Annotated in this window: 48 protein-coding genes (1 of these 48 running past the window's edge); 25 read left to right on the forward strand and 23 right to left on the reverse strand. The window is 72.4% G+C overall.

The window, feature by feature from the left end:
• Both AKI01S_RS06360 and AKI01S_RS06365 read left to right on the forward strand, forming a co-directional pair.
• Positions 1-195, forward strand: partial view of a TetR/AcrR family transcriptional regulator gene (locus AKI01S_RS06360; protein WP_067812822.1) — the 3' portion only. It extends 426 nt beyond the left edge of the window; 195 of the gene's 621 nt are visible here — the last part of the coding sequence; the start codon falls outside the window, past its left edge; it ends in the stop codon at positions 193-195.
• A gap of 175 nt (positions 196-370) precedes the next feature.
• On the forward strand, positions 371-556 hold the full coding sequence (locus tag AKI01S_RS06365) for a hypothetical protein (protein ID WP_067812823.1): 186 nt from the start codon (positions 371-373) through the stop codon (positions 554-556).
• Between the two features lie 291 nt (positions 557-847).
• Here AKI01S_RS06365 and AKI01S_RS06370 read toward each other — a convergent pair whose 3' ends face one another.
• Together AKI01S_RS06370 and AKI01S_RS06375 are read right to left on the reverse strand one after the other, a co-directional pair.
• Complete coding sequence (locus AKI01S_RS06370; protein ID WP_067812824.1) at positions 848-2,071, reverse strand: MFS transporter; 1,224 nt, start codon at positions 2,069-2,071, stop codon at positions 848-850.
• On the reverse strand, positions 2,068-2,547 hold the full coding sequence (locus AKI01S_RS06375; protein WP_067812870.1) for a GNAT family N-acetyltransferase: 480 nt from the start codon (positions 2,545-2,547) through the stop codon (positions 2,068-2,070). Before AKI01S_RS06375 ends, AKI01S_RS06370 begins: the two co-directional genes overlap by 4 nt.
• Before the next feature lie 26 nt (positions 2,548-2,573).
• On the opposite strand from AKI01S_RS06375, the gene AKI01S_RS06380 reads away from it, so the two are divergent.
• The 5 genes from AKI01S_RS06380 (at position 2,574) to AKI01S_RS06400 (ending at position 6,810) form a co-directional block, all read left to right on the forward strand.
• A complete protein-coding gene (locus AKI01S_RS06380; protein ID WP_067812825.1) occupies positions 2,574-3,116 on the forward strand; it encodes a CGNR zinc finger domain-containing protein in 543 nt (180 codons plus the stop codon).
• A 328-nt stretch (positions 3,117-3,444) separates the two neighbouring features.
• Positions 3,445-5,025 (forward strand): B12-binding domain-containing radical SAM protein, encoded by a 1,581-nt coding sequence (locus tag AKI01S_RS06385; protein ID WP_067812826.1) that lies wholly within the window; start codon positions 3,445-3,447, stop codon positions 5,023-5,025.
• Positions 5,026-5,062: 37 nt separating this feature from the next.
• Positions 5,063-5,692 (forward strand): LysE family translocator, encoded by a 630-nt coding sequence (locus AKI01S_RS06390; RefSeq protein WP_067812827.1) that lies wholly within the window; start codon positions 5,063-5,065, stop codon positions 5,690-5,692.
• Between the two features lie 87 nt (positions 5,693-5,779).
• Positions 5,780-6,370: a CGNR zinc finger domain-containing protein gene (locus AKI01S_RS06395; protein ID WP_067812828.1), complete on the forward strand. Its 591-nt coding sequence runs from the start codon at positions 5,780-5,782 to the stop codon at positions 6,368-6,370.
• Positions 6,367-6,810, forward strand: coding sequence for a phosphatase domain-containing protein (locus AKI01S_RS06400; protein ID WP_067812829.1), 444 nt, complete (start codon positions 6,367-6,369; stop codon positions 6,808-6,810). Before AKI01S_RS06395 ends, AKI01S_RS06400 begins: the two co-directional genes overlap by 4 nt.
• Before the next feature lie 108 nt (positions 6,811-6,918).
• On the opposite strand, the gene AKI01S_RS06405 is transcribed toward AKI01S_RS06400, so the two are convergent.
• A complete protein-coding gene (locus AKI01S_RS06405) occupies positions 6,919-7,536 on the reverse strand; it encodes a TetR/AcrR family transcriptional regulator (RefSeq protein ID WP_218009569.1) in 618 nt (205 codons plus the stop codon).
• A 108-nt stretch (positions 7,537-7,644) separates the two neighbouring features.
• Between AKI01S_RS06405 and AKI01S_RS06410 the strand changes: the two genes are divergently transcribed.
• Positions 7,645-8,850 (forward strand): glycoside hydrolase family 1 protein, encoded by a 1,206-nt coding sequence (locus tag AKI01S_RS06410; protein WP_067812831.1) that lies wholly within the window; start codon positions 7,645-7,647, stop codon positions 8,848-8,850.
• A 29-nt stretch (positions 8,851-8,879) separates the two neighbouring features.
• On the opposite strand, the gene AKI01S_RS06415 is transcribed toward AKI01S_RS06410, so the two are convergent.
• Positions 8,880-9,722: an alpha/beta hydrolase family protein gene (locus AKI01S_RS06415; RefSeq protein ID WP_067812832.1), complete on the reverse strand. Its 843-nt coding sequence runs from the start codon at positions 9,720-9,722 to the stop codon at positions 8,880-8,882.
• A 116-nt stretch (positions 9,723-9,838) separates the two neighbouring features.
• Between AKI01S_RS06415 and AKI01S_RS06420 the strand changes: the two genes are divergently transcribed.
• Positions 9,839-10,984 carry a PucR family transcriptional regulator gene (locus AKI01S_RS06420; protein WP_067812833.1) on the forward strand — a complete coding sequence of 382 codons (1,146 nt, stop codon included), beginning with the start codon at positions 9,839-9,841 and terminating at the stop codon, positions 10,982-10,984.
• Positions 10,985-10,999: 15 nt separating this feature from the next.
• Here the strand turns inward: AKI01S_RS06420 and AKI01S_RS06425 are convergent, their stop codons facing one another.
• Positions 11,000-12,250, reverse strand: coding sequence for an MFS transporter (locus AKI01S_RS06425; protein WP_245681497.1), 1,251 nt, complete (start codon positions 12,248-12,250; stop codon positions 11,000-11,002).
• A 3-nt stretch (positions 12,251-12,253) separates the two neighbouring features.
• Positions 12,254-13,906: an FAD-dependent oxidoreductase gene (locus AKI01S_RS06430; RefSeq protein WP_245681498.1), complete on the reverse strand. Its 1,653-nt coding sequence runs from the start codon at positions 13,904-13,906 to the stop codon at positions 12,254-12,256.
• Positions 13,907-14,086: 180 nt separating this feature from the next.
• Between AKI01S_RS06430 and AKI01S_RS06435 the strand changes: the two genes are divergently transcribed.
• Entirely contained in the window at positions 14,087-14,455 is a 369-nt protein-coding gene (locus tag AKI01S_RS06435) for an ArsR/SmtB family transcription factor (protein ID WP_067812834.1), read from the forward strand.
• 40 nt (positions 14,456-14,495) lie between these two features.
• On the opposite strand, the gene AKI01S_RS06440 is transcribed toward AKI01S_RS06435, so the two are convergent.
• A complete protein-coding gene (locus AKI01S_RS06440; protein ID WP_245681499.1) occupies positions 14,496-15,467 on the reverse strand; it encodes a flavin-containing monooxygenase in 972 nt (323 codons plus the stop codon).
• Between the two features lie 30 nt (positions 15,468-15,497).
• On the opposite strand from AKI01S_RS06440, the gene AKI01S_RS51605 reads away from it, so the two are divergent.
• The gene (locus AKI01S_RS51605) at positions 15,498-15,659 is read left to right on the forward strand and encodes a hypothetical protein (RefSeq protein ID WP_169813912.1); all 162 of its coding nucleotides are present in this window, start codon (positions 15,498-15,500) and stop codon (positions 15,657-15,659) included.
• A gap of 58 nt (positions 15,660-15,717) precedes the next feature.
• Positions 15,718-16,227, forward strand: coding sequence for a DnaJ family domain-containing protein (locus AKI01S_RS06445; protein WP_067812835.1), 510 nt, complete (start codon positions 15,718-15,720; stop codon positions 16,225-16,227).
• Between the two features lie 110 nt (positions 16,228-16,337).
• Here the strand turns inward: AKI01S_RS06445 and AKI01S_RS06450 are convergent, their stop codons facing one another.
• Positions 16,338-16,670, reverse strand: coding sequence for a SulP family inorganic anion transporter (locus AKI01S_RS06450; RefSeq protein WP_245681500.1), 333 nt, complete (start codon positions 16,668-16,670; stop codon positions 16,338-16,340).
• A gap of 228 nt (positions 16,671-16,898) precedes the next feature.
• On the reverse strand, positions 16,899-17,309 hold the full coding sequence (locus AKI01S_RS06455; RefSeq protein WP_067812837.1) for an arsenate reductase ArsC: 411 nt from the start codon (positions 17,307-17,309) through the stop codon (positions 16,899-16,901).
• Between the two features lie 158 nt (positions 17,310-17,467).
• Here AKI01S_RS06455 and AKI01S_RS06460 point away from each other — a divergent pair, with 158 nt between their 5' ends.
• The 4 genes from AKI01S_RS06460 to AKI01S_RS06480 all read left to right on the forward strand — a co-directional run bounded on the left by AKI01S_RS06460 (position 17,468) and on the right by AKI01S_RS06480 (position 21,208).
• Positions 17,468-17,782 (forward strand): ArsR/SmtB family transcription factor, encoded by a 315-nt coding sequence (locus tag AKI01S_RS06460; protein ID WP_067812838.1) that lies wholly within the window; start codon positions 17,468-17,470, stop codon positions 17,780-17,782.
• A complete protein-coding gene (arsB, locus tag AKI01S_RS06465; protein ID WP_067812839.1) occupies positions 17,779-18,900 on the forward strand; it encodes an ACR3 family arsenite efflux transporter in 1,122 nt (373 codons plus the stop codon). The genes AKI01S_RS06460 and arsB overlap by 4 nt, the downstream gene beginning before the upstream one ends.
• A gap of 481 nt (positions 18,901-19,381) precedes the next feature.
• The gene (locus AKI01S_RS06475) at positions 19,382-19,747 is read left to right on the forward strand and encodes a sigma-70 family RNA polymerase sigma factor family protein (RefSeq protein ID WP_218009570.1); all 366 of its coding nucleotides are present in this window, start codon (positions 19,382-19,384) and stop codon (positions 19,745-19,747) included.
• A gap of 246 nt (positions 19,748-19,993) precedes the next feature.
• Positions 19,994-21,208 carry a cytochrome P450 family protein gene (locus AKI01S_RS06480; RefSeq protein ID WP_067812842.1) on the forward strand — a complete coding sequence of 405 codons (1,215 nt, stop codon included), beginning with the start codon at positions 19,994-19,996 and terminating at the stop codon, positions 21,206-21,208.
• A gap of 47 nt (positions 21,209-21,255) precedes the next feature.
• On the opposite strand, the gene AKI01S_RS06485 is transcribed toward AKI01S_RS06480, so the two are convergent.
• Positions 21,256-21,621, reverse strand: coding sequence for a DUF4345 domain-containing protein (locus tag AKI01S_RS06485; RefSeq protein ID WP_067812843.1), 366 nt, complete (start codon positions 21,619-21,621; stop codon positions 21,256-21,258).
• A 42-nt stretch (positions 21,622-21,663) separates the two neighbouring features.
• On the opposite strand from AKI01S_RS06485, the gene AKI01S_RS06490 reads away from it, so the two are divergent.
• Positions 21,664-22,407, forward strand: coding sequence for an AraC family transcriptional regulator (locus tag AKI01S_RS06490; RefSeq protein WP_067812844.1), 744 nt, complete (start codon positions 21,664-21,666; stop codon positions 22,405-22,407).
• 141 nt (positions 22,408-22,548) lie between these two features.
• Positions 22,549-23,523, forward strand: coding sequence for a TerC family protein (locus tag AKI01S_RS06495; protein WP_067812845.1), 975 nt, complete (start codon positions 22,549-22,551; stop codon positions 23,521-23,523).
• A 168-nt stretch (positions 23,524-23,691) separates the two neighbouring features.
• Here the strand turns inward: AKI01S_RS06495 and AKI01S_RS06500 are convergent, their stop codons facing one another.
• The 5 genes from AKI01S_RS06500 to AKI01S_RS06520 are packed head-to-tail and all read right to left on the reverse strand — an operon-like array spanning position 23,692 to position 28,983.
• Complete coding sequence (locus AKI01S_RS06500) at positions 23,692-24,858, reverse strand: NAD(P)/FAD-dependent oxidoreductase (protein ID WP_067812846.1); 1,167 nt, start codon at positions 24,856-24,858, stop codon at positions 23,692-23,694.
• Complete coding sequence (locus AKI01S_RS06505; RefSeq protein WP_067812847.1) at positions 24,855-25,052, reverse strand: ferredoxin; 198 nt, start codon at positions 25,050-25,052, stop codon at positions 24,855-24,857. The genes AKI01S_RS06500 and AKI01S_RS06505 overlap by 4 nt, the downstream gene beginning before the upstream one ends.
• 11 nt (positions 25,053-25,063) lie before the next feature.
• Entirely contained in the window at positions 25,064-26,245 is a 1,182-nt protein-coding gene (locus AKI01S_RS06510; RefSeq protein WP_067812848.1) for a cytochrome P450, read from the reverse strand.
• 21 nt (positions 26,246-26,266) lie between these two features.
• Entirely contained in the window at positions 26,267-27,466 is a 1,200-nt protein-coding gene (locus tag AKI01S_RS06515; protein WP_067812849.1) for a cytochrome P450, read from the reverse strand.
• 11 nt (positions 27,467-27,477) lie between these two features.
• Entirely contained in the window at positions 27,478-28,983 is a 1,506-nt protein-coding gene (locus tag AKI01S_RS06520) for an MFS transporter (RefSeq protein ID WP_067812850.1), read from the reverse strand.
• Between the two features lie 125 nt (positions 28,984-29,108).
• Here AKI01S_RS06520 and AKI01S_RS06525 point away from each other — a divergent pair, with 125 nt between their 5' ends.
• Entirely contained in the window at positions 29,109-29,846 is a 738-nt protein-coding gene (locus tag AKI01S_RS06525; RefSeq protein ID WP_067812851.1) for a TetR/AcrR family transcriptional regulator C-terminal domain-containing protein, read from the forward strand.
• A gap of 436 nt (positions 29,847-30,282) precedes the next feature.
• Here the strand turns inward: AKI01S_RS06525 and AKI01S_RS06530 are convergent, their stop codons facing one another.
• The gene (locus AKI01S_RS06530) at positions 30,283-30,978 is read right to left on the reverse strand and encodes a hypothetical protein (RefSeq protein ID WP_067812852.1); all 696 of its coding nucleotides are present in this window, start codon (positions 30,976-30,978) and stop codon (positions 30,283-30,285) included.
• Between the two features lie 362 nt (positions 30,979-31,340).
• On the opposite strand from AKI01S_RS06530, the gene AKI01S_RS52485 reads away from it, so the two are divergent.
• Both AKI01S_RS52485 and AKI01S_RS52490 read left to right on the forward strand, forming a co-directional pair.
• Positions 31,341-32,258 carry an esterase/lipase family protein gene (locus tag AKI01S_RS52485; protein WP_067812853.1) on the forward strand — a complete coding sequence of 306 codons (918 nt, stop codon included), beginning with the start codon at positions 31,341-31,343 and terminating at the stop codon, positions 32,256-32,258.
• A 179-nt stretch (positions 32,259-32,437) separates the two neighbouring features.
• Positions 32,438-32,860 (forward strand): poly(ethylene terephthalate) hydrolase family protein, encoded by a 423-nt coding sequence (locus AKI01S_RS52490; protein WP_439951658.1) that lies wholly within the window; start codon positions 32,438-32,440, stop codon positions 32,858-32,860.
• A 474-nt stretch (positions 32,861-33,334) separates the two neighbouring features.
• On the opposite strand, the gene AKI01S_RS06545 is transcribed toward AKI01S_RS52490, so the two are convergent.
• Positions 33,335-33,757, reverse strand: coding sequence for a hypothetical protein (locus tag AKI01S_RS06545; RefSeq protein ID WP_067812855.1), 423 nt, complete (start codon positions 33,755-33,757; stop codon positions 33,335-33,337).
• A gap of 471 nt (positions 33,758-34,228) precedes the next feature.
• Between AKI01S_RS06545 and AKI01S_RS06550 the strand changes: the two genes are divergently transcribed.
• Complete coding sequence (locus AKI01S_RS06550; RefSeq protein WP_218009571.1) at positions 34,229-34,642, forward strand: hypothetical protein; 414 nt, start codon at positions 34,229-34,231, stop codon at positions 34,640-34,642.
• On the opposite strand, the gene AKI01S_RS48870 is transcribed toward AKI01S_RS06550, so the two are convergent.
• Both AKI01S_RS48870 and AKI01S_RS06560 read right to left on the reverse strand, forming a co-directional pair.
• The gene (locus AKI01S_RS48870; RefSeq protein WP_174567354.1) at positions 34,623-34,889 is read right to left on the reverse strand and encodes a helix-turn-helix domain-containing protein; all 267 of its coding nucleotides are present in this window, start codon (positions 34,887-34,889) and stop codon (positions 34,623-34,625) included. The genes AKI01S_RS06550 and AKI01S_RS48870 overlap by 20 nt on opposite strands.
• A 302-nt stretch (positions 34,890-35,191) precedes the next feature.
• Positions 35,192-36,511 (reverse strand): sensor histidine kinase, encoded by a 1,320-nt coding sequence (locus tag AKI01S_RS06560; RefSeq protein ID WP_281185914.1) that lies wholly within the window; start codon positions 36,509-36,511, stop codon positions 35,192-35,194.
• A 186-nt stretch (positions 36,512-36,697) separates the two neighbouring features.
• Here AKI01S_RS06560 and AKI01S_RS06565 point away from each other — a divergent pair, with 186 nt between their 5' ends.
• Together AKI01S_RS06565 and AKI01S_RS06570 are read left to right on the forward strand one after the other, a co-directional pair.
• Positions 36,698-37,186 carry a D-alanyl-D-alanine carboxypeptidase family protein gene (locus tag AKI01S_RS06565; RefSeq protein ID WP_245681501.1) on the forward strand — a complete coding sequence of 163 codons (489 nt, stop codon included), beginning with the start codon at positions 36,698-36,700 and terminating at the stop codon, positions 37,184-37,186.
• Positions 37,183-38,289 (forward strand): endonuclease/exonuclease/phosphatase family protein, encoded by a 1,107-nt coding sequence (locus AKI01S_RS06570; RefSeq protein WP_245681502.1) that lies wholly within the window; start codon positions 37,183-37,185, stop codon positions 38,287-38,289. Before AKI01S_RS06565 ends, AKI01S_RS06570 begins: the two co-directional genes overlap by 4 nt.
• 79 nt (positions 38,290-38,368) lie before the next feature.
• Here the strand turns inward: AKI01S_RS06570 and AKI01S_RS06575 are convergent, their stop codons facing one another.
• The 3 genes from AKI01S_RS06575 to AKI01S_RS54605 all read right to left on the reverse strand — a co-directional run bounded on the left by AKI01S_RS06575 (position 38,369) and on the right by AKI01S_RS54605 (position 40,369).
• Positions 38,369-38,830: a hypothetical protein gene (locus AKI01S_RS06575; RefSeq protein WP_067812859.1), complete on the reverse strand. Its 462-nt coding sequence runs from the start codon at positions 38,828-38,830 to the stop codon at positions 38,369-38,371.
• 122 nt (positions 38,831-38,952) lie between these two features.
• On the reverse strand, positions 38,953-39,873 hold the full coding sequence (locus tag AKI01S_RS06580) for a GNAT family N-acetyltransferase (protein WP_083999026.1): 921 nt from the start codon (positions 39,871-39,873) through the stop codon (positions 38,953-38,955).
• 154 nt (positions 39,874-40,027) lie between these two features.
• A complete protein-coding gene (locus tag AKI01S_RS54605; RefSeq protein WP_369688705.1) occupies positions 40,028-40,369 on the reverse strand; it encodes a hypothetical protein in 342 nt (113 codons plus the stop codon).
• Here AKI01S_RS54605 and AKI01S_RS54610 point away from each other — a divergent pair.
• Positions 40,250-40,609: a helix-turn-helix domain-containing protein gene (locus AKI01S_RS54610; RefSeq protein WP_369688704.1), complete on the forward strand. Its 360-nt coding sequence runs from the start codon at positions 40,250-40,252 to the stop codon at positions 40,607-40,609. The two genes, AKI01S_RS54605 and AKI01S_RS54610, sit on opposite strands and share 120 nt — an antisense overlap.
• On the opposite strand, the gene AKI01S_RS50230 is transcribed toward AKI01S_RS54610, so the two are convergent.
• Entirely contained in the window at positions 40,491-41,093 is a 603-nt protein-coding gene (locus AKI01S_RS50230; protein WP_067812860.1) for a hypothetical protein, read from the reverse strand. The genes AKI01S_RS54610 and AKI01S_RS50230 overlap by 119 nt on opposite strands.
• Positions 41,094-41,381 lie beyond the last annotated feature (288 nt).

Genomic DNA, 41,381 nt, shown 5'->3' on the forward strand with positions numbered 1-41,381 from the left:
CTGATGGACGAGGTCCTGCGCCAGGAGACGCGCACGCGTCCCGCCGTCGACCCGCGCCTGGCGCGCGTAAGCGCCGCGATGTTCACCGGAGCGATGGTGGAACTCGCCCAGCAGTGGCTGACCGGCGGCCTGGGCGATGATCTGGACGCCGTCGTCGACCACGCCGCCCTGCTGCTGGCACCGCACGCCCCATAAGAGAGGCGCGGCGCTCTCGCCCACCGAACGAGCCGTCGGGTGCGGCCGGGCCCTCCGCGCCGGTGACCATGAGGCGGTCAAGTCGATCTTTCGAAGATCTACTCACCTTCCGTCATCGACTCGATCCGGCGGGTTATGGATGGAGGCGCGAACAGACGACGAGAGGAGCGAGCGCATGAGGATGCTCGGAAAGTCCGTGGCGCTGACCGCGGCGTCTTCGGTGGCGGCCGTCGCTCTGACGCTGCCCGCCGGCATCGACGGTTCCACCGCCCGGACCACCGCCTGGAAGACAGGGGACGCCGTTTTCACCAAAGACCAAACTGGCCAGACCCAGGCACCGGGCACCGGCGCGTTCGCCTAGCCGTCCGGCGGTGAGCGTCGCCGGGCGACGCTGAGCGGCGGTCACCGCGAAGCCGCCCTCCGGCTGAGGCCGGAGGGCGGCCGTGCTCCTGAGCAGGGGTGAAAGCGATCTGGAGCCGTTATGAAGGCGTGGGCCGGTTGGCTCTGAATCTCAATCGTCAGGTCCGGACCAAGGGCCCGTCCCGACCTCGGTCGGATGATCGAGCGGTGGGAGGTCAACCCCCGTGTTCTGCACCTGGAGGCCGGTCCCGAATCGGAGATGGGGCGCCGCGCCCCATCTCCGAACGGCCCGTCACCTTCTCCGCCGTCCGATCGCCAGGGCGACGGCGGTCGTCGCGGCGAGCAGGCCCCAGGCCGGTGTGAAGCTGTGGGTGAGGTCCCGGACCAGGCCGAGGAGCGGCGGCGTCAGGATGATGACGACCTGGTTGACGGACATGGCGAGGCCGAGGGCGAACCCGGTCCGGTCCGGGGGCGCCGACTCGGCCACGTACGCCACCCACGGGCCGTACCAGCCGAACCCGAAGAACCCGAGCCAGACGACCAGGACGCAGGCCGCCGCGGGGGAGCGGCCCAGCGGCGTCATCAGCGCCGCCGTTCCCGCGGCCACGGCGACCATGCAGGTCATGACGCAGGCGTACCGTCCCGACCGCAGTCGGTCGCTCCAGGCCGCCAGCCCGACGCGACCGGCGACGCCCGCCACCTGGACCGCCACGAAGACGCCGACCGCGGTCCCGGCCGGGATCGCGGCGACCTCGTGCAGGTGCAGCACGGTCAGCACGAGCACGCCGGACTGGACGGAGATCAGGCTCGTCCCCGACAGCATGATCTTCACCATGGACGGCTCGCGGAGCATCCGCAGCCGGGCGCGGACCTGCGCCGCGAGCGGGAGGTGCGTCCCGCCCGCGGCGACGGCGCGGCCAGGCGGCCGGCGGTAGAGGCCGAGGAAGGCCCCGGCGCCCAGGAACGCGACGAGCCCGCCCGCCACCAGCGTCGCCCGCCAGCCGTGGGTCGCGGCCAGGAAGGGCAGCACGGTCGCGGAGAACGCCCCGCCCAGCGGCGGGCCCGCCTGGCGGACGCCCATCGCCAGCCCCCGCCGGGAGCCGTCGAACCAGGTCGCCACCGACTTGCTCCCGCCGGGCTGGACGGTGCTGTACCCCGCGCCCACGACCAGCAGCACGAGGAGAAGGGCGGTGTACCCGGGCGCCAGGCTCCCCGCGCAGAGGGCCACGGCGACCAGGGAGAGACCGGCGCCGACGACCCAGCGCTCGTTGTGGCGGTCCAGCAGTTCCCCGGCCACCAGCAGCCCGACCAGCGGGACCAGCTGGGCCGCCGAGATCAGCAGCCCGAGCTGCGCCGTGCTCAGGTCGAGGTCGCGTTGCAGGTGGACGCCCATCGCCCCGATGCCCTGCACGAAGAAGCTGGCGGCGGCCTGGGTGAAGGTGGCGACGCCGAGGATGACCCACCGGTAGCGGGACGCGTCGTGGGCGGGGTCGCGGGCGGGCCGGACGACGGTCATGGCCGCCAGTACAGGGCGGGGTCGGGGTGGTCCACGAAGCCGAGTTCGCGGTAGAGCGGCGCGCCGTCGTGGGAGGCGTACAGGTCCACGCGGGCGACGTCCTGCTCCCGGAACCAGTCGAGCAGGCCGCGCATGATGGCGCGGCCGTGGCCGCGCCGCCGGTGCGCCGGAGCGGTGACCATGCCGATCACGAGCCCGACCCGGCCGTTGCGCAGGTGCGGTCCGGGCAGCCGCGTCTCGACGACGCCGATGCCGCAGGCGGCCAGGCCGTCGTCGCCGTCGACGACGAGGGCCCGCATGGTGCCGTCCGCCAGCCGTTCCTTCAGGACCACGGCCAGGGCGTCCCGCCACGCGCCGTCACCCGACGCCGGGTTGAAGTAGTCACCGCCGAGGGTCTCGAACAGCAGCGCCCGCAGCCGCACGAGTTCCGCGACGTCGTTCTCCGTTGCCGGCCGTACGCCGGTGTGTTGTGCCATGCCGACCACCCTGCTGTAATGGGCTTGTGCACCTCAACCCTTACGGCGAGGATGCCGTGAACCTCGCCGCCGACCTCGCCAACCGGCGCCCGGCGTCCCCCGGGGAACTCGCCGACCGCTGCCGCGCCGCCGGGCTGGTACTGGAACGCCCGGTCTCGCAGGAGGACCTGGACCGTCTCGGGGCGGTGCTGGACGCCTGGGAGAAGGTCGTCGACGCCACCGACGAACGCGAGCGCGCCGCCCTGGCCAACCGGATGCTGGCGGAGGCCGCCGCCTACCCGCGCCTGACCGACCACGCGGGCGGCTGGCACCTGCACTACCGCGACGACGGGCAGCCGCTCGGCGCGGTGCTGTTCTCCCTGATCTCCGTCGGCACGGCGCTGCACCTGGCGGGACGGGGCATGCACCGGCTGCGGCGCTGCGCCGTGACCGAGTGCGACACGATCTTCGCCGACACCTCCCGCACCGGTCGGCAGCGCTACTGCTCCCACCGCTGCGCCAACCGGGACGCGGTCCGCCGCCACCGCGCCCGGACCGCCGCCGTCCCCTCGGGGGCCGCGACCGGCTGATGGCCACGATCGGACGGCCGGTCCGGTGAGTGGCCCCCACCCCGGCGAAGGTGCGGAGTCGTCGTCGCCGGGGTTTGGGACGCCACGAATGCGGCGGGGGGCGTGGCGTTCGGCGGCGACCTGCGCGATGTGATCGCGCGGCGCCGCCGGAGGCGTGACGTTACTTCGCATTGACCAATTAAGTCAATGACCTGTTTCCCGTTATCTGAAATCGCCCCCGGCTGGCCGGGAGGGCCCGAAGCGAGCCGGTAACGTCGGTCCCCAGCCCTCCATCGAAAGTCCCCGCTGCGACCTCCGGCACTGTTCCCTCTGACGGAGAAGAAGGCGAATGCAAGTCCTGGTCGTCAGCCCACCCAATTCCAACACCGTGATCGACGGTGCCTCGTGCACCGTCACCAGGCCCGAAGAGCACACCGACTGGTCCGACTTCCCCAACCTCGGGGTGCTCACCCTGGCCTCGGCGCTGCGCGCCGTGCCCGGCGTGGAGCCGGTCTACGTCGACGGCACCGTCGTGCCCTGGCCGGACGTCCTGGCGCACGTCGAGGCCAACGCCGACGACATCCTCGCGATCTGCGTCAGCGCGCTGACCGCGACCTACGAGGCCGGCCTGCAACTGTGCGCCGCGGCCAAGAGGATCGACGAGCGGATCGTCACCGTCTTCGGCAACGACCACCTGACCGCGCTCACCCGCGAGTGCCTGACCTCCCGGACGCGCGTCATCGACTACGCGTTCGTCGGCAACGAGGTCGTGGGAGGCTTCGTCGACCTCATCCGAACGCTGAGCGCGGGTGGCGACGTCTCCCCAGCGGACCATCCGGGGCTCGTCGTCCTCGACGGACAGCGGGTCGTGACCACCCCGCAGCGCGAGGAGCCCATCCACACGGCGATCGACTACTCGCTGCTGGACCGCGTGTTCGAGCACTCCAAGCTGTACGACGAGAACTTCCACAGCCGGGTGGTGCCGACGTTCGCCCGCCTCACCGGCCGCACGGTCACCGCCGGGGCGCCGGTCGAGATCGGCCGGGGGTGCATCAAGTTCGCCCGCGACGACGCCTGCTCGTTCTGCTCGATCCAGTACGGCGGCATGTGGCGGAACTCGGTCCCCGACGCGCCCGCGGCGTGGGCGCTGGTGGAGGCGGCGTTCCGGGCGGGCTACGACTACCTCTACCTCACCGCCGACGAACTGCCGCTGACGTTCGGCAGGCTGCTCCGGGAGATGGCCGGGTCGCCTCCCGGCTGGTGGACCGACCTCCCCGAGGACGGCCGGCCGGTGATGGTCGGTTACGCCCGCGCCGACGGCCTGTCCGACGAACGCCGCGCCGCCACGTTGCGCGGGCTCGGCGTCAGGCAGCTGATGGTGGGCCTCGACGCCGGAACACCGGTGTCCCTGCACGCCATGAGGAAGCCGCTGGTCCCGATCCGGGACGCCGCGTCGGGCTACCGGGCGGAGCTGATGTTCGAGCACAACGTCCGGGCCCTCCGGGTGGCCCGGGACCAGGGGCTGCTGCTCAAGGTCGGGTTCGTCGTCGGCCATCTCGGCATGGACGCGACGCTGCTACGCGAGAACGTCGACTCGATGAAGGCGCTGCTCGACACCGCCGCGGGCGGCGTCGCGGCGCTGGACGTCGAGGTCCTGTCCCCGGAACCGGGGTCGCTGGACTTCACGATGCTGCTGGACCCCGACCGCGCCCGCGACCGCGCGGCCGGACTCGGGCTGCGGACGCCCGACCGGCGCGTGCACGAGGCCCGGGCCCGCAAGTGGAGGGGCAGGGACGTCATCGACCGCGAGGAGGCGATGGCCGACTACGTCGAGTCGGTCATGCCCGGACTGACGCTCGAGGACCTGGCGGCGGCGCGGGCGGAGGTCCGCGACCACGGCCGGAGCCTCGGGGTGACCATCGGCGCCTGAGCGGGCGCGTCCCCACCCACTCCAGGGAGAAGCCCTCGTGACCGTCGCCGGACTGCTGGCCTTCGCGGGCCTGTGCCTGGTTCTCGCGATCACCCCGGGACCGGACACGTTCCTGGTGCTGCGCTGGGGGCTGTCGAGCGTGCGGGACGGGATGGCCTCGGCGGCGGGCTCGGGGGCCGGCTCGCTGCTGTGGGCGGCGACGGTCGCGTTCGGCCTGTCGGCGTTCCTCCAGCGGTCGGCGGCCACCTTCACCGCACTCAAGATCGCCGGAGGGCTGTACCTGCTCTACCTCGGCGCCACGGGGCTGCGGTACCGCGCGCGGCGCCACGGGCCGGACGAGGAGCCGCCCCGGAAACCCGCGGCGGCGGGCGTCGGCCCGGCGCTGCGGTCGGGGCTGCTGTCCTGCCTGCTGAACCCCAAGGTCGGCCTGTTCTTCCTGGCGGTCGTCCCGCAGTTCCTCCCGGCGGGGGACGTCACCGCCTTCTCGATCATGGTGCTGGGGGTGATCGACGCCGTGGTGGCCTTCGCGTGGCTGGCGCTGGTGGCCGCCGCCGCGGCCCGGGCGGCGGCCTGGCTGCGCCGCCCCGCGGTGACGCAGGGGCTGCACTGGCTCAGCTCCGCCCTGCTCGCCCTGCTCGGCCTCGGGGTCGTGGCGGCGGCCATCTGAGACCGGCGTGAGACCACGTTCCCGAACGGGCTCCGACGGCATCTAGTAAGGGTTATAGTCTCATTACATCAGTTACGCGGAGGTGCCGTGAGGATCCCCATCAACGACTACGCCGCGGGCGCGGCGGTCGCGACCGACCTGGTCACCACCTCGCCCACCGTCCGGGTCACGGGGGACGCGCTGCCCGGTCCGGACGCGCTGGCGGCCTTCCTCGCGGAGCACGACCTGCGCCTCGACGCCCTCGCCGACGGCCGCCCGCCGACCGAGGAGGACGTCCGCGAGGTGCACTTCCTGCGCCGCGAGGTCCGGGGCGTCATCGAGACCGAGACCGCCGAGCAGACCGTCGCGGGCGCGTCGGTGCTGATCCGGCGCGCCGGGCGGGCCCCGGTGCTGGAACGCGAGGACGACGGCCGGTGGCAGTGGCGGGTGCCCACCGCGCCGGACGCGCCGCTGGCCGACGAGCTGGCCGCGTTCGTCGCGGTCGGGCTGCTGGGCGCGGTGCGGGCGCTGGGACACGACCGGTTCCGCGCGTGCGAGGCGCCGGGCTGCCGGGGCGTGTTCGTCGACACCAGCAGGGCGGGACGCCGCCGCTACTGCATGCCCGACCTCTGCGGCAACCGCGTCAACGTCGCCAACCACCGCGCACGACAACACCACCTGGAGAACGTGACCCGATGATCACATCGCCGCTGACCGACGCCATCCGGCTCCCCGACGGCACCTGGATCCGCGGCCGGGGCCTGCGCCGTCCCCTGCCCGACGGCCCCGCCCCCGAGGTCGGGCTCTACCTCGGCTCCGCCCGGCTGCGCCGCCGCCACGAGGAGACGCTGCGCTGGCCGCACACCTGGATCGACTGGCCCGACTTCCTGCTGCCCCGCGACCCGGGCGAGGCGGTCCGGCAGATCCGCGCGCTGCACGAGAAGGCCCGGTCCGGCGCGGCGGCCGAGGTGGCCTGCGGGGGCGGCGTGGGCCGCACCGGCACGGTCATCGCCTGCCTCGCGATCCTGTCCGGGCTGGACCCGGCGGACGCGGTCGCGTGGGCCCGCCGGCACCACCACCCCAAGGCCGTGGAGACGCCATGGCAGCGCCGCTGGGTGACCCGCTTCCCGGCGGCCTGACCCTGCCCCGCGTCCGCACGGTCGACAGGACGACCTCGGCGAGCGCACCGGCGTTCAGTCCCGGCGCGACATATGGGGACCGGGCCGTCGTGTTCGCTCGGCGGCCGGTCAGCCGTCGTTGGAACGGTCGGCGAGGGCGGTGGCCAGGACGCGGTGCAGGGCGGCGAGGTCCGCGGCCATGTCGATGTCCGGGTTCAGCAGCCACTGGAGTTGCAGGCCGTCGACGGCGGCCAGCAGCATCCGGGCGGCCCACGTGGCGTCGACCGGGGTGGCCCGCGCGGTGGGAACGGGCGGAGCGTCGGCGGAGGCCCCCAGGAACGCGGCGGTCCCGTCCCGGTAGCGCTCGTAACGCTCGGCGAAGTACCCGTGGGCCGGATGGTCGGGCTCGGCCGCCGCGGCGGCCACGTCCAGGAACAGCTTGACCAGGCCCGGCGTGCCGGCGTTGTGGGCGATCACCTGGAGCGCCGCGTCCGGGTCCTCCCGCACGTCGCCGTACGCCTCCGCGTCGGCGCGGTCGCGGGCCTCCAGCACGGCGGTGAGCAGCGCCTCGCGGCTGCCGAAGTGGTGCAGCACCCCGGCGTCGGTCATGCCGACGCGCTGGGCGATCTCCCGGACCGAGACCCCGCGGGTGCCCGCCTCCGCGTAGAGGGCCAGGGCCGCGTCCAGGATCTGCTGCCGTCTCGCCGTGGACTTGGCGTACGGGCCTCTCGGTCGGCGGGTGGTCACGCGGGGTAGTCTAACCATCCAAAAACCTTGCACTGCTAGGTTTTTGTTTCTAGGGTGGGGCGGCCGCGGACGCGGCGCCCGTTCGACGTCCCGACGCGAAGGACACCCGTGAGCACCGACCTCCGTCTTCCCGCCGACTTCCTGTGGGGCGCCTCCACCGCCGCCCACCAGATCGAGGGCGGCAACACCAACTCCGACTGGTGGGCCCTGGAGCACGGCGACCTCGGCTCGTCCCACATCAAGGAGCCCAGCGGGGACGCCTGCGACAGCTACCACCGCTGGCGCGAGGACATGGACCTGCTGGCCGGGCTCGGTTTCACCGACTACCGCTTCAGCGTCGAATGGGCGCGCGTCGAGCCCGCGCCCGGCGAGTTCTCCGCCGCCGCCATCGCCCACTACCGGCGGATGGTCGAGGGCGCGCTCGAACGCGGACTGCGGCCGATGGTGACCCTGCACCACTTCACCTGCCCGCGCTGGTTCGCCGCGCGGGGCGGCTGGGCCGCCGGCGACTCGGCCGAGCTGTTCGCCCGTTACGTCCGCGCGGTCGCACCGGTCTTCCAGAACGACGTCGCGCACGTGTGCACCATCAACGAGCCCAACATGGTCGCCGTCATGGCCGCGACCCGGTCCCTGCTGGAGGGCGGCGGCGCGTTCCCCGCCGTGGGGCTGCCGCTCCCCGACGCCGCCGTCACCGAGGCGCTGGTCCGCGCCCACCGCGCCGCGACCGCGGCGGTGAAGGAGACCGCCCCGCACGTGCGCACCGGCTGGTCCGTGGCCAACCAGGTCTACCAGGCGCTTCCCGGAGCGGAGGATGTGGCGGCGGCCTTCCGCCGCCCGCGCGAGGACGTCTTCCTTGAAGCGGCCCGCCGGGACGACTGGATCGGCGTCCAGTCCTACACCCGCAACCTCATCGGACCGGACGGCCCCCTGCCGGTGCCCGAGGACGCCGAACGCACCCTCACGGGCTGGGAGTACTACCCCGAGGCGCTGGGGCACGCGCTGCGGCACACCGCCGCGACCGTTCCCGGCGTCCCGCTGGTCGTCACCGAGAACGGCATCGCCACCGACGACGACGCGCGCCGCGTCGCCTACACCACCGGCGCGCTGGCGGCGCTGCGCTCGGCGATGGAGGACGGCGTCGACGTGCGCGGCTACTTCCACTGGAGCGCTCTGGACAACTACGAGTGGGGGTCGTACGCCCCGACGTTCGGCCTCATCGCCGTCGACCGCCGCACCTTCGCCCGGACGCCCAAGCCGTCCGCTGCCTGGCTCGGCGCCTTCGCGAGGACCCGCACTCTGCCACGGGCCGACTGACCGCTGGCGGCGGCCTCACCCCGTCCGGGTCAGCGGTCGGTCGCGGGCACCGGCTCGACCCGGGCGTTGCGGCGGACGTCGCTCCAGGCGCTGTCGGCGCAGATCCCGCAGTCCTCGCCGTAGAAGACGCCTCTGGCCCGCGCGTCGTCCATCAGGTGGTGGCGGAACCAGGCGGTGATCACCCCGCGGAAGCCGCCGCCGTCGCCGGTGGGGGTGAAGTGGGTGGCGCCGGCGCGTTCGGCGTAGATCGCCGGAACGTGGCCGCTGGCGTCGTAGAAGCCGCGCACGAGCGACGGCGGGACGATGGAGTCGTTCTGCCCGGCCAGGTAGAGGACCGGGCCGTGCAGGGAGGAGGCGCTGGCCAGCGGGCCCGGCTGGATCGGGACGGTGGTGTCGACGCGGTCGTCGGCGGAGGCGTTGATCGCGCCCGCGCCGCCCTGCGAGTGGCCCGTCGCGCCCACGCGGTCCAGATCGACCCTGCCGCGGAAGGGGCCGTCCGCGCCGTTCAGCGTGGCGAGCCGGTCGATGCCCGCGCGCATCTCCCGGCCGGAGTTGGAGGCGGGGGTGTTGGCGGCGGCGACGATGAAACCGTGGCTGGCCCAGTGCCGGAGCAGCCCGTCGTACACGCTCGGGGTGGCCCCGGTGCCGTTGCCCCAGATGATGACGGGGTGCCGCCGCCCGCTCGACGCGATGTCGCCCGGGTAGTAGAGCGTCGTGACCAGGCCGGGCCGGACCGCGACGGGGTGGGGCCCGGGGGAGTCCCACTGGTCCGCGGCGGGAACGGCGGCGGGAGCGGTCCGGGCGTCGGCGGTCGCGGGGGAGCAGAGCAGCGCCGCGACGAGCGTCGCGGCGAGGGGCAGGGAGCGGCGCATGGGACATCCTCGGCTTCGTGAGGGGGACGAGGTCCTGGGTGGAAGCACAATCTGCCACGCGCCGGAAGCGCTGTCCCTGCGCATTCGGGGCAATGTCCGCGTGAGAACATTGGGCGATGTTCCGATTCGCGCAGCGCATGCTGGCCCGGCTGCCCGAGCTGTCGCGCGCGGCGGTCGAGCGGTGCGCCGCGGAGGTCCCGTTCTACCGGGACCTTCCCCGCGAATCGCTGGACGGCGAGGTGAGCGGGGCGTTCACCGCGTCGATCCGGCTGGTCGCCACGACGCTGCGGGAGGACCGCGCGCCCGACGCGGCCGAGCTGACCGAGGTCATCGACTGGTCGGCGCGGCGCGCGGCCGACGGGCTGCCGCTGGACGCCGCGCTGTCGGCGTACCTGACCGGTTCGCTGGCGTGCTGGGAACGGCTCGCCGCCGACGCCACCCCCGCCGAGCTGCGCCGCTACGGTGCCCACGCCCTGCGCTACCTGGCCACGGTCCTGCCCGCCGTGGCACTGGCCCACCTGCACGAACAGCAGCAGCTCGAAGGCCAGCGCCGCGACATGCGCCACACCCTGATCTCCGCGCTGCTGGCCGGGGAACCATCCGATGAGCTGGCCAAACAGTCCGGGGTGACCCTCGCCCCCGCCTACCTGGTGCTCCTGCTCGCCCTGGAACCCAGGCCGTCCGACCCGCGCCAGACCGTCCGCCGCGTTCAGGCGGCCCTCGACGCCCACCAGCAGGCCGACGTGCTGGCCTCGCTCACCACCGGCGGCGGCACGGTCCTGCTGCCCGCCCCGCCCACCGGTCCGGAGGGCCTGCCCGAGCTGCTGGCGCGCATCGCCGACGCGACCTCGCGCCCGGTCACCGCCGCCGTCGCGACCGCACCGGAACGGTCGGCCGTTCCCGGCGCGCTGGAGGAGGCCAGAGCGGTGGCCGACCTGGTCGGCCGCCTGAGCCGGCCGCCCGGTCTCTACCGCCTGGACGACGTCCTGCTCGAATACCAGCTGGCCCGCCCCGGACGGGCCCTCGCCGGGCTCGCCGCCAAACTGGACCCCCTGGACGCCCGCCCCGACCTGCTGACGACCGTCGAGGCGTTCGTCCGGCACGGCCACAACCGCAGCCGCGCCTCGGCGGAGCTGAGCATCCACCGCAACACCCTCGACTACCGCCTGGCCAGGATCGCCAAGCTGACCGGCCTGGACCTGGCCAGTCCCGAAGGGCTGCGCCTCCTCGACGCCGCCGTCACCGCCCGCGCCCTCGGCTGACGCCGCGGCTCCCGGTCACCGCGGCGGCTCGGCACGCGGGGGAACGCCAGCGAGCGACAGGACGGCGGCGACAGCGGCGGCGGAGGCCAGGGTCAGGAACAGGGCGGGATAGCCGCCGAGGGCCGTGGCCAGCGCGGCGCCGCCGAAGGGCGCCAGGGCCCCGGCGATGGTGGCGGGCGCGACGAGGACACCGGACAGGGCGCCGTAGTGGGCGGGACCCCAGCGGTCGGTGACGGCGGTGGCCTGGAGCAGCGTCGCGATGCCCCGGCTGGCACCGGCGAGCACGGCGATCGCGATGAGGGCGGCCGCCGGGCCCGGGACGGCCGCCAGCGCGGCCGTCGTCGCGGCCGAGACCGCCAGCACGCCCGCGGTGCGCGCGCGCACGCTGGTGCGGCGGGTGAGGAAGCCGTACCCCAGGCGTCCGGCGACCTGGCCGACGCCGCCCAGACCCAGCGCCCAGGCGGCGAGGGCGGGGCTGGCGCCCCGGTGGATGAGCAGCGGGATGAGGTTGGTCAGAACGGCGTACATCGCGAAGGCCGACAGGGCGAGGGCGATGCCCAGCAGCACGAAGGGACGGCTGCGGGTGATGGCGCGCACCTGACGGCGTTCGGCCTCACCGGCCGCGTGCCCGGCGGTGTGGTCGGCGGCGGGCCAGGGGCGGCGCAGGACGATGGCGTGCAGGGGGATGGTGACCAGCGCCAGCACGGCGGCGAGGGCCAGGTAGGCGTGACGCCAGGTCAGCTGGTCGGCCAGGGCGTCGGTGAGGGGCGCGAACACGGTGCTGGCCAGGCCCGCGACCAGGGTGAGGGTGGTCAGGGCGGCCAGGCGGCCGGGGCCGTGGTAGCGGGTGAGGGCGGCGAAGGCGGGCTGGTAGAGCACGGCCGCCATGGCGACGCCCGCCAGGGCCCAGGCGACGGCGAACCAGGCCGGGTTCGGGGCGAGGGCGATCGCCGCGACGGCGGCGGTGGCCAGCACGGAACCGCCGGTCATCAGCAGGTGGGGACCGCGACGGTCCAGCAGGCGGCCGACGGGGATGCCGACCACGGCGGAGATGACCAGGGCGGCGGAGAACGCGGCGGTGATGGCGGGCGCGGACCAGCCGGTGTCGGCGGTGATCGCGGGGGCCAGCACGGGGAAGGCGTAGTAGAGGATGCCCCAGCTGGTGATCTCGGTGACGCACAGGGCGGTCAGCACCCCGCGCGGGCGGTCGCCGGTCCCGGCGGCAGGGTGGTCCGCCGCCGGGATGGTGGGGGGAGTGCCGCTCACGGGTCAGGTGTCACCGCGTTCGGTGTCGCCGGAGTAGCCGTGGACGCGGCCGGTGGCGAACCCCATCCCGGCGGGCGCGCCGACGCCGATGGTGACCGGCTCGGGCGACGACCCGCAGCAGGAGGAGGCGGTCACCTCGACCGGCTGGGCACCGACGACGGCCTCCGGGGTGGCGTCATCGCCACAGGAGGTGCCGCAGCCGCCGTCCTCGGCGGTGGCGGCCCCGGGGGCCAGGTCTTCGGTGATCAGGTTGGTGGAGCACACGCCGGTCTCGGGCAGGTCGAGCCGGACGGTGTCGGCGGCCTCGCGGTCCCCGGCCAGGGCGGCGACGACGGAGCGGACCTGCTCGTAGCCGGTGGCCATCAGGAACGTGGGCGCGCGGCCGTAGCTCTTCATGCCGACAAGGTAGAAGCCGGGCTCGGGGTGGGCCAGGTCGCGTTCGCCGTGCGGGGGCACGGTGCCGCAGGAGTGGAAATCGGGGTCGATCAGCGGGGCGAGCCTGACCGGTGCCTCGGTGGCGGGGTCCAGCTCGACGCGGACCTCGCGCAGCATCTCCAGGTCGGGACGGAAGCCCGTGGCGGCCACCACGGTGTCGGCGGTCAGGACGCGCTCGCCGTCGGGCGTGGTGCCGGTGACGGCGACCGGGCCGCCGGGGGCGTCGAGGCGGGTGATGGTGAAGGAACGCACCAGTTCGATCGCCCCGCTCTGGACGGCCGCCTTGAGGCGGGTGCCCAGCGCTCCGCGCGCCGGAAGGCCGTCGGCGTCGCCGCCGCCGTACAGTCGCGCCACCGAGGAGCCGCGCACGGCCCAGGTGATGCGGGTGCCGGGCTCGGTGCGGGCGAGTTCGGCCAGGGCGAGCAGGGTGTTGGCCGCCGAGTGGCCCATGCCGACGACCAGGGTGTGGCGTCCGGCGAACCGGGAACGGTCGCTGCCCAGCACGTCCGGCAGCGGCCCGGTGATGTGGGCGGCGGCTTCGCGTTCACCGATGGCGGGCAGTCCGGAGTGGCCCAGCGGGTTGGTGTTTTCCCAGGTCCCCGAGGCGTCGATGACCGCGCGGGCGGTGATGTCCTCCACGCGGCCGTCGGCGTGCCGGACGCGCACCAGCAGGGGACGGGTCTCGCGGTCGATGGTGCGGGTGACGTCCACTCCCTGGCGGGTGACGGCCAGCACGCGGGCGCCGGTGGTGATCCGGTCGGCCAGCTGCGGGACGCGCGACAGCGGCAGCAGGTAGTCGCGCACCAGTTCGGCGCCGGTGGGCAGGTGGTCGGGGGTGGGCGCGGTCCAGCCGGTAGCCTCCAGCAGGCGGCGGGCGGCGGCGTCGGTGTCGTAGCGCCAGGGGGAGAACAGCCGCACGTGCCCCCACCCGGCGATGGCCGCGCCGACCTGCGACCCGGCCTCCAGGACCTGGAAGTCCAGGCCGCGTTCGGCCAGGTGCGCGGCGGCGGCCAGCCCGGTCGGCCCGGCCCCGATCACCACGACCGGCAGCCCGTCGCCGGCCTTGCCGAGGCAACCGCATCCGGCGTCGGTCTTGGCCTCGATGACGGTGCGGGTGGGGTCCATCGACTGCTCGGCGTCGGTGCAGCAGGCGTTCACCCCGCAACAACCGCCATCGGCGGCCTGGGGCGCGGTGGGGTCCTGCGGCTCGCTGGTGCTCATGATCTCTCCTCGCGGTCGAGGTGGCGAACGGTTCGGAAGGGCGGAGGCCGGAGACGGGTGCGGTCGGCGGGCGTGCGGACCCGGCCGCCAAGGCGTTCCTCTGTCGACCTCGCTGTTTTGAAGTTCGTCTAAGTAGGGTCGAGTTTGCATCTCTGGATAGATGGATGTCAAATTAGAAGCATGTCGAAGTCGCTGGAGATCGAAGACGTCACCGCCGCCGACGCGGCCTGCTGCGCGCCGCTGAGCGGCCCGACGCTCGGCGAGGCGGAGGCGGCCGAGCTGGCCAGGGTGTTCAAGGCGCTGTCGGACCCGGTCCGGCTGCGGCTGCTGAACCTGATCGCCTCCAGCGAGGGCGGGGAGGCGTGCGTCTGCGATCTGACCGGCCCGTTCGAGCTGACCGCCCCGACCATCTCCCACCACCTGAAGGTGCTGCGCCAGGCCGGGCTGATCGACGGCGAACGGCGTGGGACCTGGGTCTACTACCGGGTGGTGTCCGAGAGGCTGACCCGCCTGTCGGGGTTGTTCGCCCTGCCCGCGTTCACGTCCTGAGCCGCCCGGGGCGCCTCGCGTCGATGGCGCGCGGTGGCCGTCACCGGGCGCGAGCCTGCCCGAGCAGCCGGGTCAGCACGTGGCGGGCGTCGGCACCGACTCCGCGCAGCGTGGCCGAGGCGAACGAGCGCTGCCACTCCAGCCCCACGTAACCCAGCCCCGGATGGGTGGTGGAGACCCCGCCGCGATGCAGCGGCCGCCCGGTGTCGTCCAGCGCGCCCAGACCGCCGAGGTAGTCCACGTTGGGCCGGTACCCGGTGGCCAGCAGTACCGCGTCCACCCGCTCACGCGTTCCGTCGGACCACACGACGCGGTCGCCGTCGAGGCGGGTGAACATGGGACGGCGGTCGGGGTTGCCGGTGGCGATCCGGGCTCGGTAGGTGCCGGTGTCGAACACCGGGGTGCCCTTGCCGCCGGTCAGCAGCGGCCGCGCCCATCCGGCCGAGTCCAGCCCCGTCCAGGCCAGCCACAGGTGCATGTCCCGGCCCAGCACCTTCTGCGCCATGAAGCGCAACGGATGCCGGGTGGCCAGTGTGACGCGGGCGACGGCCGCCAGCTCGACGCCGATCTGCACCGCCGAGTTCCCGCCGCCCACGATCACCACTCGCTTGCCCTCGAAACCCTTCGGGGAGCGATGGTCCGAGGAGTGCAGCACCCGCCCGGGGAAGGTGTCCAGACCCGGCAGTTCGGGCCGGTGCGGGCGGCTGAACGCGCCGGTCGCCGCCACCACCAGCGGCGCGGTGAAGACCTGGCCGGCGGTGGTGGCGACCTCGAATTCGCCGCCGTTGGCGACGGTGACGTGCTCGACGCGCTGGCCGGTGCGGATGTCGGCGTCCAGGCGGGCGGCATAGTCGCCCAGGTAGGTCACGACCTCGTCCCGGACGGGGTAGCCGTCGGGGGCGCCGGGGAACGGGAGGCCCGGCAGGGCGCTGCGGCGGGCCGGTGAGAACAGGGCCAGGCTGTCGTAGTAGCGCGGCCAGGATCCGGCCGGCCGGGCGGCGGCCTCCAGCACCAGCGGTTCCAGGCCCAGCGTGCGGGCGACATGAGCGGGCAGCTGGCCCTGCTGCGCCGTGGCGGCCTGCTGACCTCCCGCAAGGACGGCAAGCAGGTCCACTACCGCATCGACGCCACCGCCGTGGAGCGGTCCCTCACCGAACTACAGGACTACCTGCGGACCTGTTGCCCGCCCGAGGGCTCCTGCTGACGTTCTGAGAGCGAACGTAGGGTGGTGGTGACGGCTGCGAAGGAGGTCCCGTTCGCCCATGACCGAGCGCAAACCCATCGGCGTCAGCTTCGAGACCTGGATCGACAGGCAGATCCGTGAGGCGACCGAACGCGGAGAGTTCGACGACCTGCCCGGAGCGGGCAAGCCGATCCCCGGGGCAGGCCGACCGCTGGAGGAGATGTGGTGGATCAAACAGAAGCTGCGCAGTGAGAACCTGACCTACGTCCCCCCGTCGCTCGCCCTGCGCAAGGAGGCCGAGCAGGCGCGGGAGGAGGCGGCGCGGGCCCGTTCCGAAGATGAGGTCCGGGCGATCCTGGACCAGGTCAACAAGAAGATCGTGGAGGCCATCAGGACACCGCCGCCCGGCCCTCCGCTCGCCATGGTGCCCTTCAACGTCGAGCGCGCCGTGGAGGAGTGGCGCCGCTCGCGCCCCGAGCCCTCCGACCGGCCCGAGCCGCGCGCCGAGCAGGCCGCCCCGCAGCCGGGCGGGTCACGGACCTGGTCGCTGTCGAGCTGGTGGAAACGCCGAACGAAGGGCTCCGCCTGAGCCGGTCAGTGGCTGCCGGCCCGCTCGCCCGACAGGTCGATCACCATCTGGCCGGGATCACCACGTGGTCGAACCGGTACACCAGGTCGTTGCTGGAGGCGAAGAACAGCTCACCGGTGACGCGGTAGACGACCTGCGCGCCGCCGGGCGAAGATGACCATGGTCTCGCCCAGCGACATGCGCTTGAGGGCGGCGGGGGCGACCGAGCGCCGGTCGAAGGTGCCCACCGACACCAGCACCACGACGGCGACCAGGGCGGCCACGGGGATGTCGGAGACGACCGGGCCGAACACGACGCACAGGACCATCAGGAACGCCCCGGCCAGGAAGGTCGAGATCCGGGTGCGGGCGCCGTTCCTGACGTTGATCATGGTCTGGCCGACCGACTCGCGGGTCTTGTTCGAGTGGGTGTCGGTGATGTCGTCGACCAGCTTGGCGGTCATCAGCGACTCCATCAGCCCCACCAGCGCCAGCGCCAGCGTGTAGGGGCGATGACGGTCAGGGTGCCGGTGGCACGGCGATCCCGGCGGGGAGGGTGGTGACGGCCAGGATGACGGTCGGGCGTGGGCCGGAGCCGTGCGGCCGTGGATCACTCGCCCGAGGTCTCCGCCCTAACGTGACAGGGGAGCGGGCGGAGACGGACAGGGGCCACCGTCACACGAGCCAAGCCGTCACTGTTGGACGGTCGTCAGCTCGTTGATCAGCTTCTCGACGCGCCTGCGGATCTCGTTGCGGATCGGGCGTACGGCGTCCAGGCCCTGCCCGGCGGGGTCGTCGAGGGTCCAGTCCAGGTAGCGCTTGCCGGGGAAGATCGGGCAGGTGTCGCCGCAGCCCATCGTGATGACCACGTCGGACGCCCGGACGGCGTCGGTGGTGAGGATCCTGGGTGTCTCGGCGGAGATGTCGATGCCCTCCTCGGCCATGGCCTCCACCACCGCCGGGTTGACGGTGTCGGCGGGGGCCGATCCGGCCGAGCGGACCTCCACGGCGTCGCCGACCAGGTGGGACAGGTAGGCGGCGGCCATCTGGGAACGACCGGCGTTGTGGACGCACACGAACAGCACGCTGGGCTTCTCGGGCACGGGCTCTTCCCTTTCGGAGGACGCTCCAGCCCAGAGAACGGGTGATGGTGGTCGGCGGGGGGTTTGTCTTGCGACAGGGACGCCACCGCCTTTCCTGACCCGTTTTCTCACCGTAGGGCTTTGGCCTGCGGGTTCATCGGCCGCTAACGTATCAGCCCATGGTGATGTCAGTCGAGAATGATGTGATCCGGCTGCTGGCCGATCCGCTGCGCGCCCGCATCGTGGAGTTGCTGGCCCGCGAGGCGCTGTGCGTGTGCCACCTGGTGGAGGAGACCGGCGCCAAGCAGACCAACATCTCCAACCACCTGCGCGCGCTGCGCGAGGCCGGGCTGGTGGAGACCGAGCCATGCGGCCGTTTCGTCTACTACCGGCTGCGTCCCGAACCTCTGGAGCGGCTCGCCGCCCACTACGCCGAGCTGGCGGGCGTGGTCCGCCAGACCTACATCCAAGACACCCGAAGGGCCTGCCCGTGACGCGGACCAGCCAGCCCGCCACCGGCGCCCCGCCCGCCGCCCCCGACGGCAGCCCGGTCGGCAGGCTGTCGACACTGGACCGGTTCCTGCCGGTCTGGATCGTCGCGGCGATGGTGCTCGGACTGCTACTGGGCCGCACCGTCCCCGGTCTGAACGACGTGCTGTCCAAGGTCGAGATCGGCGGCGTCTCCCTGCCGATCGGCCTGGGCCTGCTGGTCATGATGTACCCGGTGCTGGCCAAGGTCCGCTACGACCGCCTGGACACCGTCACCGGCGACCGCCGGTTGATGCTGTCGTCGTTGCTGCTGAACTGGATCGCCGGCCCGGCCGTGATGTTCGCCCTGGCCTGGCTCCTCCTGCCGGACCTGCCCGAGTACCGCACCGGCCTGATCATCGTGGGCCTGGCCCGCTGCATCGCGATGGTCATCATCTGGAACGACCTGGCCTGCGGCGACCGCGAGGCCGCCGCCGTGCTGGTCGCGCTCAACTCCCTGTTCCAGGTCGTCGCCTTCGGCGCGCTGGGCTGGTTCTACCTGGACCTCCTGCCCGGCTGGCTGGGCCTGGCCACCGGCGGCCTCGACTTCTCCGTCGGCGAGATCGTCGTCAACGTGCTGGTGTTCCTCGGCGTTCCGCTGCTGGCCGGATACCTGACCCGCCGCACCGGTGAGAAGGCCCGCGGTCGCGACTGGTACGAGTCCCGCCTCCTGCCCAGGACCGGTCCGGTGGCGCTGTACGGGCTGCTGTTCACCATCGTCATCCTGTTCGCCCTGCAGGGGAAGACGATCACCTCCCAGCCCGCCGACGTCGCCCGCATCGCGCTGCCGCTGCTGGTGTACTTCGCCGCCATGTGGGGCGGCTCGTTCGCGCTGGGCCGCGCCGTCGGCCTGCCCTACGACCGCACCGCCACCCTGGCGTTCACCGCCGCCGGCAACAACTTCGAACTCGCCATCGCCGTGGCCATCGCCACCTTCGGCGTCACGTCCGGCCAGGCCCTGGCCGGGGTCGTCGGCCCGCTCATCGAGGTCCCCGTACTGGTGGCGCTGGTGTACGTGTCGCTGTGGCTGCGCCGCCGCATGTTCCCCACGGCTCCCGGCCCGGCGGGCACGAAAGCCTCGTGATCCGGTTCAACGATCGACCGTTCCCCAGGGGGCGAAGCGTCGACATCGACTCTGACCAGGACACCTGCGTTGCGGACGGTGCCGGTGTCGCAGCTCCTGGCCGACGGTCGCGTCCGTATCGGCCCAGCTTTCGGCAAGCGCCTCGCGGCGGATCCACTGGAGCAAGGTGGGATTGTCGGCGGTGGTGATGACGTGGCGATCGTCGCCCAGCAGGGCCGCATGCTCGCGGCCAGGTCTGTACGGGAGGTGCACCCGCCGTCGACATGGCCCTCGGCAACGGTGTGGTCGGTGACCGACGGCAGGTGGTAGAGCCCGCTCTGCCACGGTGCCGTCGACGGCCGCCGGATCGAGTACGTCGGCACCGACCACCGTGAGTCGGTCATGACGCAGGGGAAACGAGTCCGGTGGCCGACCCTGCCGGGATCCCGAGCGGTCGGCGGAGCCGACCTGGCGCCGGCTCGTGGTGCGGGCCCGCCGCCGCATGGACGCGGGACGCGCCCGGTTCGAGGCCGACCGCCGGGAGTGCGACGAACTCGCTGGGCGTCTCTTCGACGCCCTCCGCGAAGGGGACGTCGCCGGGCTGCGCGAGCTGCTGGCCGCGTTCGTCGAGCCGTTCGTCCGGATCGGCGGCGTCGTGGAGCCGCACCAGGTGAACGGTCAGCCGGGCGTGATCCTCCGCCACCGGGACGCCAGGGTCGTCAGCGCCCTGGCGCTCGACATCCTGGACGGGCGGATCCAGACCATCCGCGCGGTGATCAACCCCGACAGGCTGCGGCACCTGGGCCCGGTCGCGGACACCTGGGCGGTCGTCCGCGAGACGGGCCAGGCCCGCCGACTCCGGTACTGACCCGCGCTCTCCCACTGCGAACCACGCCGACCTGCGGCAGGCCGCGAAGCACTCCGGTCGTCTGGACGTCATCGTGAACAGCGTCGGCCACGGGCCGCTCGGCGCGGTCGAGGAGCCGCCCAGTCCCAACCACGTCAAAGACACCCGGTTCCGGTCCACAGGGGGCGATTATTCGATCTTGAAGAGTAGGGTCGGATCCGTCTGTCCCGGTCGCCGGCTGGACGGCGGCCCTGATCGGAGTTGAGCATGGCGGATTCTCCCCCGGTGACCTCACCGTTCGTCGAGGCCACGCCGAGCGCGCGGCATGCCGCGTTCGCCGAGCTGGCGGCGGCCGGACCCGTGCGGCGGGTCACGTTGTTCACCGGTGTCCCGGTCTGGCTGATCACCGGTTACGCGGAGGCGCGGGAAGCGCTCGCCCATCCCGACGTCATCAAGGGCAAGGGTGGCGACGGCCCGCACCGCGACGCCGTTCCGGCCGACCTCGCCGCGGCGATGGACCAGCACCTGCTGGGCGCCGACCCGCCCGACCACACGCGGCTGCGCCGGCTGGTGTCCAGCGCGTTCACCCGGCGGCGGATCGACGGGCTGGAGCCGGGCATCCGGCGCATCGTCGCTGGCCTGCTGGACGACGTCGCGGCCGCGGGGGAGCACGGCGCGCCGGTCGACCTGCTGGCCGCCTTCGGCTTTCCCCTCCCGCTCACCGTGATCAGCGAGCTGCTCGGCGTGCCGGAGGAGCGCCGGCGCGACTTCCAGGAATGGACGACGGTGGCCATCAACGGCTCGGTCCATCCCGCCGAGACCTTCGTCGCCGCCGCGACCTCGTTGATCGAATACATCCGGGAGCTGGTCGGGCACAAGCGCGCCGACCCGGCCGACGATCTCATCTCGGGGCTGGTCGCGGCGCGCGCGGACGGCGACCGGCTGTCGGAGGACGAGCTGACCTCGATGGTCTTCCTGCTGCTCGTCGCCGGTTACGAGACCACGACCCACCTGATCTGCGGCGGCCTGCAGGCGCTGCTGACCCATCCCGACCAGCTCGACCTGCTGCGCGACGACCCCGAACGGTGGCCCGCGGCCATCGAGGAACTGCTCCGTTTCAACGGCCCGGCGCAGGTGAGCATCCCCTACCGGACCGCGGCCCCGGTGCGGATCGGCGACGTCACCATCCCCGCTGGAGAGGTCGTGCTGCCCGCGCTGCTGGCCGCCAACCGCGACCCGCGCCAGTTCCCCGACCCGGAACGCCTCGACATCACCAGGTCCTCGCCATCGCACCTGGCCTTCGGCCACGGCATCCACCACTGCCTCGGCGCGCCGCTGGCCCGGCTGGAGGCCAGGATCGCGCTCGGCGCCCTCGTCGACCGTTTCCCCAAACTGCGCCTGGCCGTCCCGCCGGAGGAGCTCACCGTGCAGGCGAGCATGCTCATCAACGGCCTGACCACCCTGCCCGTCACCGTGAGCTGACGAACCATCCGGTCGGGCCCGCACCGATCCGCGGGCCCGACCCCCGATCACCTGGCGCACGCGGCGAGCGCCAGGGCCCCGGCCGCCTCGACCCAGAAGTAGAACCAGGACGGGTAGAACCCCGACGGGCGTTCCACGCATCGGGCCACCAGCCGCCCGAACGCCATACCGCCCAGCGCCATCCCGACCGCCAGGACGATGCCGTCGCGCGCCTCCTCCCGCATCACGGCCAGGACCAGCGCGGCGGCGACGGCGACGCCGAAGCCGCCGTACACGGCGCGGACCTCCGTCCGGGCGTCCGCCGTCGCGGCCTCCATCCCGAACGGCCTGACCAGCGCCGCGGGCGCCGCCAGCCCGTACAGCCCCATCGCCAGGAAGAACACCGCCATACCGGCGACGACGACCTGCTCCATGAAGTCCTCCTCGTTCCGTCCACCTGCTGGGATCATGGAGCGGTGCCGACCGACGCGCTTCCACGAACGTGCCACCTGTGGCTGTGGCCCGGGCAGGCCGTCTACACCGGGCCCGCCCTGGACCTGACGTCCCACTCGGGTTCGGTCGCCTGCCTGGCGCTCGCCCTGGACGGCGGTTTCACGGTCGAGACCTCCGCGGGGATCACGCCCCCGGTGCGCAGCGCCCTCATCGCGCCGCGCCAGGTCCACCGGTTGCGCGCCGACAGCGCCCGCATGCGGTTCTGCTACCTGGACCCCTCGACGGCCCGGCTGGCGGCGTGCGCCGCGTCGATGCGCGCGGGCGACGCCGCCGTCCGGACCGGCCACCGCCGCGAGGACGACCTGATCTCCGTGGACGCCCGCCCGGCCGAGTGGCTCGACATGGCCGCGCCGCCCGGACCCACCGTCCAGGACCCGCGCGTCCGGGCGACCGCCCGGCACCTGTTGGACGACCCGTCCCTGACCGCCGCCGAGGCGGCCCGCCGGTGCGGACTGTCGACCTCGCGGTTCCTGCGCCTGTTCGCCGCGCACACCGGCACGACGTTCCGGCGCTACCGCCTGTGGGCCCGCATGCTGCTGGCCGCCCGCGCCATCGCCGAGCGGGCCACCCTGACCGACGCCGCCGCCGAGGCGGGCTTCGCCTCCCCCTCGCACTTCAGCGACGCCTTCGCCCGCATGTTCGGCCTGCGCCCCAGCCGCCTGCCCGCCCTCGACATCACCGTGATGCCCCCGGCCGCGCCGCGCTGACCGGAGGAGACCGGTGGTCGTGCCCGGCCGGACGCCGCCCCGGCCGATACCCTCTGTGACCTGGGATCTTCAGGGCCCCGGTGTGCGTTGTCATAGTCCCCGGAAGTGGCTGGAGCGTTCCAGCGGAGTCATGGAGGAACCGTGAACGTCTCTGTGGGCGTGTGGGTGCTGACGGTGGCGGCCCTGTGCGTGCTCATCGCGGTGGATTTCGTCATCGGGCGCAAGCCGCACGAGGTGTCGACCAAGGAGGCCGGCATCTGGTCTGCGGTCTGGATCGTCCTGGCCGTCGCCTTCGGGCTGGGACTGTTCGTCTTCGCGGGCGCGCAGCCCGCCGGGGAGTTCTTCGCCGGGTTCATCACCGAGAAGTCGCTGAGTGTGGACAACCTGTTCGTCTTCGTTCTGATCATGGCCAAGTTCGCGGTGCCCGCCCAGTACCAGGCGCGGGTGCTGATGGTCGGGGTGCTGATGGCGCTGGTGATGCGGGCGGGTTTCATCGCCGCCGGCGCCGCGATCATCTCGGCCTTCTCCTGGGTGTTCTACCTGTTCGGCGCCTTCCTGATCTGGACGGCCTACAAGCTTGTCCAGGACGCGCGCCGCGGCGGCCATGACGAGGAGTACCAGGAGAACAAACTCCTCAAAGCCGTCGAGCGCCGCTTCGGTGTCGCCGACCGCTACCACGGCACCAAACTGCTGGTGCAGCAGAACGGCAGGCGCGTGATGACCCCGATGATGGTGGTCATGCTGGCGATCGGCTCCACCGACCTGCTGTTCGCTCTGGACTCGATCCCGGCCATCTACGGCCTGACCGACGACCCCTACATCGTCTTCACCGCCAACGCCTTCGCGCTGATGGGGCTGCGCCAGCTGTACTTCCTGATCGGCGGGCTGCTCAAACGGCTCGTGCACCTGTCCTACGGGCTGTCGGTCATCCTGGGCTTCATCGGCGTCAAACTCGTCCTGCACGCCCTGCACGAGTCCGGCGTGCACGTCCCGGAGATCAGCATCGCCTTCTCGCTCGGCTTCATCGTCCTGGTGCTCGCGGTGACGACCGTCACCAGCCTCATCGCCTCCAAGAGGCAGGAGGCGGACCAGGGCACGGACACGCCGTCACACTGATCAGCGGCCCGGCTCCCCGCTCCTACGGCAAGCCCCCTGGACGAGACCCCGAACACCGGCGGTACCTGGCCTCACCGCCGCCAGCACGCCCACAAGAACCCGTCCCGCCCGAACTGATTCGAGGCGTTTCGGAAACGGGGCCGGGCTGGGATCGCCCGGCCCCGGTGGTCATGGTTGGGAGGGTGCGGCGGTCAGGTGGGCGCGGGCCGTTCGCGCGCCGCGCGGGTGGTTCCAGCCGATCGCGGCGGTGGTGCGGCCCCCGTCCGACTCGGTCAGCGCCACGAAGCGGTCGTCGGCCGCCGTGCCCTCCAGGTAGCGGACGCGGTCGCCGCCGCCCACCCGTCCGTGCACCTGGATCTTGGTGTCGTACTGGTCGGACCAGAAGTAGGGAACGGGGGCGTGCACGCGCTCGTCGCCCAGGATGTTCGCGGCGACGACGAGGGCCTGTTCGGTGGCGTTGGTGCGGCTCTCCACCCGGATGCCGACGCCGGTCACCGGGTCGGGCCAGCGCGCCACGTCCCCGACCGCGTACACGCCCGGCGCGGCGCGGCAGCGGGCGTCGCACACGATCCCGTCGGCCAGCGCCAGGCCGCTGTTCTCCAGCCAGGCGGTCGCCGGAACGGACCCGATCGTCACCACCGCCAGGTCCGCCCGCACGACCTCGCCGTCGGCCAACGCGACACCGCTCACCCGGCCCCGCTCGCCGACCAGGCCCGTCACGGCGGTCCCGAGGCGCAGCCGCACCCCGTGCCGCCGGTGCAGCGCGGCGACCCGTCCGCCCAGTTCCGGGCCGAGGTGGCGGGCCATCGGCACCGGTCCGGGGTCGACCAGCGTCACCTCGCGGCCCAGCGTGCGGGCGGCCGCCGCGATCTCGCAGCCGAGGACACCGGCCCCGACGACCGCGACGCGGCCCGCGTCCGGCAGGGCGTGGCGCAGCGCCAACGCCTCGTCCAGCGAACGCAGCGTGTGCGCCCCCGCCGGTTCCGGGCCGGGCAGGCGGCGCGGGACCAGCCCGGTCGCGATGACCAGCGTGTCGTACGCCAGCGCCCGGCCGCCGTCCAGCTCCACCGTGCGGGCGGCGGCGTCCAGGCGTTCGGCGCGGCCCCACACCCACTCGGCGTCCAGCGCCTCCAGCTGCTCGGGGGTGCGCAGGCGCACCCGGTCGGGCGGCCAGAGCCCGGTGAGGACCTGCTTGGACAGCGGCGGCCGGTCGTAGGGCGGGTGCGGGTCGGGGTCGACCAGCCGCAGGCGGCCGGTGTGGCCGCCGCGCCGCAGCGCCTCGGCGACGGTGAGGCCGCCGACCGACGCGCCGACGATCAGCACGTCGGACGTCATGTGTCCACCACGACGATCGCCGCGGCCGGGCACAGCATCGCCGCCTCGCGGACCGCGGCGGCGCGCTCGTGCGGCGGCGCCGGATCCAGCAGCACCACCACGCCGTCGTCGTCACGCTGGTCGAACACGTCCGGCGCGGCCGCGACGCACTGCCCGCCGCCCACGCACCGCTCCTCGTCGACGATCACTTTCACGGGGTCCCTCCTCACCAGGCCACCGGAAGCCGGTACAGGCCGTAGACGTTGGCGTACTCGTCGCGCATCGGGACGTCGCCGGGCTCGACGGCCAGCCGCAGCGTGGGGAACCGCGCGATGAGCCCCCGCAGCGCGACCCGCAGTTCCAGCCGCGCCAGGTGCTGCCCCAGGCACTGGTGGATGCCGTGCGTGAACGTCAGGTGCCCGGCGGCGTCGCGCCGCACGTCCAGCGCGTCGGGGTCGGGGAAGCGGGCCGGGTCGCGGTTGGCGGCGGGCTGGGAGATCGTGACGGTCTGCCCCGCGCGGATCAGCACACCGTCGACCTCGACGTCCTCCAGCGCGGTCCGCAGCCCGCACGGGCCGATGCTCAGGTAACGCAGCAGCTCCTCCACCGCCCCCTCGACCAGTCCGGGGTCGGCGCGCAGCAGGGCGAACTGCTCGGGGTGCGTCAGCAACGCGAACACGCCGCGCGCCAGCACGCTGCCGGTGGTGTCCAGCCCCGCCCCCAGCAGGAACACTCCCAGCCCCGTGATCTCCTCGTCGGTCAGGTCACCGGCGGTGAGGTCGCTGATCAGGTCCTCGGTGGGCGCGGCGCGTTTGATCGGCACCAGCGCGCCGATGTGCTCCGACAGCGCCGCCCATGCCCGGTACGCGTCCTCGGGGGTGACGTCGGCGTCGAGGATCCCCGCGGCGGCGTGCCGCTGGAACCCCTCCCGTTCGGCGGCCGGAACGCCCAGCAGCTCGCAGATCATCAGACCCGGCAGGGGCTGGGCCAGCGCCGTCACCAGGTCGGCGGGCGGTCCCTGCCCGGCCATCGCGTCCAGCAGGCCGACGGTGATCTCCTCGGCCCGTTCGGCCAGCAGCGCCATCCGGCGGACGGTGAACGCGCCGGCCAGCAGCCTCCGGTACCGGGTGTGCTCGGGCGGGTCGATCGCGCTGATGTCACCGGCCGGGGCGGGCGGCAACCGCCCGAAGTCCCCGTAGGGGAGGTGCGCCAGCTCGTAGCGGGCGCTGAACCGGTTGTCGGCGAGCACCGCGCGGGCCTGGGCGTACCCGGTCACCAGCCACCCTTCATGCCCGTCGGGATAGGTCATCGGGCTGATCGGGGCGCGGGCGCGGATCTCCGCCAGCTCGGGAGGCGGGTCCAGCGGACGGCCCTCCGGCCGGGCCAGCGGCAGTCCGTTCACGGTCATGGTGGTCCCCTTTCGGCGGGTTCAGGCCGGGTCCCAGGCGACCGGCAGGCGCTCCAGGCCGTACACGTCGGACTCGGAGCGCACCGGCACCTCTTCGGCCGGGATCGCCAGCCGCAACGTCGGGAACCGCTTCAGCAGCGCGGGCAGCGCGATCCGCAGCTCCAGCCGCGCCAGCTGCTGCCCCAGGCACTGGTGGGCGCCGTGCGCGAACGCCAGCTGCCCGGCCGCGTCACGGCGCAGGTCCAGCACGTCGGGGTCGGGGAAGACGGCGGGATCGCGGTTGGCGGCGAGCAGCGAGATCGCGACGGTCGTCCCCTTCCCGACCAGCACGCCGTCGATCTCGACGTCCTCCAGGGCCGTCCGGAAGTCGGTGTGCGCGATCGACAGGTAGCGCAGCAGTTCCTCCACGCCCGAGTCGGTGACGTCCGGGTCGTCGCGCAGCGCGGCCAGCTGCTCGGGGTGGGTCAGCAGCGCGAACGTTCCGAGGCCCAGCATGTTGGCGACAGTGTCCAGCCCGGCGGCCAGCAGCATCCCCCCGACCCCGATGTGCTCCTCCTCGGTGAGGTCGCTGTCGGTCAGTTCGCTGAGCAGGTCATCGGTCGGTTCGGCGCGCTTGCGGCGCACCAGGCCGGTCATGTAGTCGCCGATCGCGGCGCCGGCGGCGGCCTGTTCCTCGGCCGTCACGTCGTGCCGGTTCAGGAGCGCGGCGAAGCGCTGGAAGTCGGCGCGTTCGGCGTAGGGCACGCCCAGCAGCTCACAGATCATCTGTGCCGGCACCGGATGCGCGAACGTCTCCACCAGGTCCACCCCCGGTCCCTGCGCGGCCATGTCGTCCAGGCACCCGTCGGTGAACGTCCGGATGCGTTCGGCCAGCAGCCTCATCCGGCGGACGCTGAACCGGCCCGCCAGCAGGCGCCGGAAACGGGTGTGCTCGGGAGCGTCCAGGCCGATGAACTCGCCGGGCCCGGCGGGCGGGATGTCGGTGTACCGGGGGTCGGGGTAGTGCGCGATCTCGTAACGGGAGGAGAACCGGGGGTCGGCGAGCACGGCCCGTGCCTGGGCGTGCCCGGTGACCAGCCATCCCTGGTGCCCGTCACCGTAGAGCAGCGGGGCGATCGGGCCCTGGGCGCGGATGCGCGCCAGCTCGGCGGGCGGGTCGAGGGGACGGCCTGCGGGCCGCCGCGTCGGCATCTCGGTGATGACGGGGGGAAGCGCGTTCATGAGGTTTCCTTTCAGGAGGTGGTCACGGGGGTCTGTTCTTCGACGGGCGCGGTGCGGCCGGCCCCGCGCCCCCGGATCAGGACGAACGCCAGCACCGCCGCGCCCAGCACCGCGCACGCGCTCACCGAGCACGTGACGGCCAGCCCGTCGGTGAACGCCTGCCGCGCGGACGCCGCCAGCGCCTCGTCGCCGGTCCGCTCGGCGACCGCCAGGGCCTCGCCGATGGAGCGGCGCGCCACCTCGGGAGCCGAGCCGGGCATGGCCCCGGTGAACACGCCCGTCAGCAGGCTCCCGAGAACGGCGACCCCCAGCGCGGCCCCGGCCTGCTGCAGGGTGTCGTTGAGCGCCGACCCGACCCCGGCGTACCGCGCGGGCACCGCCCCCATCAGCGCGGCGATGGCGGCGGGCTGCGCCAGCCCGGCCCCGATGCCGAACACCACCAGCGTGGCGGTCACCGTGGCGAACCCGTCGTCGGCCCGCAACGTCGACATCAGGAGGAACCCGCCCGCCAGCACCCCCAGTCCGGCGGCGGTCAGCACGCGGTTGCCGACCCGCTGGCCGAGGGCGGCGCCCACGCCGTTGGTGACGATCACGGCGAGTGCCAGCGGCACCATGGCCAGCCCCGCGCGGGTGGGCGTGAACCCGAGGACGAACTGCAGGTACTGGGTGATGACCAGGACGAGCCCGCCGTTGCCGATCTGCACCAGCACCAGCGACAGGCTGCCGCCGGTGAAGTCGCGGTTCCGGAACAGCGCCAGCGGCACCATCGGCTCGGTCACGCGCCGCTCCCACAGCACGAACGCCGTCAGCACGACCGCCGCGACCGCCAGCCCCGACAGCGTCGCGGGGTCGCCGAGCCCGCGCTGCGGAAGCTCGATGATCGCCCACACCAGCGCGACCATGCCGACCAGCGACAGCACCGCGCCCAGCGGGTCGAACCGGCGCGCCGGGGCCCGCGACTCGGGCATCAGCAGGTAGGCGGCGGCGATCGCCACGACGACGACCGGCACGTTGATCAGGAAGACCGAGCCCCAGTGGAGGTGCGTGACCATCGCGCCGCCCAGGATCGGCCCGCCGATCAGGCCGGTGACGGCGGCCGCCGACCACGCCGAGGTCGCCTTGCGGCGTTCCTCCTCGTCGAACACGGTGATCAGGATCGACAGGGTGCTGGGCAGCACCAGCGCCGAGCCCACGCCCATCAGCGCGCGGGCGGCGATCAGCTGGGCCGGGCTGTCGGCGTAGGCGGCGGCCAGCGAGGCGGCCCCGAACGCGGCCAGCCCGACCACCATCACGCGGCGGCGGCCGAACCGGTCGGCCAGGCTGCCGGCGGTGAGCAGCAGCCCGGCCGCGACCAGGATGTAGGCGTCGGTGATCCACTGGATGTCGCGGGCGGTGGCGCCCAGGTCCCGCGTGAGCGCCGGGATCGCGACCATCAGCACGTTGTTGTCGATCACCAGGATCAGGGTGCTCAGGCAGAGCACCACCAGGATCAGCCAGCGGCGTGGATGTCGTTCCATGGTTCCTCCCTTCTTGTACGACGTTCTGTTTCATGGACAACGTACAAGACTCATGGACGTCGTTCAAGAAGTGGACGTTGTGCGATAATCGCCCGGGACCGACGACGGACGGGGAGGCGACCTCGATGGCAGCCAGTGACCAGGCGTTTCCCTCGGTGTGGACGCGGCCGCCCCGGCGGAGGCGCGACCGTCCGGCGCTCACCCGGGACCAGATCGTCGCCGAGGCCGTCCGGCTCCTCGACGAGGAGGGCCTCGACGCCCTGACCATGCGGCGGCTGGCCGCCCGCCTCGGCGCCGCCGCCAACGCCCTGTACTGGCACGTCACCAACAAGAGCGAGCTGATCGAACTCGTCGTCGACGAGATCTACGGTGAGATGCGGCTACCCGACACCGGCGATCCGGCCGACTGGCGCGCCACCGTCACCGAACTCGCCCACAGCGCCCGCGAGGTGATCCTGCGCCACCCGTGGACCTCCGGCCTGCTCGGCGAGGTGGGCATGGCCTACCTCGGCCCCAACCTGACGCACCTGTTCGACCGGGCGCTGACCCTGCTGCGGTCGGCGGATTTCCCCCTGCTGGCGGCCGACCGCGCCCTGAACGCCGTGTTCTCGTTCGTCATCGGCGCCGCCACCGTCGAGGCCGCCACCCTCAACAAGATCCGGCAGGGCGGGCTCACCGAGGACGAGTGGCTGCGCTCGGCGCGACCGACCCTGGAGGAATCCGCCCAGGACCACCCGCAGATGCGCGAACTGTACGCCGCCCTCGCCGGGAACGAGCCGGAACGGACACGCCGCGAGCAGTTCGACTACGGCTTGCAGCGCATGCTCGACGGCATCGAATCCCAGCTGCCGGAACACCCCTGACAGCCGAAGAACAGCGGCTCCCCGAACCGGCCGTGTCGCGACGACCGGGAACCGATCGGGGGCAGCTCTCCTGTAGGAGTTCGCTGAGCTGGGGCTTCATAGCCGGGCTGTTTGATCGCGGGACTGGCTCCCACCGTGAGTGCAGACGGGTGGGGCGGTGCTGTGCGACGCGGCCTCCGCACCGCGCCCCGTGCGTCCGCAAGCGGGTCTGCGGATCGGTGATCGAACCCGCCCACACGATGACCGTCCGCATTGTGCCGGAGCACCTGTGGCGCGGGGCTGGTCGTTCTGCTTACCGCTGAGGACCCGGTGGCTGAGGAACGTGTCGCAGGTTGGACGCGACCTTTCCGTCTCGACCGCGAACACCACCGCGTTCACCAAGCCCACCATCGAGACGGACACGCCCCACGGTCAGGAGAACCGGGGCCTCACTCTTTCAGAGCCGCGCTTCCAGACGCTCTTGCAGGGGCGCATAGTCGTGGCCGGGGAACATCTCCGGAAACACGCGCAGCACGTCGGACAGATGCCGTGCGGTGTCGTGGAACTCCGGCTCGTTGAAATCGACGTCGGCGAAGAGGTACTGCCATCCGTAGGCACCCTTGGTGATCAGAAGGTTCTCCAGGTAACCCGCGTAGTCGAGGTCGAGCGGCTGGAGGCGTTCGTGGTTGGTGTCGTAGAGCCACACCTGCGGGTCGTCCTCGCCGGGTGTGATGCGCAGCGCGGTGAGCCGGCCCGTCCCGGCCATCGGCTCCTGGTCCAGGAGGCGTAGCTGGCCGAGCACCTCCATCTTCGCGGGGTCCCGGCTGACCGCCCCGAACGCGTCCTGCGGCACCTCGCCCCTCACAAGCGCCCAGTGCAGGTGCTTGAGGCAGAACTCACCCCTCAGATCAGGTTCGCCCGTGCTGTACCAGAAGACCTGCACCCGGTCGGCCGGGAAGAAGTGTTCGCGAACGCGGGACGCCAAGGTCAGCCCGGTGCGCTCGGCGATGTCCGCGAAGACCCGGTCGGGATCCGTGAGCACATCGACAGTGGTCGCCTGAAGCTCGGCCTTCTCCACGTGGAGGAGGCCACTGTTCTTGAGCTCATCGATCGCCCGTCCGCATCGGGCGAGATAGTCGTCCTGCACCGCCACCGCCGCTCGTCGGGCCAACGTCTCCCCGGCATCCTTCCAGCCGTTCGGCGCCCTGTCCGGACGATCAAGAAACCGGCCGCACCGATCAGACCTCAGAGGCCCCGCAGAGCGCCACGAGCTACCGACAACGTGGCAAAGCACCGAATCCGCCATGCCGAACAAGTGAAATGCGGCGTGTCGAGCACCGATCGACACGCCGCACACATCGCAGGGCCGAACGGTGGGACGAGCTCCCATGGACGGTGGGCGGCGCCTGATTTCTAATCGGGACTTACCTCGGTCTGCCCCCTGCCCTTTCGTCGGCCCGACCGAGCCGCATGAGTCGTTTCCCTCATGCAGGCGCCGACGGATAGGAGATTTCGATGCCGCACCCCACCCCCATCGAGGCACCGCGGCCGCCTGGCGGAACCGGGCGCGCGCGCCGCGGTGCGCTGGCGGCGACGCTGTCGGTCGTCGCCGCCGCCCTGGCCGCCGTCACGGCGCTGGTGATCCCGTCGACCTCGGCCACTGCCGCACCCGTCCACGACCCGGTCATCATGATCCCGGGGATGACGGGCGATCCGGGCTTCATGGTCCCGATGCAGACCAACCTGCGGTCCAACGGCTGGCCCGCCGACCGGTTGTTCACCTGGACCGACAGCAGCCGGATGACCCAGGACCTGGCGGTGGCCGCCCGGGAGCTGGGCGCCAAGGTCGACCAGGTCCGCTCCCAGACCGGCGCCTCCCGGGTGGTGCTGGCCACCTGGTCGGCCTCCACCCTGGCCGCCCGCTACTACATCAAGAACCTGGGCGGCGCCGACAAGGTCTCCCAATACATCGGCTTCGCCGGCCCCCAGCACGGCACCACCAACAACGGCTGCCAGCAGTACGCGTCCTGCCAGCAGTTCGCCTCACCCAACACCCCGTTCCTGCGCGACCTGAACGCCGGGACCGAGGTGCCCCACAGCGACAAGGTCGCCTACATGACGGTGCGGTCGGTCAACGACACCAACGCCGCCCCCTACGACACCGCCAAGCTGGAAGGCGCCCACCTCAACCACCTGATGAGCGGCCCGATGGCCCCCACCCACTTCACGATCATCTCCAACACCACCGCCCTGGCCGAGATGCGCAGGTTCATCACCGAACGCGAGAACCCGGCTCCGCCCACCACGCCGCCGACCACCCCGCCCACGACACCGCCGCCGGGCACCGGCTGCCCGTCGGTCAACAAGAACTGGGCAGGCCCCGGCCCGTTCGCCGTGACGGTGCAGGCGGCAGGAACCGCGCACACCGTCTAGCGGCCCACCGACCTGGGCAGCCGCGGCTGCGGCAAGCACCCGGTCATCATCTGGGGCAACGGAACCGGAGCCTCGGTACGCGACTACGACGGCCTGCTGAGGCACTTCGCCTCGCACGGGTTCATCGTCGCCGCCGCCAACACCGGGCAGTCGGGCTCGGGCACGCAGATGCTGCCGGAATCGACTATCTGGCCCAGCAGAACAACTCCGCGGGCAGCGTGTTCGCGGGCAGGGTCGACCTGGACAAGATCGGCTCGACCGGGCACTCCCAGGGCGGGGGCGGGGCCATCGCGGCAGGCGCCGACCCCAGGGTCGACACCACCGTGCCGATCCAGCCGGGTCCGCAGGGCACCGACGGCCAGCTGCGCGGTCCGGCGTTCTACCTGGCAGGGCAGAACGACACCATCGTGCGGCCGAGTTACGTCTACTCGCGCTATCAGCGGGCCACCCAGGTCGCCGCCGTGTATGGCGAGGTAGCCGACGCCGACCACTTCGAGTCCGGTGGGGACGGTGGCCGCTTCCGCGGCCCGATCACCGCATGGTTCCGCTTCCACCTGCTGGCGGATCAGCAGGCCCGCGCCGAGTTCTACGGCGCCGCCTGAGCGGCAGCCCCGCACGCTCAGCGGGTCGACCATATGGGGCCGCACGTTCCGCACCGACACACCAGGAGTCGGCCTTCGGCCATGCATCCCTGGACCGCTACTCCACCGGTGAGCTCCCGCTGATACCGGCCGAGCCCTCCCGGCGGCCGGTGCCGCTGGGTCTGGCACGTACGGCAGGCGACGGCCGTTCGACGACACCGACAGGACGATCCGAGCCACCACGCCGCAAGCCCGCGCCTGGTTGCGACACCTCGAACGCCGTCCGCCTGCCGGGGCCGCCGAATCGTTCATGGCAGGGCCGGCGACGCCGACATACCAACGACTCCGAGAGTCCAGTCCGTCCCCGGCGCGCCGCCGCCCGGCTTCGCCACCCGCTCACTGATGGGCTCGACCAGTGGCGTTGACGATCGTCGCCCAGGCCCCTGCGCGTGTGTCCGCGCAGGGGCCTGGGCGATCTCGGCCGTGGAGCCGGAGCTAGAAGGTGCGGTCGGTGATCCAGGTCGCCTGGCTGGAGGGAATGGTCAGGTCGAAGGTGGTGCCCGACAGGCGCCGGTCGGAGCCCAGTGAGCCGACGTACCGCCCTCGGGATCCGAAGGACCATCCGATGGTGAAGGAGATGCCGGTGCCCTCCACCACCCCTTGCTCGATGGTCCCGACCCCCGCGCTGCTGGACGCGGACCCGTAGAGCCTGCCGCTGCCGTCCTGGGTCACGTTGACCCTGGTGGTGCCGCCCCTGCTCTGGAAGAGCTGGTAGTTGCCGCTGGCGTTGAAGGCGGGCGCGGCCGTCGCCCCGCCCTGCGCCGCTGCCGCCGGGGCGGCGGCAGCGGCGGGGGCCAGGCCCAGACCGCTGACCCCGAGAACGAGGGCGAGTCCGGCTGTCGTGAGCTTGGTGAGCATGTCGCCTCCTGCGCGATGACGGATCGGTGTGGTATTCACACTCGCCCGGCGACAGGCGGCCGTAGTATCCCCAGATTCAGGGGTTGCCAAGGCACGTCAGGTCCGTTCTGGGGAACCCGTTGAGCCGCCGGTGGCGGACCGGGCGGCAGGACCCGCTGGACCATGGGGCTCGTGGAGATCCTGGTGCACACGCATGACCTGGCGGATGGTCTCGGGTTCACCTGGAACCCGTCTGCTGATCTGTGTTCACGGGTACTCGGGAGGTTGTTTCCGAACGTCCCATGAGCGCTGCGCCAGCGCGGGTAGCGGCGAATCTTCCCGGTCGCGTCACCGTTCAGGCGGGAACCGGGACGCGTTCGGGCGCGTCACAGGTCCATGCCTTCCCCTACGCGCATCGCGACACTGGCTTTCGCCGCGCTCGCCCTGGCCGGCTGCGGCACGACGGGTCTGGCGAACGGCGGAGAGTGCACGTTGATCGGCACCCCGCGGGGAATCGGCCTGGCCATCGAGCCGCCGCTGGCCGCCAGAGCGACCGACGCGACGGTGAAGACCTGCTGGAACGGCGTCTGCCGCACCGTGAGGACGGAGCTCAGGGACTCCACGACGGCGGTGCCTCAGGGCTGCGCCGACGGGCCCGACGGAGCCTGCGCCGCCACGGCCTCCCCGACCGGCGCCAAGAACGGGTTCGCCGACGTCAACGACCTGCCGGAGTCCCCGGTGCAGGTCACGCTCACGCTCCGCGACGCGCAGGGCGAGAGCGTGCTGAAGCAGCAGATCACCACGACCCCGCAGGCTGTCTACGCGAACGGACCCCACTGCGGCAAAGGCGGCCCCCAGGTGTCCCTGGTGGCCGCCAACGGCCGACTCACCGTCGCACGACCCTAGCTCCTGCCATCAACGCCGATGAGGGCGTTACGAACGCAGCGCCTCGTAGGCTCAGGCGGGCGAGGAGCTCGTCGCGTTCGCTCACACCGGCCTTGCGGTGCACGGCTTTGAAATGGTCGTTGACGGTGTGCGAGGACAGGCCCTCCATGGCGAGTCGGCTGACGGCCTGTTCCCGCCGGGTCAGGCCGTACCAGCAGGCCACGGCTCTCAGCAGCACCGCGCCGGAGGCGGGCTGAACGGTGAGCACGACCTGATAAGGCCTGTCGCCAGGGAGTGGCTGTCCATGCAGGGCCACCAACCTAGTGCGGTGGGAACGGTGTCGACCACCGGCCGACCCGTGCGCCGAGCGGCGAACACCATACTGCGCAGCACCCGTGCCGAGAGCGGGGCGTTGATGGTCGCGGTGTCGCAGGACAGGGCGTGCAGCAGGCCATGGCCGCTGTCGGTCATGGCGGTGACGATGAAGTCCCGGCCGGTCACGAACCGGCGAGTCGAGCTGGGCGTACAGGCAGCCCGCCGGTGACCCGGAACCGGCTCGGCTCCTCTCCGTCACGCCGGGGTCGTTCGGGGTAGCTCCACGGTGACGTGGATGCCGCCGTCTGGGCGCGGGGTGAGGGTGAGCGTTCCGTCGTGCGCGTGGGTGATGGTCTTGACGATCGCCAGGCCGAGGCCGACGCCCGCGTGGTCGGTGTGTATGCGTTCGGTGCCGCGCTGGAATGGTTCGGTGAGTGTCGAGGCCTGCTGTGGGGTGAGCTTCTCGCCGGTGTTCTCGACAGTGAGCACCACGGTCTCGGGGCGGACGCCGGTGTTGACCCGGACGGTGCCGTTTTCAGGCAGGTTGTGGACGATCGCGTTGTGCACGAGGTTCGTGGTCAGCTGGAGCAGGAGCGCTTGGGAGCCGACCGTGGGGGTGACGTCGCCGCTGGTCTCGACGGTGACGCCATGCTTCTCCGCCAGGGGGAGGAGCGTTTCGGTGGCTTCTTCCGCGACGAGGGACAGGTCGACGGGCTCTCGGGTGAAGGATCGCTGGTCAGCGCGGCTGAGCAGGAGCAACGCCTCGGTGAGATCGATCGCCCGGGTGTTGACGGCGTGGAGGCGGTCGATGAGTTCGCCGGTATCGTGGCCCGGGTCGGTGCGGGCCACGTCGAGAAGCGCCTTGGAGACCGCCAGCGGGGTGCGCAGCTCGTGCGAGGCGTTGGCCGCGAACCTCCGCTGTTCGGCGACGTGCGCTTCGAGGCGTGCGAGCATCGTGTCGAAGGCGTCGGCGAGTTCGCGGAACTCATCCGTGCGGCCCGGCAGCCGGATCCGCTGGGAGAGCGACCCGGCCGAGGCCAGGCGGGTGGCGTTGGTGATGCGGGTCAGGGGAGTGAGCATCCGGCCGGCGAGGAACCATCCTCCCGCCAGGCCGAACGCCAGCAGGAACGCCAGCACCGCGGCCGCCCTCGGGGCGAAGACGCGCAGAAGGTTGGACCGGACGGGAAAAACACCGTGCGTAGGCGTGTCGGAGGAGACGAGGAGCGCGCGTTCGGGGACGTGACGCAGGAGGAACAACCACACCGCCGCGAGCAGCAGGACACCGGCGAGCATGAGGAATCCGGCGTAGCTGACGGTGAGTTTGAGACGAACGCTCAACCCGGGTGCCCTGTCCACGTTCGCCTCCCTCATGCCCGGCCTCTGGCCGGGGCGGATGCGGTGGCCGACGCCTGACACGGCGGCGATGTCGGCCGCGATCGCTTCGAGGCGCAGGCCCTCGCGGACGGCTCCCGCCATAGAGGGTCCGTCCTCAACGGCCGGCACGCGCATGCCGTCGATGCTACGGGCGGGCACATATCGTCGGCGTATCGAAAAACACATACGTGCTGGCAACACCACGCCGCCTTGACTGGCGGCATGGCCCAAACCCCACCATCGGCACCAAGAGCGGCGCGCCGGATCCACCGGTTCCTCGCCGTCGGCCTGATAGCCGTCACAGCAGTGATCACCACGGCCCCCGGCTGCCGGGCACAGAACTCCTCAACGGTCCCGCCCTCCTCGTCCTCCTCGACCGCGTCGCCCTTGAACGATCCCCGCAGTGAGCGCCGGGGCGCGCTCGGCGAGGCCGACGGTGCCGTTCCCGACGGCGTGACGGTCTTCGATGACGCGATTCCGGCCGTGGCCAACCTCGATCCGGATCTGCTCAAGGCCCTCCGCCGGGCCGCGGCGGACGCCGCGGACGACGGGGTCGAGTTCCATGTCAACAGCGGCTGGCGTTCCCCGGAGTACCAGGACCGGCTTCTTCGCGAGGCGGTCTCCCGGTACGGGTCGCGAGAGGCCGCCGCCCGATGGGTGGCCACCGCGGCGACATCTCCTCACGTGTCGGGGGACGCGGTCGACATCGGGCGCTCCGACGCGACGGCGTGGCTGTCCGAACACGGCGCCCGGTACGGGTTGTGCCCGATCTACCGCAACGAGCCCTGGCACTACGAACTACGCCCCGAAGCGATCGATCGTGGTTGCCCGCGTGTGTACGCCGACCCCACCCAGGACCCGAGGATGCAGCAGTGACCGACAACGAGCGAGGACAGACGATGGTGCGGGTCGAGACGGCGGAGAGCGGCCAGGGCGACGCCGAACGTCCGGACACCGGTGCCGGTACCTGGCGCGCGGCCGTCCGCCGGGTGATCCGCATCGGCTCCCGGCCGGAGCCCTGGAGGCGCGGGCTGGTCTTCGCGGCGCTGGCGCTGCTGCTGGGCCTGCTCATGCTGCTGCACGCGCGGATCCCGAACCGGGTCGGGAACCTCGGCAGCCTGGTGGAGTCGTTCCTGCCGTGGTTCGGCCTGTTCGTTCCCGTGCTGCTGGCCGGGGCCCTGTGGCGCCGCTCCGCCTCCGCCGTGACCGCGCTGCTGCTGCCGGTCATGGTGTGGCTGAGCCTCTTCGGCGGGCTGCTCGGCGACAGGTCCCGGCCGGGTGGCGACCTCACCGTGGCCAGCCACAACGTCGGCGCCGACAACCCCGACCCGGCCGGCACCGCCCGCGACCTGGTCGCCTCCGGTGCGGACGTTCTGGCCTTGCAGGAGCTGAGCCAGCAGGCCCGGGGCACGTACGAGAGGGAGCTGGCGAGGGCATACCCGCACCACACGGTGCAGGGCACGGTCGGGCTGTGGAGCAAGCTGCCGCTGTCGGCCATCCGGCCGGTCGACATCCAGATGGACTACGGGCCGCTGGCGGCCACCAAGCCGACCGACGTCAAGATGACCTACAACCGGGCGCTGCGCGCCACCGTGGCCACGGACCAGGGGCCACTGGCGGTGTACGTGGCCCACCTGGGGTCCGTACGGGTGAATCCGAGGGCGGGCTTCGGGACGGTCCATCGGGACAGGGGCGTGCAGGCGCTCGGCAGGGCCATCACCGCCGAGCGGAGTGAGCGGGTGGTGCTGCTCGGCGACCTGAACGGCACCATGGACGACCGCGCGTTCGACGGCATCACCTCGCAGATGCGCTCGGCCCAGGAGGTGGCCGGGGACGGCTTCGGCTTCAGCTGGCCGGCGGGGTTCCCGGTGGTGCGGATCGACCAGATCCTGGTCAAGGGCGTGGAGCCGGTGAACGCGCGGGTGCTGCCGGCCACCGGCAGCGACCACCGGCCGGTAGCGGCCGCGATCAGCTGGTGACCACCACGCACCGGCTCCGATCCACCAAGGCTCCGCGCAACCGTGTCCCGACGCCGATCGGCCGTGCGAGGGAACGCGCTCACTCGGCGGCCAGCTGTTGCTCCAGCCGTTCCAGACCACCCCTGATGAGCCGCCCGTAGCCGTCGTCGTCAAGCGCGCCGACCGTGGCCTGCGCCTGCTGGAGGTGCTCGCGGGCACGGTCGAGTTCCCCCAGCTTGCGATAGCACTCGCTCAAGTTGAGGTGCAACGACGGGTACAGGGCGGCCACCGAGATCGTCACTCCGGCCTGCGCCACCCGCTCATCGGTGATCAGGTCGGCGGCGGCAAGCGCCCGCTGGTCCCAGAGCAACTCCTGATGCACGTCGTCCTGCACGTCGGCCATCGCATGGGCAAGGACGCAAACGTGCAGCGGGTCGCCTTGTTCGCCGCCGACGTCGTCCCAGATCTGCGCGAAAAGTTCGCGGGCGGCCTCACGTTGGCCTTGCCGGTGGTGCAGTTCCACCCCTTGGCCGATTCGCATGATCGTTGGATCGGTGACCATCGGAGGTTCCCCTCCCCGGCTCATGTCGCGACGATCAGACGATCGTAGCCGCGTGGATGATTCACCACACCCGGCCGGCCGACGACACGACGTGGGTCGCAGCTGAGAAATGTTGTGGCCGATCAGTTCGTGCCCGGCGATCCGGGGATGTCGAGGCGGTATTCGGTGATGCGGTGGTGCAGCCGGAATCCCAGGTGGCGGTTGACGGCCAGCAGGGCGGCGTCGTGCTCGAGGCTGTCGGTGGCGACCTGGGTGACCTGCGGGTACCGGTCGTACAGCAGGCGCAGCATCGCCGCCTTGACCCACAGGTCCAGCCCCAGGCGGTGGTGGCCGTCGACCGGTGGGCGGTCGTGCTGGGTCGCCGGGGGGCCGCTGTCCTTGGGGACCACCACCTCGGTGCAGCCGACGACCTTGCGGCCGTGCTCGGCGGCGACGGTCAGCAGCACGTCACCCGGGACGGCGTCCTGGCGGCCGGGCGGAGCGATCCGCGCCGTCTCGGTCAGCCGGTAGCCGGGGTGCTCGACCGCGACCATCTCGTCCAGCCAGCCCGGGTGCAGCTCGCGCAGCGACAGCAGCAGATGGTGCAGCGTGCGCAGGCGGGTCAGGCCGCGGCGCAGGCAGAACGCGTCACCGGTCCCGCCCGCGGGCACGGCCATGATGACGCCGTACAGGCCGCGGGCGCGCGCCTCGGCGGTCAGCGCGGCCACCAGCCGGCCGCCGATGCCGCGACGTCGGTGGGCCGGGTGGACGTGCACCTGCGCGCGTCCGGTGACGGTGGTGGACGGCAGGCGCAGCACGGCCAGGCCCACGACCTGTCCGGCGCGGGTGGCCGTCCAGACGACCGTCGTCCCGGCGGTCAGGTCGGCGTGGAACCGGCCGGAGGCCGCGGGCGCGGTACCGGGCGCGTCCTCGGCCATGGACGCGGCGACCATCGCGTGCCAGGCCCGCACGCGAGGCCCGTCCGGCTCCTCCCGCGCCGGTTCGACGCGGGAGAGGCGCACCCGCGTCGGCCAGGGCCGGGCGTTGATGGCGGTCTTCGTCATCCCCGGCGCCCGAGCCCCGCACCGCCGGTGAACGAAACGGGCCGCACGACCAGCGGGCCGTTGCCGATCCGCGGTGCCCGACCCTCCTCCGACCGGCCCGTCCTCTCCAACGCCGGATCGGCGAGATCCGCTCCCGGGGCCAACGCCCACCTGCTCATGTCCACTCCTTCCCCGGCAATTCCGACCAGCGGCGCGCCGCCCGCAGGGCGCAGGCGCCTGTCAACAGCCTGGCGTCAGGACCACCGCCGAACAACGGCGATGTCGGCAAGACAGCGTTGCCCGGCCGGTCATCGATGCGAGTTGTGCCAACACAGCGATGACCATCAGGTTCACGATCAGGGGGTCCATGGAGCTTCGAGACATCGAGATCTTTCTGGTGTTGGCCGAGGAGCTGCGCTTCGGCCGGACGGCCGAGCGCCTGCACGTGACCCCGTCCCGGGTCAGCCACGCCATCAAGAAGGCCGAACGCCGCATCGGCGGGCCGCTGTTCGAACACACCTCCCGCACGGTCCGCCCCACCCCGCTGGGCGAGCGGCTCCGCGACGACCTGCTCTCGACCTCACCGACACGACCACCGGCGACGGGTGACCGCGGAAGCGTCGGTCCAGGTCGGTTGATTACCGCTCGGCGCCCGGCGGGGTGGGCTGTTCCGCGGGAACCTCCTCGACATCGACGGGGAAGCCGAACTCGTCCCGCAGGATGCGCGCGTGCTCGGGGGTGGCCAGAAGGTACATGAAGGGGACCTCTTCCGGCTCACCCACCGGGTGGAAGCAGCGCTGGTCGTCGCCGCCCGGTTCGAGGTCGCTGAGATGGGACACGAGCGCCATATGGTCGATGTACTCGTCGGACAGGCGTTCCACCTCCCACGCGCGGGGCTCGCCGTTGAGGCGGAAACGCAGAAGATCGACCTCGTGGGTTCCCCCGGCCTCCTGGTCCGCCGTCTCGGCGCTCTCGACCAGCTCGACGTCGGAGACGGTCAGGCCCGAGCACGCCGCGGCCTCCGTGAGAATGTCCTCGTATTCTTCCTGGAGGCTGTCCACGTCGCCGTGGTCGGTATGCACGCCCAGGCCATACTCGACGAGTTCGCCGACAAGGTGAACGGCAGACTGCTCGATGTCGGCGTAGTCGGCCGCCGCCACCCTGATCTCGGCCTCCTGCGGCGTCACCAGACCCAACTCCACCAGCCGGGCCGTCAACGCCCGCAACGTCATTTCCGCCATGCGGCGATCATGCCAGCGACGTCAAGCCTTCCACGCTCAGTGGAACGCACCCAGGGCCATGCCGCCTCACAGCGAACGCCAATCCCATAGGTGGGCCGCGGTTTGCCTGTGGTAAAAGTTCGTTCACATGCGCACCCTTGAGAAAATCGTCGGATTTGCCACTACTGGTGTCCTCGTTTTGGCCGGGTGCAGTGACGATGGCGGCGGGAAGAAGGGGACGGAGTCGAGGCCCCCGACGAGTGCGTCGGCCGGTACGGGTAAGCCGTTCGATCCCCACCAGCCGCCTTT

It is taken from the genome of Actinomadura kijaniata NBRC 14229 (genome assembly GCF_001552175.1).
In the GTDB taxonomy this organism is placed as follows: domain Bacteria; phylum Actinomycetota; class Actinomycetes; order Streptosporangiales; family Streptosporangiaceae; genus Spirillospora; species Spirillospora kijaniata.

Excerpts from the sequence above, each read along its gene's own strand:
- AKI01S_RS06365 (WP_067812823.1), top strand. The coding sequence starts at position 371 with ATGAGGATGCTCGGAAAGTCCGTGGCGCTGACCGCGGCGTCTTCGGTG.
- AKI01S_RS06370 (WP_067812824.1), bottom strand. The coding sequence starts at position 2,071 with ATGACCGTCGTCCGGCCCGCCCGCGACCCCGCCCACGACGCGTCCCGC.
- AKI01S_RS06375 (WP_067812870.1), bottom strand. The coding sequence starts at position 2,547 with ATGGCACAACACACCGGCGTACGGCCGGCAACGGAGAACGACGTCGCG.
- AKI01S_RS06385 (WP_067812826.1), top strand. The coding sequence starts at position 3,445 with ATGCAAGTCCTGGTCGTCAGCCCACCCAATTCCAACACCGTGATCGAC.
- AKI01S_RS06400 (WP_067812829.1), top strand. The coding sequence starts at position 6,367 with ATGATCACATCGCCGCTGACCGACGCCATCCGGCTCCCCGACGGCACC.
- AKI01S_RS06415 (WP_067812832.1), bottom strand. The coding sequence starts at position 9,722 with ATGCGCCGCTCCCTGCCCCTCGCCGCGACGCTCGTCGCGGCGCTGCTC.
- AKI01S_RS06420 (WP_067812833.1), top strand. The coding sequence starts at position 9,839 with ATGTTCCGATTCGCGCAGCGCATGCTGGCCCGGCTGCCCGAGCTGTCG.
- AKI01S_RS06430 (WP_245681498.1), bottom strand. The coding sequence starts at position 13,906 with ATGAGCACCAGCGAGCCGCAGGACCCCACCGCGCCCCAGGCCGCCGAT.
- AKI01S_RS06435 (WP_067812834.1), top strand. The coding sequence starts at position 14,087 with ATGTCGAAGTCGCTGGAGATCGAAGACGTCACCGCCGCCGACGCGGCC.
- AKI01S_RS51605 (WP_169813912.1), top strand. The coding sequence starts at position 15,498 with ATGAGCGGGCAGCTGGCCCTGCTGCGCCGTGGCGGCCTGCTGACCTCC.
- AKI01S_RS06445 (WP_067812835.1), top strand. The coding sequence starts at position 15,718 with ATGACCGAGCGCAAACCCATCGGCGTCAGCTTCGAGACCTGGATCGAC.
- AKI01S_RS06450 (WP_245681500.1), bottom strand. The coding sequence starts at position 16,670 with ATGACCGCCAAGCTGGTCGACGACATCACCGACACCCACTCGAACAAG.
- AKI01S_RS06460 (WP_067812838.1), top strand. The coding sequence starts at position 17,468 with ATGGTGATGTCAGTCGAGAATGATGTGATCCGGCTGCTGGCCGATCCG.
- AKI01S_RS06475 (WP_218009570.1), top strand. The coding sequence starts at position 19,382 with ATGGACGCGGGACGCGCCCGGTTCGAGGCCGACCGCCGGGAGTGCGAC.
- AKI01S_RS06480 (WP_067812842.1), top strand. The coding sequence starts at position 19,994 with ATGGCGGATTCTCCCCCGGTGACCTCACCGTTCGTCGAGGCCACGCCG.
- AKI01S_RS06485 (WP_067812843.1), bottom strand. The coding sequence starts at position 21,621 with ATGGAGCAGGTCGTCGTCGCCGGTATGGCGGTGTTCTTCCTGGCGATG.
- AKI01S_RS06500 (WP_067812846.1), bottom strand. The coding sequence starts at position 24,858 with ATGACGTCCGACGTGCTGATCGTCGGCGCGTCGGTCGGCGGCCTCACC.
- AKI01S_RS06510 (WP_067812848.1), bottom strand. The coding sequence starts at position 26,245 with ATGACCGTGAACGGACTGCCGCTGGCCCGGCCGGAGGGCCGTCCGCTG.
- AKI01S_RS06515 (WP_067812849.1), bottom strand. The coding sequence starts at position 27,466 with ATGAACGCGCTTCCCCCCGTCATCACCGAGATGCCGACGCGGCGGCCC.
- AKI01S_RS06520 (WP_067812850.1), bottom strand. The coding sequence starts at position 28,983 with ATGGAACGACATCCACGCCGCTGGCTGATCCTGGTGGTGCTCTGCCTG.
- AKI01S_RS06525 (WP_067812851.1), top strand. The coding sequence starts at position 29,109 with ATGGCAGCCAGTGACCAGGCGTTTCCCTCGGTGTGGACGCGGCCGCCC.
- AKI01S_RS52485 (WP_067812853.1), top strand. The coding sequence starts at position 31,341 with ATGCCGCACCCCACCCCCATCGAGGCACCGCGGCCGCCTGGCGGAACC.
- AKI01S_RS06545 (WP_067812855.1), bottom strand. The coding sequence starts at position 33,757 with ATGCTCACCAAGCTCACGACAGCCGGACTCGCCCTCGTTCTCGGGGTC.
- AKI01S_RS06575 (WP_067812859.1), bottom strand. The coding sequence starts at position 38,830 with ATGGTCACCGATCCAACGATCATGCGAATCGGCCAAGGGGTGGAACTG.
- AKI01S_RS06580 (WP_083999026.1), bottom strand. The coding sequence starts at position 39,873 with ATGACGAAGACCGCCATCAACGCCCGGCCCTGGCCGACGCGGGTGCGC.
- AKI01S_RS50230 (WP_067812860.1), bottom strand. The coding sequence starts at position 41,093 with ATGGCGGAAATGACGTTGCGGGCGTTGACGGCCCGGCTGGTGGAGTTG.